This window comes from Shewanella sp. NKUCC06_TVS, assembly GCF_019345515.1.
In the GTDB taxonomy this organism is placed as follows: domain Bacteria; phylum Pseudomonadota; class Gammaproteobacteria; order Enterobacterales; family Shewanellaceae; genus Shewanella; species Shewanella oncorhynchi.
Genome location: NZ_JAHKQX010000004.1, coordinates 171,805 through 229,475, shown reverse-complemented (window position 1 = coordinate 229,475; position 57,671 = coordinate 171,805). Strand labels below are relative to the sequence as shown.

The window sequence follows — 57,671 nt, the reverse complement described above, 5'->3', positions numbered from 1 at the left end:
AATGAGGGTGTGCTGATGAGCCAACAAAATCTGGGTTTGAAGCAGACCCTCAACTTATGGCAAGTGGTGGTGATGGGGCTTGCCTATCTCACGCCTATGGCCGTTTTTGACACCTTTGGTATTGTTTCCGAGATCACCTCTGGCCATGTGGCTACGTCTTATCTATTCGCATTGGCGGGGATTTTATTTACCGCGTTTAGTTACGGTCATTTGGTACGTAAATATCCCTATGCGGGTTCAGCCTACACTTATGCTCAAAAAACCTTTAGCCCGAATGTTGGTTTTATGGTGGGTTGGTCATCGCTGCTGGACTATATGTTTATGCCAATGATCAATATGTTGCTCGCAAAAATCTATTTAACAGCCATGTTTCCCAGCGTCGAACCTTGGATCTTTATTCTCGCTCTTGTGACCATAATGACCTTGCTTAATCTCAAGGGGATTGATCTCGTCGCGAACTTTAATGGGGTGATAGTGTTTGCACAGATCGCCATTATTGTGGTGTTCATTGGTCTAATGGCCTATAGCATTTCCCTCGGTGAAGGCGAAGGTGTCGTCGCGAGTGTGCGACCATTTTATGCCGATAATATGGCGATGGCGCCATTATTCACAGGGGCGACGATTCTGTGTTTCTCCTTCCTCGGCTTTGACGGGTTAAGTTCACTGACTGAAGAAACTAAAGATGCTCAACGTGTTATTCCTCGCGCGATTGTGTTGACGGCTTTGCTCGGTGGCGTGATTTTTGTTGGCGTGTCTTATTTTTTGCAGCTCTATTTCCCTGATATTTCCCGCTTTCAACAGCTTGATGCGGTATTGCCTGAAATTGCACTCTATGTGGGTGGTAATCTATTCCAGTCCATCGTATTAGTGGCGACCACAGTTGCCGTATTGGCATCCGGTATGGCTGCCCATGCTGGGGTTGCACGGATTTTATATGTGATGGGGCGGGATAATATGTTGCCACGTAAAGGGTTTGCTTATATCCATCCTAGATGGCGAACTCCTGCATTTAATGTCTTGTTGGTGGGGGCGCTTGCGCTATCTGCCGTCTCATTTGATTTAGAAATGGCGCTAGCCTTAGTGAATTTTGGTGCTTTAGTGGCGTTCACCTTCGTGAACTTAGCCGTGATTGTGCAGTTTTACCTAAGGGATCGACGTAATAAATCTTTTAGAGACCACCTGCAATACTTAGTATTGCCCCTGTGTGGCGCCGGCACTATTGGCGTGCTTTGGGTGAACTTAGAGTCACAATCATTAGAACTGGGGCTTATATGGGCGGCAGTGGGAGCATTGTATTTGGCTTTACGGAGTTTCCGTTTACGCCGTGCAGTAGAGCTATAAAATTAAGAGTTATAAAATTAGTGAGAGTCATGGCTCATAGATGCACAGCTATAACTAAAGATGTGTAGTAGATCTAAGGGCCGTGGGTTGTAATCCTCCAATAAAAAGACCCGCATTCGCGGGTCTTTTCAGTTTGCTTAATTGAGTTTTAAAGCGCTGGTACTGTGAAACCTAAGCCATCAGTGATGACATTTTTAGGGGTCGTGACTTTCACCGATACGCTGGTGTTGGCCGATGCCGTAAATTTCAGTGGTGAACCTAGACTGCCTTTCGCATACACAGTATTGGGAACCTCGAAGGTTTTAGGCGCTCCAGCACAATCCACGCAAAGTTCGATACTTGTCTGAGCTGGCATTATTTGATTCGCACTGTCGTGGACAAATACTACAAACTCAGAACTAGCACCAACGGCTACAGGTTTGATGTCATTCACACTCGGTAATAACACACCGTCTTGCATCACACTGATATAAGCCTGTGAGCCTGACATGCTCATTACTAAGGCTTTGCGTATATAGGTTTTATTGGCTTGGCCTGTGCCGCAGATTGCACTTTCGCATTGTGGACCGTTAAATTTGCCATCGGCAAAACTATATTCTTTTGCTTGAGTATTCCAAAATGGTTCGGCTGAATTCCTAATACCATCTTCATTGTCATCCCTAAACGCATCACCTAGATCACTAAAACCACTAGGAAGATAGGCTTCGATGTCCATACCATTGCCTGTGCATTTTTTTGCAACGCCTGAATTCGTTAAACAAGCCAAGTCAGTCACAGGCGTGCCATTAATGTCTTTACTGATATCGGCATCATCAAAGATGTTATTGCCATTGGTATCGAAGAAGGTTTCGTGACCTAAGGCATAAGCGAGAATCGTGATGCGGTGATCGGGTACTCGTGCCGTTTGTGAAGTCCAAACAACGCTACATGTCCCATTTTTAGTTAAACATGATGTTGGGATCTGGCCACCTTCTGTCGTGAAGTTGACAGCAGTATCATCGGGTGCTGGATTGCCAAAACTATCGGAGGCTCGAATGGTGATCGTTGCGGTTTCACCATTAAAGTCACCCGCTTCTGGATTGAATACTGTCGTTGATAGACTAAATCCAAGTTGTTGAGGTAGACCAGTATTCACGGTTAACTGTTCAGATTGGCTCGTGATGACTTCTTTAGTATCAGTATCAACAGCAGTGGCAACCACGCGTACTGGCGTGGGTACTGTACCGGATAATACGCGCACACTGGCGATACCTTGGGAGTTAGTCAGGCTTTGCACATTCGCAGTGCCATTGGCAAAACTTAAACCACCGACAACCGTATCTAAGGTAAAGCTGACATTCTGTTGCGCTGCGGGTTGGCCATTGGCGCTGGTGACTTTGAAGCTGACTAAAGAGGATTCGCTTGAACCTGTGCCGCCCGCACCTTTGATGCGAATTTGTGCAGGCTCTGCCGACTCAAAACTTAAGCTGGCAAGCGTTTGACGTTGCAGAGTAAATGGGAAATTCGCCGTTAACGTCTGATTGCCAGCTACGGTTGTGGCGATGATTTGGTCGCTACGTTCACTGTTGCCACTGCAACTTGTGTCTTGGAAGGTCGAGCCCGCATTACCCGATAAGGTTGTAACTGGGGTATCGAGTGTGGCGCTATTGTTTGTGGTGCAATCTGAGCTAAAGCTGATGGATGAGGGTGTTTGTACTCGCGTAACCGTGCCGTCATTGGCCTCTAATACTAAACTTGCACTTACACCAAAACTACCGCCTGCGCTGATTTTATATTTGCCATTGGCATCGGCCGTTAAGGTGCTCGCCAATTGACCTTCGGTAAAGACTGCGCCATTGAATGACCCGAGTTTCAGCGTGCCTTCTTGGTTGACGGCATCTTTACTCAAGACTTCATACAAACTGCTGGTTTGCAGCGATTGACCTTGATAGTCCACAGTGACCGTTAAGGCATTTGCCCCTAATTCAGTTGCACTTGGCGTATAGGGTACCTGCGCAATACCTTGAGTGTTGGTCAGCGCACTGGTTGGATTGAGCGCCGCTGAACCTGCAGTAAAGGTGACTTTAGCGCCTTCGATACCTTTGCTTTCGCTATCGAGCAATATGGCTTGTAATTGGACCGACTCATCGACTTTAAAGCGAGTGACTAAGGTTGAGCTGTTTAAAATACTGGCGCTGAGTTTGGGTGTTTCAATGGTGTTGCCATTGCCTGAACCAACGAACTCGTAGTTACGGCTTGCAGTTAATGCGTCTGCATCAGACGGCGTATAGCTCGCCGTTACCGTACCAGCTTCTGCTGTTAATGCTGGGTTAGAAATGATGACTTCAGCAACGCCATCTACATTGGTGAGTTTTGTTGCTGGCGCAACAGTACCTAAGGTCGCAGCGAAGCTAATCAGTTGGCCGCTAAGTTTACTCGAACCCTTTTTTAAGGTAGCGACGGCACAAAAACTCGTATCGGAGGCAAAGCTTAAATTGGTGGTTGCATCGGCGCACTTGCCGTTAACTACAGTTTTATAGCCCAGCGTTAAGCTGTAGCTGTCTGTTGTTCCGTCAGTGTCGGTGCCATCAGCTGCGCCATTACAACCACTGAGCGCTAATGCGCCCAGTAATGCCCAAGAAAATACCGATAACGTTTTGCTAAGTCGCATAAGCAACATCCTTGTGGGGCTGAAGTTAATTAGTCTTGGATTTCGCTGCGTAGATATTTAAACAGCTCTTTAGATGATTTTGATTCTGGGCCTTTGGCCAGTTCTTTGGTGGCTTGACGCACCAAAGTACGCAGTTTTTGTCTGTCTAATTGCGGATAATGCTCGACGACAGTTTGAATCTCATCATCACCTTGGGTGAGTAAGCGTTCACGCATTTTTTCGAACATTTGTAACTTAGCGGTCTCGTTGTTGTTTTTATTCAACACGATAGCGAGTGAAGCCTTGATTGGCTCAATATCAAAATTACGCATCAATTTGCCGATATACTGCATGTGGCGACGATACGCCTCAGTATTGACCTTGATTTTGCGTGTTTGCAGGATCGCGTCGTACAAAAACTCATCCAGCTCGATTTTATCTAGCTGAGTCTTGCTCAGTGAAACAAGCTCCATACCGACTTTTTGCACGGCTTCGCTATCACGCTTGTCCGTTGTTTTGCTGCTGACATAATCTTCATCTATGTCGTAGGGCTGTTTAAAATGTTCTGAATCACCAACAATCTTCATATAGATAAAACCTCAAGTAATTTACTGGCTAATAATAACATCTCCAGCCAAAAATCGCCTAGGTGAATGTGTTTATACCCAAGCTACCTGAAGATACGAGTTTCAGAGCGCCTAGGGTGCTTCAATTCAAGGCGCATCAATGACAGAATGTCGGCCACCTTTTGAATTGATGCAACACGGAAGTGGAGTGCCCTAGGCGCTCCGTCCCGGCGGCTGATGTTAACCACGGGGTAACGCACTTTATGCTGTGTTGGTTATTTTTAACTTTGCCCGCTAGGTCTGCAAATAACCGCCTTGCCTAAAGTGCGTTAAACTCCCGCTGAATCCTGCATCTTCAGGTTGTTTGGGTATAGGATACGCTCTCAAGCCTAAGTCAGCCGCGAATAATTAATGTGAATGGGATTTGTGTTTGTTATGCTACGGCAATTGCCGACAACGAAAGAGTAGCTTTGTGTCTTTGAACAGAATCGATAGTGAATTGGGCGCGCTGAAAGATGCGGTGGCCGTGGCGCTGGAATATGCCAACAAATTAGGAACGAACGCTGCCGAAGTGGCGATCAGTAAACAACAAGGTTTGTCGGTTTCTACCCGTTTAAAAGAAGTTGAAACCGTTGAATTTAATAAAGATGGTGCCTTAGGAATTACGGTTTACCGCGATGGTTGCAAGGGCAGTTCATCGACGTCGGATTTAAGTCCAGAGGCCATCGCCTTAGCGGTGAAAGCGGCCGACGATATCGCCAGTTATACTTCTCTGGATCCATTCAGTGGTCTTGCCGATAAAGCCTTGATGGCAAATCAGATCCGCGATCTTCAACTGTATTATCCACAAGATATTTCCCCCGATGAGTTAGCGCAACTGGCGATCCGCGCCGAAACTGCGGCGCTCGATGCCGATCCACGTATCAATAATTCCGACGGCGCCAGTGCCAATGCTCACACTGCGGTTAAAGTGTATGGCAACAGCCACGGTTTCTTAAACGGTTATTGCAGCTCACGTTATAGCTTGAGTTGCAGCGTGATCGGTGAAGATAGCGAAGGCAATATGCAACGGGATTACGATTACACTATCGCCCGTAAATTCAGCGAGATGCTTGCACCTGAAACGGTAGGTTTAAAGACCGCCGAGAAGACAGTAAGCCGCCTCGGTGCGCGCAAGATCGCGACGACGCGTTTACCTATTCTATTAGCGCCAGATATCGCCACAGGGTTAATCGGCCACTTTATCGGTGCGATCAGCGGTGGCAGTTTATACCGTAAATCCAGTTTCTTATTGGATTCGATCAACACCCAAATCTTCCCCGATTGGTTCAATATCGAAGAGCAGCCGCATTTACTGGGCGCACTGGCGAGTGCGAACTACGACAGTGAAGGTGTGGCGACCCAAGATAGACGCATTATTGACCGCGGCATGTTAGAAACCTATTTGCTGACCAGCTACTCGGCGCGCAAGTTAGGCTTAACCAACACGGGCCATGCGGGCGGTATTTATAACTGGACGCTCGGCCACACAGGCCAAACCTTCGACGAATTGGTGAAAGACATGGGCACAGGTTTGATTGTGACCGAAGTCATGGGCCAAGGCGTGAACATGGTAACGGGAGATTATTCCCGTGGTGCGGCGGGTTTCTACGTTGAAAACGGTGAGATCCAATATCCAGTGGAAGAGATCACTATCGCGGGTAACTTAAAAGAGATGTTCCGTGGCGTGCAAGCCGTGAGTAAGGATTTTGATTTGCGCTCATCGATTCGTACCGGCGGTATCTTGTTATCTGAAATGAAGATTGCGGGTAACTAATCCATAGTGTCACTCGTTCAGCCGTGCTGCATAGTGCGCTTAAGTCGTCTCAGTGTTTTAGTGCCAGTGTTTTAGTGCCAGTGCTTTAGTGCAAGTACTTTAGTGTTAGTGGCATGAATGTGGTTTGAGCATAAAAAAGGGCAAGCGATTAATCACTTAATCTGCTTGCCCTTTTTGTTTAACGTTCGGATTAGATCTGTTCGACCTAAAAAGCCGTGCAGTTAAAAACCATATGGTTAAAAACTATGTTGTTAAAAACAATGCCTTTAAAATCAGTCGTTAAAACGCATAGCTTGCGCTGAGTTCAAACGAGCGACCTGCACCGGCAATCTGCTTAAAGCCATTGGTATTATCGGCCTTAAATTCAGCCACACTCACGCCGCCCAGTGGCAGCTCATAGTAGCTGTCGAACAGGTTATTCACCGCGAAGGTAACAGTCAGATCCTGCCACTTCATACTGCTGTTCAAATTGAGCAAGGAGTAGCTGTCTGTTTCATTTTCAAGGCGGCGGTCATCTACGCGATCTTTGGTCGCAACCCATTGCCATGAAAGACTGTTTTCCCACTGACCTAACTGATGTTGCAGTGCCAGCTCAGTTTGCAACGGCTTGATTTGATATAAAGGTTCATCACCTTCATCTCGCTCGCCACGGGTTACATTCACTTTGCCTAACACTTGCCATTTACCTGTGCTGGTTTCGGCAAACTGGTAGAGCGCATTAAAACGTGCGCCATAGAGATTGGCATCTAAGTTAGTGAATTGGAGAATATTGCGTTTGCCATCAGGTGAGCTAGTGCGATTGAAGCTACCAATGACTTCGGCATCGACATAGTCAGTCACAGCTGTGTACCAAGCTGTGGTCGAAACTTGCCAGCTATCACCGTTATATTTGTAGGCTGCGCTTAAGGTATGGGCGGTTTCTGGTTTAAGATCCGGATTACCCACATAACCATTACCATCACCATACCAACCTATCATAGTGGTCGCCATAGTGCCGCGGCCCCAGCTGTAACGTTCGTATAGATTCGGTGCACGATTCTTGCGGGCTAAACCAAACTCAAGTTGTTGATTGGTCGATAATTGATAGCGCGCCAGTAAGGTGGCATCGATCAGATTATCATCACGTTTTCTGTCCATCGCATTAAAGGCTTTTGCCGCTTCGGCGTCGACATTGGGCATGCCCATCATAGGCATGTTGCTATAAGCTTGGACTTCACCGGTATTGGTGGTGACATACTCAAAGCGAACACCCGCCGATAACCACCAGTTTTGACTTAAATCTTGCTGCCATTCGCCATAAACGGCGGCGCGGCGGCGTTCACCATCGTTGATGTTGATGTAGTCATTGGGCGCCATCATAGTGCCAGGCACCGCAGGCCAAACATCGTCGAGCTGGTAGCTATAGTATTCTTGGCCGACCAGTAAGGTGCTGTCATCACCCATTGGCAAACGCCAGTGCAGTTGATAGCTGTAGTCATCACCTTCAGTGTTCATTGGCATCTTGCCGGTTTTTTCTGGGGTGAAAAAGCCCATCTCGTGTTTCACGCCGTGCCAGTTTACTTGGGCACTGAATTCACCGTCATCGTCGAGTTTGAGTTGATAACGGGCGAGGGCACCGTAACTCTTGTTATCCGTCATGTCCATGTATTGGTTAGAAAAACCTTGGAATGGAATATTTTGGTGGGTCAATTTGATGGCAACTTCTTGAGTCTCATCGCGCCATGCGGCGGTCAGTGCATGGTTTTGTGCGCGGTACAGGGTATCGATGACTTTATCGCCATTACCATCTTTATAGCTGTTGGCATCTTCATAGGCGCCTTGATAGCTAAGACTGACATTTTTGCTGGCGACTGTGGCGTTGGTGCCGAGTAATAAAGTGTCACTCACACTGCGGTATCCAGTTGAAATATCGCCACTATTCCATTTGATGGCCTCGCTTTCACCAAATTTAGGGTTAAGGCTGCTAACCTTAATCACGCCCGCAATATTGTCACCACCCGCACTGACTGGCGATACGCCCGCAATGACTTCGGCTGTGGTGATTTGATTGGCGGAGATATAGGACAGTGGTGGATTCATTTGGTTTGCACAGGACGCGGTAATGTCTGCGCCATCAACCAGCACTTTGATGCGATCGCCCATCATGCCATTGAGGATAGGTAGGGCCGATACGCCGCCCGCTTCGGAGAAATCGACTCCTTGCCCTTTCAGTAGATTTTCAGCCGAGCCTAAGGTGTTACGGTTTTCGGTCTGTTGGCCATGGACCTCTAAGCGTTCAATATTGGCTAATTCGCTGTCGTCAGCCATAGCCTGTGGCGCTAGCGATAAGCCCATGGCGATTGCGAGGGATGAGGAAATTACTGAAGTTTTAAACGGGTGAGATAAATACGCAGAATTTGCAGCCATCTTATTGTCTTCCATTCACTTGGATTAATTGCGCTGCATTATAAAGAGCATCTCAGTGTGGCAGGTGCGGCATATTGTCGCAGAGGGTAACAAAGCGAGTTAAAACATCAGAATATGGCTTGATCAGAAGACAAGTTTTCCACTTTTTAATCAGTTAGGCATGATTCTCTTAGCTCTTTATTGGTACCTCAATTGATAAGGGGTCCAATAGAACTCTACGTTAGCGGTATTTTTTGTGATTTAAGCTAGCCAAAATACTTGCTATACAAGCGCTGAGTTTCACCTTGGGAATCCATAGCGGCGAGTGCTTTGGCAAATTCAAAGACTTTAGAATCTGGTGTTAACACAGTGGGACTGTTATCTGGGCTGATGGGGATATCGGCGCGATAGTTGGGGTTGTGTCTACCGCGGTAGTGGCGGCTTTTTTTCGAGAAACCGAGGTACATTTCCTGCGGTAATTCGCTGTAGTGATAGTGGAGTTTAAACTGGCTTTGGTCACGATTTTTGAGGTAATAATGCAAAGTGGTTTGATCATAAATAAAAAAGTCACCTTGGTTTGAAAGCAAATAATCCAAGGCTTTAGGGACGGTTAGTTCAGGCGGTTTGCGTACCTTAATTTTGTCGGGTAAGCCGCCAAAGTCGTAACTGCCGGGGGCGATTAAGAGGGTCATCTCATTATGGGCTAACTGTTCAATGGAGCGAATATCGGCGGCGCCAGCACGGCTAATGCCAATCGCACGTTGTGAAAGTCCATTGGGGATAAAATGCGCGTATTGAGCCCGCTCTTCGGTGAAATTAAGGCCGGGATAAAAATCGATATTGCCGAGTTTGAGATCCCGCAGAATACGTAATTTAGGTGCGCGCACCACATTGAGTTTGCAGCCAATCTTGTCCGCCGCCGCTTGATAGAGTTCGTGATAAAATCCCGTGTTATTGGACTCGTCGCCAATAAAGGGTAAGCGTTCGCTAGTGCGATACCCCATAGTCATCACACAGGAATCTGAACTGGAAAAAGCGTTGGCAAGCGGGGCTTGAAGCGTTATCAGTAAAAGCAGTGCACCGAGCCAAGATTGAGCGACTAACACGGATGTCAAATTGATCTCCTTATCTGTCGATTACAAAGTGTAACCTGAGTGCCAATAAAGGTTATGGCAAAATCCACTCACTAAACCTATTAATAAAATCTTATTGATTATTAAGCTAATATATTATTTTTGTTTGAATAATCTATCATACTTTCCTACTAGTCAAAGTCATTTTTTATGTTGGAGTGCACAAACTCTGTACATCTGATTTGATTGCGTTATAGTTTGCGCTGTTAGGCTATGGGCTTAACTTTCATTAAGCAGTGAGGCATAAAATGACTAAGCAAAAACCGCAAAATATGCCCTTAGAACACGAAAGTGGTCGAGGCACCATTACCGATAACGCACTCAAAGCGTTAGTGACGAGTCCCTTGTTTAGGACCCGCACCGAGAAAGCGAAAAAGGGCAAAGGGTCATACGATCGCAAAGCACAAAACCGAAAGGGGCATCAGCACAAGGGCGATGCCCCTTTTGACTTTCTAGGTCTGTGCTTTTGTTAATCTGCTTTTTTACTGCTTTAGTTCGCTGTTTTAGTCTGCTGTGTTAGTGCCTCGTTAATCCTGCTAGTTAATGCTCCTCCACCTGCCTTTACGCCAATCTTTACGCTTAAATCAGCCTTATTATTGATACTCCTTGTTGGAGGTTAATTGTACTTTCGCCCTGAGCGAGTATGGTGAACGCTTAGAGCGTTTTAGCGAAGGAGATGCACATGGCACAGCAATATCGAGTTGAACACGACACTATGGGTGAGGTGAAAGTCCCCGTCGATTGTTATTGGGGCGCACAAACCGAGCGTTCGCGGCAGCACTTTCGTATTGGTGCTGAGGCATCTATGCCTGTCGAAGTGATCCACGCTTTTGGCTATTTAAAGAAAGCCGCAGCCATTACCAATCAACAACTTGGTGTCTTGCACCAAGATAAAGCTCAACTGATTGCCCAAGTGTGCGATGAGCTGATTGCAGGCGAACTCGATGCGCAATTTCCTTTAGTGATTTGGCAAACGGGCTCGGGCACGCAAACCAATATGAACGTCAATGAGGTGATTGCCTATCGCGGCCATGTGCTCTCGGGTGGGCAACTTATCGATGCGGTTAAATGCTTGCACCCCAATGATGATGTTAACCGCTCGCAATCCTCCAATGATACCTTTCCCACCGCCATGCACATTGCCGCCTATCGCCAAGCAGTGGAACTCGTTTTACCTAACATGAAATGCCTGCAGCAGAGCTTGCAGGATAAGGCCGAGGAGTTTGCGCACCTAGTCAAAATCGGTCGCACACATTTTATGGATGCAACACCGTTAACGTTAGGCCAAGAGTTTTCGGGTTACGCCGCGCAGTTAAGTCATGCCATCGAAGGCATTGAGCACAGTCTCAAGCGGGTGGCCGAGTTAGCCTTAGGTGCGACCGCTGTCGGCACTGGGCTGAATACACACAAGGATTACGCCGTTAAGGTGGCGGACAATATTGCAAAACTCACGGGTTTGCCCTTTGTGACGGCGTCGAATAAGTTTGCTGCCCTTGCTGCCCACGATGAATTAGTCGCCCTGTCGGCGGCCTATAAAGTGGCGGCGGTCAGTTTAATGAAGATCGCAAATGATATTAGGACGTTAGGTTCTGGCCCGCGTTGTGGCATCGGTGAGTTATTACTGCCTGAAAATGAACCCGGTTCGTCTATCATGCCAGGAAAAGTGAATCCGACTCAGGTCGAGGCTATGACTATGGTGTGTGCGCAAATCATGGGTAATGATGTCGCCGTTGGGATTGGCGGCAGCAATGGTCAGTTTGAACTCAATGTGTTTAAGCCGATGATCATCGCCAATGTGCTGCAATCGGGGCGTTTATTGGGGGATGCTTGCCAATCGTTTAATCATCATTGCGTGGTCGGCATAGTGGCGAATGAGCCACAAATCGCGCTGCATGTGGAAAACTCGCTCATGTTAGTGACGGCGCTGAATCAACATATCGGTTATGAAAAGGCCGCTAAGATAGCCAAAAAAGCCCATAGCGAGCATAAGACACTGCGCCAAGCGGCATTAGAACTTGAGTTTGTCACGGCAGAAGAGTTCGAGCTGTGGGTCGATGCCAATAAGATGTTGGGACCCGATGCTTAATGCTTAATTCATAACGTCACAGCCTAGCCGTTGATAAATAAGTGAAATAGATAGTGAGGCCAAACAGTGGAGTAAGGATGCTGAAGCATTCGCAGTGTTAATGCTTACGAAATGATAAAAACAAAAAGCGAACCAGAGGTTCGCTTTTTAAGTCATAGCCTGTCCTGTATCAGAACGGCTTAGTCTTGGGTGTCAGCGTCTACCACTTCAGCCCACAGATCGTGTTCATCTGAATGGGTGATGCGGGCACGAACCAACATGCCAGGTTCCAGCTCAGTTTCACCATTGATAAACACCATGCCGTCGATTTCAGGTGCATCGGCGAAGCTGCGGCCAATGGCGCCTTCTTCGTCTACATCATCAATCAGAATATCTAAAGTACGGCCAACGAAACGGGCTAAACGCTCGGCGCTGATCTCTGCTTGGAGTTCCATAAATCTGTGGTATCTGTCTTCTTTCACTTCTTCGCTGATAAGCTCGGCGATAGTGTTGGCGACAGCGCCATCGACTTCAGAATACTTAAAGCAACCTACGCGGTCGAGACGAGCTTCTTTTAAGAAATCGAGCAGGATTTGGAAATCCTCTTCAGTTTCACCTGGGAAGCCGACGATGAAGGTTGAGCGGATCACTAGATCTGGGCAGATTTCACGCCAGCGTTGAATCGCTTCTAACTGACGATCAACACGGCCTGGACGCTTCATCATCTTGAGAATGCGCGGGCTAGCATGCTGCATTGGAATATCTAAATACGGCAGGATTAAACCTTCCGCCATTAGCGGGATCAAATCGTCAACCCATGGGTAGGGATAGATATAATGCAGACGCACCCAAGCGCCCATTTTACCCAGTTGGCGCGCTAGGCTAGTAATGTCTTGCTTGACTGGCATACCGTTCCAAAAATCGGTACGACCGCCTTTGTCTTTGCCGTAGGCCGAGGTGTCTTGGCTCACAACTAGAATTTCTTGTACGCCTGATTCCACTAAACGCTTAGCTTCATCTAAGATGCTGCCCGCTGGGCGGCTGTCGAGATCGCCACGTAGCGAAGGGATGATGCAGAAAGTACAACGGTTGTCGCAACCTTCTGAAATCTTTAAATAAGCGTAATGCTTAGGCGTTAACTTAACCCCAGTTTGTGGGATTAATGAGGTGAAAGGGTTGTGCTCTGGCTTAGGCACGTACTTGTGAACATGCTTCAACACCGCTTCGTAGCTGTGTGGGCCAGTGATTTCTAACACATCAGGGTGCACTTCGCGGATTTGGTTTTCTTTAGCGCCAAGGCAGCCAGTGACGATCACTTTGCCGTTTTCTTCTAAGGCTTCACGCACAGCATCCAGAGACTCTTCCACCGCAGCATCGATAAAGCCGCAGGTATTGACGATAACTAAGTCGGCATTGTCGTAGCTGTTAGTGACTTCGTAGCCGTCGATGCGTAACTGAGTCAGAATACGCTCTGAATCCACGAGGTTTTTTGGGCAGCCCAAAGACACGAAACCGATGCGATTCCCAGTGGCAACAGCATTAGTGCTTGCTGCTTCTAATGTTTTGACTGGGATATCAAGCGTGGTCGTTTGCTTGGGTTTAAAAGTTTCAACTGTCATGGTTTCTCGCTGAGGTATAAGCCGCCTTAAAAAAGTTGGCGGATTATACCTGAAGTGATTAAAAGGTACAGTAGCTTTGGCTGAAAAGTGTACAACTGGGGCGCTGAATATGCCAGTTAACCCTAAGGCCTATTTTGGGTGTGGATATAGGAAGACAAGCCAAAGATCCAAGGTCGAACTCATCTGGATAAAAAGCGCTAAAAAATTTTCAGAAAAATTAACCCTTTTTAAAATTGGCCACGTTTATAGGGGCAAGAGACAATTTCTTGATGCTGTTACATATTGGCACAAGTATTGGCACTTTTTACTGATAGCCTAAGCGCTAAATAAGCGACACGGTCGTTTTAGCCGTCTCGTTTTGAATATGCGTTCTATTTGAAGTGGTTTAGGTATAAGCACATTATTTTGGAGTAAGTTATGAAAAATTCTCTTTTAGCGGTATTGGTGGCGGGTGGTCTTTTTTCTAGCGCGTTTATGGCGCCAGCAGTGATTGCCGCTGAGGTCGATTTCCCGCATATTGAAACCATGGGGGTCAGCCAAATCCAAGTCGAGCCCGATATGGCGGATGTGAATGTGGAAGTGGCCGTGACCGAAAAAACCGCTAAAGCCGCCAAAGATAATTCCGATGCCGCCGTGGCTAAGTTTATCGCCCGTCTCACCGCAGCGGGTGTGACTAAAGATCAGATCCAGAGCGCGAATTTAAATCTTCAACCGCAATATGTGTATGTGCAGGATAAAGCGCCAGAGCTGACGGGTTATACTGCCAGTCGCCAAATTACCGTGACGGTAACAGACTTAAGCCGCTTGAATGCTATTTTAGATTCTGCCTTAGAAGAGGGCATGAATCGGGTCAATAACATCGCCCTTAAGTCGAGCAAAGAAGCTGAATACGTCGCCAAAGCACGTCAAGCTGCGATTGTGGATGCCAAACAAAAAGCCGAATCTTTGGCTAAAGGCTTTGGTGAAAATCTCGGTAAGATCTGGCAGATCCGTTATTACGATCAACGCCCTGTGCAACCGGTCATGTTACGCATGAGCGCTAAAGCCGATGCCATGGGCGCCGCCGAGAGCTATCAGTACGGCCAAGTGAGTATAGAAGATAGAGTTGAAGTGATTTATAAACTGAAGTAAATCAGTCTGAGGTATATGGTGATGGATGAAGCTCCTATTGGGATTCATCCATTTTTTTATGCCGTTTACAATCGTTTTATATTTTTGGAAATAGCATTCTTCACTCTATATGTGATGGATTTTATTAGGATGATGAACAGTAAAAACTGGCAAATTTAAGTATTTATCCTCACACTAGTAAGGTTAATGTTTAGGAGGCCGTTTATGGATTTTCCCGCTCGAATAAAGCAACAAACTTGCATGGATTGCTTAAGTGGTAAGTCATTAGGATTTGAAATTCGAATGGCATTTCAACCTATTATCCATTGGCCTAGTCGTGAGATTAGCGGTTATGAAGCCCTGGTCAGAGGCCCTGATGGTGAAGGGGCTGCGTGGGTGTTTGAGCGGATTAATGAAAATAATAAATACTATTTTGATCAGGCTTGCCGTGTTAAAGCGATAGAAACCGCTTCAAAGCTGGGACTCGATAAGATGCTCAGTATCAACTTTTTACCTAATGCCGTATATAACCCTGAGACCTGTATCCGCGCGACGATTGAAGCCGCCGACATGTATGGGTTTGATATTCACAAAATCATGTTCGAAGTGACTGAGGGCGAGCAAATTGTCGATCGGGCAAAATTAGTCCGTATCTTCGAGAGCTATGCTAAGCGTGGTTTTATCACGGCAATCGATGATTTTGGCAGTGGTTTTGCTGATTTAAGCTGGCTCGAAGCCCTGCGCCCTCAAGTATTAAAACTTGATATGACCTTGATCTGTGATATCGATCTCGATAGAGAAAAGCAGTTAGCCGTGGATGAAATACTGCGTATTTGTTTAGAGCTTAATACAAGAGTTTTGGCCGAAGGCATTGAGACTGAAGCCGAACTTAATTATCTCGCTGGAATAGGGATTGAGTATTTTCAGGGGTATTATTTTGCCAAACCACAACTCGAATATTTAAGTTCCTATGAAGAGCTGAGCTTTCGCGCCCCAAAGTAAATGGTTAGGTGGATTGATATCGTTGCACGATTAGAGTGATAACACGTGCTAAGACTCGATGGATAATTCTTTGTTTCTGATATCGGCTAACTGATATATCATGCGCCACCTAAAATTGCCCTTGTTACCTATTCGCTACTATGTCTTCCAACGCGCTCTATACCGATTTATCCGGTTATTACGATTTAATGTGTTCCGATATCAACTACCAGCAACAGAGCGCGAGTATCCATCGTCTGCATCAGTTCCTCGGCAATAATGGTAAGCAACATCTTGATTTAGCCTGTGGCACTGGTCCACATGTGCGGCATTTTATCGACCTTGGTTATCAGTGCAGTGGCCTTGATATTAATCAGCCTATGCTAGACATGGCCATGCGTCGTTGCCCTGAAGCTCAGTTTAACCTCCAAGATATGACGGCTTTTTATTTAGAAGAGCGCGTCGATTTGATTACCTGTTTTTTATATTCCATCCATTACAGTGCTTGCATCGAACGCCTTAAAAGCTGTATCGCCAGTGTGCATAGCGCACTTAATGACGGTGGGCTGTTTTGTTTTAATACTGTCGATAAGCACAGAATCGATAACACAAGTTCGGTTAAGCATTTTGCCGAGTTTGATGGTAGTCATTTCGCCTTCGAATCCGGCTGGCATTACAGTGGGCAAGGTGAGAAACAGTCATTAAAGTTGAGTATTGCCAAAAGCAGTCAGCCATTTGCTGAGGTCTCGCCTTTACCTGTCTCTGATATTAAAGGCTTAGGCTCGCTGGAAGCAGGGTTACACGCCGCAGGTTTGCAAGAAGTGGGTTTACAAGAAGTCCACAGTATTGAGCAATGGCAAGATCAACATGCTATGGTCGCTACCAGCTTCACTGAGCTGCAGGAATTGTTAGCGCCCTATTTTGAAGTGCATGTTTTCGAACACGATTATGAAAGAATTGTCCCGTGGGATCTAGCATCAGGTAATGCGCTGTTTGTTTGCGTGAAGATTTGACCTTCTGTTGACGTTTGATAACAGAAGGTCTGCTCATAATGTCACTGTGACTTGTTAAATCTCGCTTCTCTTTCAGTCTGTTTTTATTTAAAGCCGAATTAAAGTAGTGGGCTTCATTCTTGATTTTTCATCAAGAGTTGACCAAAGGGGAAAGTACCGTTCCCCTTTTGGATATTCCTTGCCAAATAACGTCCATGTTTAACAATCAGTTCGTCATCCATAACTCTTGTTCATAACGCTGCCGCACAGTATTCCCGTTAAAGCTTGCTTTAATAAACTTGCTTTAATAAATAAGTCGCACAATAGAAATGATAATAGAATTAATTAAATGTAATAATTTTGTATGTTTATTTCGTTACCTATGAAATAGTTACAATTTCACAGGCAATAAATACATTAAGACAGAATTAGCACGGCTTTAGTGTAAGTATGAAAAAAGTTTCATGTGTTTTATAAAAATAGTTAACTTGAATTTAAAATATTAAAATAAATCTATACTATTGATAAGTAAGGTTATTGTTTTAATTGCGTATTGATCTGAGTGTGGTTTTGCGAGGTTGGCATTATTTTTGTAATGTCCTTAATGTATTTAAATAATTAACTAGGAGTACTTTATGAAAAATCCCATTCTTACTTTAGCTGCCATTATTTCTTTAGCCTCTTTTAGTGCATATTCTCATGCAGATAACATGAGCAACAGTGATGCCGCAGAAAACGGAATTTATGTCGGCGCTAACTACGGTTATTTAAAAGTCGATGGCGATGATGATTTTGATGATAATAGTGATGTAATGCAGGGCCTTGTTGGTTATAAGTTCAATAAATACCTTGCTCTTGAAGGTAGTTATATTAACTTTGGTGATTATGGTAATGGTTTAGCCAATGCCGAAACCGATGGTTATACGGCAGCCCTTAAAGTCATGCTTCCCATTGCAGACCGAGTTGAGCTATATGCTAAAGGTGGTCAGTTATGGTATTCGACAGATTATGACGTCGTCGGTTTTTCTGGCAATGACGATGGTGAAGGTGTATTCGCCGGCGCCGGTGTGGCATTTAAAGTCACAGATCGATTTTTAATTAATGCTGAGTACACTTGGTATGATGCAGATATTAATGTCGATAGCATCGCCAATGGCGGGAAAACAGATACAGACTTTAATCAAGCCAGTATCGGTGTTGAATATCGCTTCTAATTATTCGTTGTTAATATTTATAATTTAAATATTAATTATCTAGGTGTGGCACGCTCAGTGTCACACCTTTTTTATATTACTAATAAGCCACTCCGAGTTTTTATTTTTTAAATCAAAATCAACGTCGTGGGGCTTCACCCCACACCCGACCAAAAGGGAAAAAACGCCTATTCCCCTTTTGGAAATCCCCCGGCGTCCCTAGCGAAGTTACATGCATTAGTTAGTGGCTTCGTGCTTATTCGAAAATAGCTAACGCTTCCGATGGCTCCGCTTTACATCCATGTAAAGCACCCCAGTTCGGCAGTCCCTGCCTCTCGCTCATAAGCGCGAAAATCACCGATTTTCATTCGCCCCTGCCCCTGCGAAAGCTAGCCCCGCATCCATGCCGAGACTCACGCAATTTGTCTATTCGCCCTGCAGCAACTCCGAGGGTAGGTGTATACCTTGAATTTAGATGTTGCAAATTTAGGTGAGTGCATATGCCCTGTCTTTTAATTAGCTGATTGTGGTAAAAGTAAGCTGCACGCTACTTTATACAGTATTCAACCAATGCATTACGACGTTTTTTCCGTTGTCCTTTTCCTTTGGTTGCATTCATCATACTTGATTTATACTTAGCCAATGCACCGACTTTATTAAAGTTAGAGTTTTTATAGTTTTGATAAAATTCATGAACTTTATTCTTAATTTTAACATCAACACCATTCGTCACGCAGTAATATGAGAATGCCCAGACACCGTATAAATGACTAACACCTGACACATTATACTCTGTAAAGTCAATGTCTAGTTTTTCGAAAAATGAAGATATATTAAATAATTCAATTTCTAATTCGACCCAATTAATCGCCTTGCTATTTGCATATTTCTTATACAATGCATCAATTTCTTTTGGTGATGCCGATAACTCTTGTTTCTCGATAAGAAGAAATATAAATTCAGATACAAGTTCAATATCTTCCATTCGAGTTTTATTTGTTATATCAAGTTGTTTATCCCAATATTTTGATTTGGCAAATTTATAGGCTAACTTTATCAGCATAGAATCATAATAATTAGCATTTCTAAGTTCTTGCCCTGTTAATTTCTCACCGCTTCGATTTAAACGGTCAAATATTTTTTCAACTGTTTTATCATCCTTAGTGTAAACATATTCAATCGGTAATGGGTAAGCCCAGAACTCACTAAGAGCATCTTCAAAATCATCATTTTCTTCTAAGTCTGAAAGGTAAAGCCCTGCTAATTCCTCAACATGAAGAGCATCATTATCGTCATCCGCAGTTGCAATTTCATTATCTATAAACTTAAAGATAGAAGTTAGCCTCTGCTTTCCATCAATAACTTCAAAAGTCGTTTTACCCTGCTTATCAATATGCTCACGAAGAAAGATTGGAGGTATAGGTATGTTTTTTAAAATACTATCAACTAATAAAGACTGTTGTTCACTGCTCCAAACACTATGCCTTTGATAACTAGGTGTCATATTAAATTTGTTCAATGTTCGCCATTCATTAAGCGAGGAAATAGTCATTGTATTTGACTTTCTTTTTAAACGAATACTCATAACACTAACTCCTTTAAAATTTCACTGCTATCAAAATGAATGTAATTATTAAATAAACTATTTATCACGGATTCAAAATATTTATCCATTGCTGGGTTAATATTTATTAAGTCAATTTCATTTGAAGGCGCAATTAAAATGCTGTCAATTTCAGCGCGGTCTACATGCCAATATGAAATTCCAGAAATGATCATTAAATCATTTTTGTTCATCTCTTTGATTTTAGGCTCGTATATTTGCCGTAAACTAGTATTCCAACCATTTTTAGTTCGATTGACATCACCTGCCGGTGGAATTAAGAAAATAATAGGATTGTTAGTGCATAGATCATTATATTTGATTTTTATATCTATAGAAGAACAATCGGATTTAAGATCTTGGTAATTAATGTTGAAGCTAGAGAGTGGTAAGTCTTCTTTATATTTAAAGCTAATTGATCCATGTGGCTTGAATATTTTGAATTTGCATTTATCTCCCCCTTTTGTCATTGGAGGTAATTCGAACTCAATATTAATACTCTGCAGTACTCTTTCTAGCCATATATCATAGTTATAGGTGATAATAGTAACTTCATCTACATCCTCTGAATTATCAAGAGCGGAGAAAAATGAAGCCCATGCCCAACTATTTATAGTTTCAGGTATTAAATCAATTTTATCATTGAAATGAATAAATAAATATTTAAGGTATGACGTTAGTTCTTTGTAGGCTAGTAAATATTTTTGGCTTTTATTTATACCATTTTCACCTTTCAATGCATAAACATTAACACTTGTAACAATTTTCTCTATTAACTGAATGGTTTCATCTTTACTTAGATAAGGGCGTGCACCTAATTCCCATAAGTGAGGAGTATACTTTTTTGATAGGAACCCAGGATTCTTATTAGATGGCCATTTTAAATAACCTCCATGTGAAAAAAGATTGCTGACATCAATGTTGTTCCATATGTTTAATGATGATTTAGAGACAAAGTTTATAAAGTCAATTGTAAATCCATTACCTAAAACCACGCAAACTTTCTTATTTTTAGACATACAATTCCATTTCACATCCAATTGATACTTCGAAATAATAAAAGTCAATATATCCAGCTGAAATTATTATACGATTATTGAGTTAAATTTAATAACCAGTTGCTATGGATATTACTACAAAAAAGCAAAAAAGCAAAAAATACAATTAACTGTACTACCATTTAATTGGTATCTGGTGGGCATTGAATTTGAAAGTTCGACCATAATACCAATATTGTTTTCTGAACAAAAAATATGCTTTAGAGTAATGTTTCACTTTATTGCGTTAGGGTAAATAGATTGGACAGCATAGCTCTTTCAATTTTTTTGGATTGCTGCCTGTGCTGAGGCTACAGGAATCCATCAATCACTGCGAAGTTGCCGCAGGGCGTTGGAGCAAATTGCGTGAGTTCGACATAGATGTCCGGCTAGCTTTCGTAGGTACAGAATAAAGATGGAACATGCATATTTTTTTAGTAAATCGCAGATAACACTAAAAAATTTAACGAGCCGCCCATTGTTAAATTTGTAAAGTGTATGCTTGTGAAAAGGCATACAGATTACTGAAGAGTTGGTTGAATTAAGCATTGGCATGTAAGTGACCGTTGACGGCATGGATGCCGTCGTCGAGCCCTCATGGATGAGTTCATGGCGTGTCACTGGAATGACAGTGCTTAATCATCAGCGATGTATTGGTTAAGTTTTTGAATGACTTAAACAAAAAGGCGCCTAAGCGCCTTTTCTACTATTCAGTTATGGGTAAACCACCCAAAACCTCAGATTTGATTACAACTCTCTATTACACAATCAGATCATACTCATCTTTGAGTATCTTGATGATATCTGCCTTTGGATTCGCTGGCAGCGGGATTGGAGCGCCAGTCACCTTCTCGGCAACGCCGGTGTAAGTGCGTGACACTTGCATCATGGCCTCAAGTGGCAGGTCATTGTCGCGGGCGAGGGCTTCACGCTCTGGCATTCTGTCTTTGTTGAGCAGCACATCAGGATCAGGGAAATGATTTAGCAGGAACTGGCGGAAACCCTCTTTGGAGTTTTCCAAAATCTTGCCATCGCGGTAGGCTGCGCCGTCCCAAATACGTGATGAGTCTGGAGTGCCAACTTCATCCATGTAAATCAGTTTTGAATTGCCATCTTTATCGGTCACATAACCGAACTCAAACTTAGTGTCGACAAACACTTGATCAATGTCGGCCAGTGCTTTTGAAATCACTTTAAAGCCATCTTTTAACAGCTTCTCGTACAGGTCGATATCTTCTAACTTTTCAAAGCCAAAGGCTTGGTAGTTGGCTTGGATATCGCTGCGGCTGATGTTCACGTCATCTTGGGCTGGCACACCTGGGATGCCGGTTAAAATGCCTTTGGTTGAAGGGGTGATCAGTAACTCAGGCAGTTTTTGATCTTTCTCTAAGCCTTCAGGCAGTGTGATACCACAGAATACGCGCTCGCCCTTAGAGTAGGCGCGCCACATTGAGCCTGTGATGTACTGGCGGCAAATAGCTTCGACCTTAATAGGGCGAGCTTTTTGGACTATCCATACGAACGGGTGCGGGATATCCAAAATATGGCTGTCGGCTAGGCCGTTTTCGGCGAACAGTTTAAACCAGTGGTTAGAAATCGCGTTTAATGCCGCGCCTTTACCGGGAATGCCTTTTAAACCGCCTTCACCGTGGAAGATACAGTCGAAGGCCGAGATACGGTCGCTGATCACCATGATGGCGAGCGGGGTATCTTCGGGGACGTTATAACCCTTGGTTTTGATTAAACGGCGGCTGTCGGCATCGGTTAGCCAGTAAACGCTGCGAACCTTGCCGCTGTGGACTGGGCTGTCGGTGCGGATTGGCAAATCGTTATTTACGGCTAATACGGAATCAGCAAGACTCATGACGAGTATTCCTTAGGATAGAGAGTGTAGGGATAAGGTTTTTATAAGTGTCGGTTTGCAGATGAACTATGGCGTTAGCAACAGCCAGATTTATTGCAACCGCTTTATTATTCGCGCTTGGCTTAGGGCGTAAAGCGCTCAGCCAGTTTGCGGGATTTGATGTTAAATCTTGAACAGCAAAAGGGGTATTTTCGGGCGGTGTTTGAATTGTGTTGGGTGGAGATAATGCAAGGGAGGGAACAAACGCAGGGCAAGGTTGGCACCACAGTGAAAGTGGTCTGCGAAAGCGGGCTGGGCCCGTGCCATTTTGCTCGAAAATGCTAACCATTAATCCGAGAGAACCTTGTTCTAGACTGCCGCGAAAAAGTGGCGACATTCTACCTTTTTTGACAAAATTTGCCACGGCTATTTGCATCGCTCTTTGCACAGATCTTTACACAGCCCTTTACACTGCTCTTTATATAGTTCTGTGGCTTGAATCTAGCGGGCGTAAGGATTTGCAAGGGTATTACGCGCTAACACTCAGTGCTGAGCATGATGGAGGGCTGGTGTTCTGCGGACGAGCTAATGTTGAAGGGCTGTATTTTAGCGCACTGATGTGCGAGCTTATGATGTAGCTGCAGCCGACAAGACCATCAAGCCAAATATCCAATGGAGGGAATATGAGCACAAGTCAGCATGTACATAATGATAATCAACGAGAGCTAGTATTAGAGCGGATTATCGATGCGCCGCCAGAAAAGCTGTTCCGCGCGTGGACCGAGCCAGAGCTCCTCAAAATTTGGTTTACGCCAAGGCCGTGGACTGTGGCTAGCGCGAGCTTAGATGTGCGTGCCGGCGGCACTAACGTGATTGTGATGCGCAGCCCTGAGGGGCAAGATTTTCCTAACCGCGGCGTGTATCTTGAGGTGGTTGAGAATGAGCGAATCGTATTTACCGATGCCTTTACCGAGGCTTGGGTGCTGTCCGATAAAGCTTTTATGACGGCAACCATCACGTTTGAACTTGTGGACGGTAAGACCAAGTACACTGCGCGGGTGCAGCATTGGAATAGCGAAGATAGGCAGAATCATGAGGATATGGGGTTTCATCAGGGTTGGTCTAAGGCGACCGATCAGCTTGAGGAACTCGTCGCTAGCATTTAGCCGTTGAGTCTCAAGCCTCGTATCTGAGAGTAAACAATAAGCAGTACCTAGCCCAATTGCCCTGCATTATCATATGGTTGGGGATTGGGCAGGATTAGAGGTGTTATGTCGTCACAGAAAGAAGTGCCTGTACTTAAACAATCAGTGCTTGCGCCATCCCAACTCGCGCAAAGCGCGGTTTTGCAGGGCAATAGTTTTTTATCAAAACAGTTTAATGGCTTGTCGGAATTAGCCCAAGAGCTACAGGGCATCGAGTTCGAGGATTGCTGCTTTCAAGACTGCCATTTTAGCGAGAGCGTTTTTCGTAAATGTAAGTTTATCGATTGTCGCTTTGTACGCTGCAACTTGAGCTTAGTGAAAGTGCCCCAGTGCCAGTTCAGCGGGGTCGAGTTTGAAGAGTGTAAGTTAGTCGGTATCGATTGGACCCGCGCCGCGTGGTCGCGTTTATCCTTTGCCGCGCCTTTTTCCTTTAAGCAATGCATTCTAAACGACTGCTCATTTTTAGGCTTGTCCCTCGATGAAATTATCATCGAAGAGTGCAAGGCCCACGATGTGGATTTTCGCGAGGGCAGTTTTAATCAAGCCAATTTCACCTACACGGATTTTAGTCATAGTCTGTTTGGCCGTACTCAATTATTGGAGGCGGATTTCAGCGAGGCTTCCAATTACGATATCGACATTTTTAACAATAAAATCAAAGGCGCTAAGTTTAGCCGTGACGAAGCGATTCGGCTGCTCAACTGCCTCGATATAGAATTAATGGATTAAGGATTGTGGTAGGTTTTTACTCAGCTTTTCACTCAGCATAGTGATGCTCATCCCACGAGTATTATCGCAATTTACTGAAATATCTGTTTATTTTTGAAGCCGCCATTTGTCCCATCTGGCGGCTTTTTCTGTCCGTTTTTTAAGACCTATTGATCTTATTCACGTATTTCAAGGTCAGTCCTAGGTTTTAGTTGCGGTAGATCACACCGAGCTTCCCCATGTGGTTTACCACAATACCCACCTACCTCTTTCGGGATAACAATCTCTGTGGATGAGCAGTGTATTCAGCGTATGCCGTGTATTTTGAAGATATGGTGGCGCTGTTTTAACGCTTTATAACTAAAAAAGTAATCAAATCAGTGAGCAAACCTCTGCTCGATGGCGTCCAATGTGGCGACTGACGGGTGGGATGAGCGTGATGGAGGTAACCATGATTGAGCTTAATAGGCGAACCTTTTTAAAGGGAGCAGGAGCGAGCAGCGCCACGTGTGCGTTGGCCAGTCTGCTGCCGGGCAGCTTAGCGGCATTAGAGAATAAGCAGCTAAAGGGCATGGGCAAAGACATTGCCAGTATTTGTGAAATGTGTTCGACTCGCTGCCCGATTTCGGCGCGGGTGATTGAGGGCAAAAACGTCTTCATTAGTGGCAACAAGGCCGCTAAATCCTTTGGCGGTAAAGTGTGTGCCCGTGGCGGCGCAGGCCATAGTTTATTGTACGATCCACAGCGTATCGTTAAACCGTTAAAGCGGGTCGGTGAGCGCGGCGAAGGTAAATGGGCTGAGATCAGTTGGGATGAGGCTTATAAATTAATCGCTGAAAACCTCAATAAAATCAAAAAAGAACATGGCCCAGAAGCCGTGGCATTCTCGTCAAAATCTGGCTCACAAGAAAAGCATTTGTTTCACCTTGCGACCGCCTTTGGTAGTCCAAATACCTTTACCCACGCGTCGACTTGCCCTGGTGGTTATGAAATTGCCGCTAAGGCTATTTTTGGTACTAAGGTCAAACGTGATTTAAGTAATTCTAAATACATCATTAACTTCGGCCATAACCTGTACGAAGGCATCAATATGTCCGAAACCCGCGGCATGATGGCGGCGCAAATGGACAAAGGTGCCAAGCTGGTGGTGTTCGAGCCAAGATTCTCCGTCGTGGCCGATAAAGCCGATGAATGGTATGCCATTCGCCCCGGAACCGACGTGGCCGTCGCCTTGGCGTTATGCCATGTATTGATTGAAGATAATCTTTACGACAAGGCATTTGTCGCGCGTTATGTGGAAGGTTTCGAAGCCTTTGCCGCCGAAGTGAAAGCCTATACCCCAGAATGGGCTGAAACCATCTCCGATGTGCCTGCCAAAGACATCCGTCGTATCGCCCGCGAATATGCCGCTAAAGCGCCCCATGCTGTGGTCGATTTTGGTCACAGAGCCACCTTTACCACCGAAGAGTTTGAGATGCGCCGCGCCCTGTACGCCGCTAACGTCTTGATTGGTAATATTGAGCGTAAGGGCGGGATTTATATCGGCCAGAAACCCGGTGATTACAACAAGCTTGCCGGTGAAGCGGTTGCGCCCGTATTGGCAAAACCTGGCGTGAAAGACATGCCAAAACCAGCAGCGAAACGTATCGATCAGGTGGAAGAGCAGTACGCCATGATGTGGACATCGGGCGGCGTTTACCAAACTATTCTCGATGCCACATTAAGCGCTGTTCCTTACCAGTTACACGGTTGGGTGATGTCACGCACTAACCCAATGCAAACCATGACAGACAGAGCACGCGTTGTTGAAGCGATGAAAAAGCTCGACTTTATCGCCGTGTGTGATGTGTATATCAGCGAAACCGCCGCCTATGCGGACGTGATTTTACCTGAATCGACTTATCTTGAACGTGATGAAGAAATTGCTGATAAGTCAGGTAAAAATCCGGCCTATTATGTGCGCCAACGGGTCGTTGAAACCTTAGGTGATACTAAGCCTTCTTGGCAGATCTTTAAGGATGTGGGTGTGGCTATGGGCCTTGGCGAGTTCTATCCATGGGAAAACATGGAAACCCTGCAAATGCTGCAGGTGAACCGCGACACTGACCTGCTGCGCCGGATCAAAGACGAAGGTTTCGTGAGCTTCGGTAAGCCAATTATGTTGTGCGAGCCTAAGATGGTTGCCGAGTTTATTAAGGCATACCCCAATGCGCGACCTGCCGATGAAGACGGCACTTACGCCAGTGCACTGACCTTTAAAACCCCGAGTGGCAAGATTGAACTCACTTCCGCGAAAGTTGAAGCCATGGCACCGGGCCGTGGGGTGATTAAGTTCCGCGAAGTGAATCTTAAAAAAGCAGATGAGCTGTACTTTATCCAAGGCAAAGTTGCGGTGCACACCAATGGCGCCACCCACAATGTGCCTATGCTCGCTAACCTGATGTCGGATAACGCTGTGTGGGTTCACCCTGTTACTGCGGGTAAGTTAGGGATCAGCAATGGCGACCCAATCCGCCTCACCAGCAGTGTTGGCACAGAAGAAGGCCATGCCTTAGTCACGCCGGGTATTCGCCAAGATACTGTGTTTGCTTACATGGGCTTTGGTTCTAAAAACAAAGAGTTGGTCAGAGCAACGGGCAAAGGTATCCACTGCGGTAACTTACTGCCACACGTTACTGCTCCTGTGTGTGGCATGACAGTGCACACCACGGGCGTCACGCTGGCAAAGCGCTAATCGGAGGCTTAAATGAATAAACGATATGTAATGGTGCACGACGAGAATAAGTGCATCGGCTGCCAAGCTTGTAACGTGGCGTGTCGCAGTGAAAATGGCGTACCCGAAGGCGTAACTCGTCTGCAAGTGCGTGTGGAAGGCCCCTTTGGTGAGATGCCTAATCTGCATTTCAAATATCACAGGGTATCTTGCCAGCAATGTGAAGATGCACCTTGCGTTAAGGTGTGCCCAACGGGTGCGGCCTATGTGGGTGAAGATGGCATTATCTCTATCCATACCGAGAAGTGTGTCGGCTGTATGTACTGTGTGGCGGCGTGCCCTTATAAAGTGCGCTTTATGAACCCAGAAACCAAGGCGGCGGATAAGTGTAACTTCTGTAAAGACAGTCGTTTAGCACGGGGCGAAGAGCCAGCGTGCGTGACTGTGTGTCCAACCGATGCCTTAGTGTTTGGTGATGCCAATGATCCAAGCAGTGAAGTGGCCATCATGCTCAACACTAAAATCACTTACCAAGATAAAACCCATTTGGGCACTAAACCTAGGGTATATCGCGTTCCTACCAAAAGAGGGGGGATTTGATTATGAACAATACTTGGGGCGACATGGCGCAATATGATCCTGTCACTTGGCACTGGGTCATCGCCGTTTACCTGTTTATGGCGGGGTTATCCGCGGGCAGTTTACTGATTGGCATTGGTTTGCGCTGGGCGAATAAGGAACTCAGCGCGGGAGCCGAAAGCAGCATTCTTAAGGCGGCAGCCATTATTGGGCCTGTGGCGATTAGCTTAGGTTTAGCTTGTTTAGTGTTTGACTTAACCAAACCCTTCCACTTTTGGTTGATCTTAATTCACTATAACTTCCAGTCTGTGATGGCAATCGGGGTGCTGGCGCTGCTGGCGTATTCTCCCTTGGCCTTTGCATACGCCATTATTGTGCTGCGGGATGACTTACCAAAATGGGGGTTGGGTTTCCTAACACCTATCGCTAAGTTACTTATGCCATTTCGAAAGCTGATTGAAGTATTGTTGTTTGTCCTCGCGATTGGCGTAGGGGCTTACACTGGCTTCTTAATTTCGGCGATGAATGCTTATCCTATGCTCAACACTGCGGTACTGCCTGCGCTGTTTTTAGTGTCAGGTCTATCGGCGGGCGCTGCGGCAAATGCGGTACTGGCGTTGCTGATGTTTAAGACGGACAACCACGACAAAACCTTAGTGAAGATGCACGGTTTAGAATTGCCTGTGATGGCGATTGAAATTCTGTTCCTGTTCATGTTGTTCTGCGCCTTGTACTTCAAGGGCGGCGCGGCGGCTGCGGCCTTAGCATCGTTAACGTCTGGGTTATGGGCAAGCGTGTTCTGGATAGGCGTTGTCGGTATAGGTTTTGGTATTCCATTGCTGTTTATGCTGCTACCCGCCGCGACTCGCCACACTAAGGGCGCGATGATCATGGTGGCTTGTGCGAGCTTAACGGGCGTACTCGCCTTAAGACACTTTATTGTGTACGCAGGGCAAAGCTATTTAAGCTGAGTGTAAGCTGGCTTTACATATTGATAGATAAAGAAAAAGCACTGGCAATGTCAGTGCTTTTTTATTGTTTGAATCGTGAGAAGGTTTGCCAGTATAAGCAGGACGCTTATTGGGGTAATAACTCGATAACCGACTTCACCGTTAGCACTAAGGCGCTGATACTGCACAGGACTAACGTCGCCATCTTTGTCTTCTCTTTATCGACACGGCCCACTAATCGTCCTGCGACTAAGTAACCTAAAATCACTGAGGGGAGCAGCATCAACGACAGCCACAGATGTTTTAATTCTAATAAGCCAGTGATCGCTAAAATGATCAGTGCAATCATGGAGCTAAAAATGAAGAAGGCCGACAGCGCTGCGCGAAACTGCGAGGCATCTTTGCCTGCCAACAAAATCGCCATCGGTGGGCCACCAATCGCGGCGATATTGCCGAAGATCCCTGAAACCACACCTGCACCGAAGAGGGTTTTCTTATTCACTGGCAGGCTGAATTTATACAGGCTGAGGATCACTGCGACAGTCACAATGGCGGCGATGGATAAACCCAGTATGGGCTGAGGCGCAAACAGCAACAGGCTCGCGCCGATAAAACCGCCGGGCACGCGACCTAGGAGCGCATATTGCAAGCCATTGAATTCTAAGTGACCGCGTTCACGCACTAAGGTCAGCAGGGCGATGGAGAAACCCATAGCAATAACAGGCGCAGGTACAAGTTGTGGATCGACGATATACAGCAAAGGACTGGCGACAACCGCAAGTCCAAACCCAATCAGACTTTGGGTTAAGGCGCCCAGAAACACGACCAGCGAGGCTAAGGCGAGTGTCTGTGGATCTATCATAGAAAACATAGGATTTCCTATATCCCAAACCAACTCAAGATGGTGAAATTTAAAGTTTGAAGTCGCTTGGGTATAAACAAAAAGGGATCGTTAACGATCCCTATTGATGAGCACTGTGATATGACTTTGAAAGCGACGAGTCGCTATTCCATGTCTTCCCACTCGATTCCCATTTGATCCATCAACAACTTGGCTTCTGCGGGAATGCTGTCTGGATTATCTTTTGACAGATCTTCATCGTTGGGCAATGGCTGGCCAGTGTAGGCGTGCAAAAATGCCTCACACAACAGCTCGCTGTTGGTGGCGTGACGCAAATTATTGACCTGACGACGAGTACGTTCGTCCGTGAGGACCTTAAGCACTTTGAGCGGAATAGACACAGTAATTTTTTTTACTTGTTCATTCTTCTTGCCATGTTCAGCATAGGGGCTGATGTATTCCCCATTCCATTCAGTCATTGACTCACCTGTTATAACGCTAAATTCGGGGCAGATTTTAAACCCTTACAAAGAACAGTCAAATTATTGCTACTATTTCTTTGTGATTGCAAACAGATTTCTTTATGTTCAGACGTCTAAACGTCTTCACGCCTATTGACGATGGCGTTGGGCTTAGGTACATTTAGACGTCCAGACATCTCTATCAGTCTATCGAATTTAGGAGTCCACCCATGGCAGAGCGTCAATTAGCCACACTGGCAGTGCGTCAGGGTATCGAAAGCGATACTCAATATGGCGCAGTTGTGCCACCGATTTATTTGTCGACTAATTACGCCTTCGATGGTCATAAAAATCCCCGCGAATTCGATTACAGTCGTTCAGGCAACCCAACTCGCTGCATTTTAGGTGAAGCATTAGCCCAATTAGAAAAGGGCGCCACTGGCATAGTGACGTGCACTGGCATGGCGGCCATCACCTTAGTGACCACTTTGCTCGGCCCTGATGACCTATTAGTTGTGCCCCATGATTGCTATGGTGGTTCCTACCGTTTATTTACCAACTTGGCGAAGAAAGGCCAGTTTAAGCTCATTGTGGTCGACCAAACCGACAGCCAAGCGTTAGCCGCCGCTATTGCGCAGAATCCCAAGATGGTGTGGCTCGAAACCCCATCGAACCCGTTATTGCGTGTGGTAGATATCGAAGCCATTGCTAAGGCGAGCCATGGGGTCGGCGCGCTGGTGGTGGTAGATAACACTTTTTTATCGCCAATATTGCAACAACCCCTATTGTTAGGCGCGGATATCGTTATCCACTCCACCACTAAATATATCAATGGTCACAGCGATGTGGTCGGCGGCGCTGTGGTCGCCAAAGACGCGCAAATCGGCGAAAGCTTACATTGGTGGTCGAACACTCTAGGCTTAACGGGCTCAGCCTTCGACAGTTATCTGACCCTGCGCGGCCTGCGTACCTTAGCGGTGCGTATTCGCGAGCATCAAGCCAATGCCCAGCGTATTATTGAGGTATTAACCCAAAGCCCTGTGGTGAGCAAAGTCTATTACCCCGGTCTTGCGGATCATCCAGGTCACGCCATTGCGGCCAAGCAACAACAGGGCTTTGGCGCTATGCTGAGCTTTGAGCTCAAAGGCGGCGAGGCCGAAGTGGTGGCCTTTTTAGGTGCACTCAGCTTATTTAGCGTGGCGGAAAGTTTAGGTGGCGTCGAAAGTTTAGTTGCAGTGCCCGCCACTATGACCCACAGAGCCATGGAGCCGCAAGCGCGTTTTGAGGCAGGTATTAAGGAAACCCTATTGCGTCTATCGGTGGGTATTGAAGATGCCGCCGATTTAGTTGCAGATATTCAAGCAGGATTAGCCGCCGTTGCGGCTTGTCAGTAGAGGAATAATAGATGGCACGTTGTCACTTACATAAATTTGGTGGCTCCAGTTTAGCGGATGCCGATTGTTATCGCCGAGTCGCCCATATCCTGTTAACCCACGGTCATAGTGATGATCTCGTGGTGGTCTCTGCGGCGGGTAAAAGCACGAATTTCCTGTATAAATTATTAGCGCTGCGTGATGCGGGTCAGCTATGGCAAGAAGAATTACAAGTGCTGATCAGCTACCAACAGGGGTTGATTGAGCAGTTGTTGTCGAATGAACAAGCCCGAGATCTGCGTGAGCGTTTGGCCACTGATAAAGCGCAACTCATCAGCTTGTTGTCTTTAGATGAGCGCAACGAATACCAAATCAACCATGTGGTGAGTTTTGGCGAACGTTGGTCGGCACGTTTAATGGCGGCGCTGCTGCGCGAATCTGGCGTGGCAGCAAGCCATGTGGATGCCTGTTCAATTTTAGTGGCCGATGAAGCCGCTGTGCCACAAATTCGGGTACAGGAATCCCGCGCTAAAGTACAAGCCCTATTAGCTGCGCATCCCAATGAACGCTTAGTGATCACAGGATTTATCTGCGCTAACGAGCGTGGCGATACCTTGTTACTTGGTCGTAATGGTTCAGATTTTAGTGCCAGCCTGATTGCTAGTCTCGCCGATATCGAGCGCGTGACTATTTGGACCGATGTGGAAGGGGTGTTCAACGCCGATCCTAATAAAATCAACGATGCCAAGTTACTGAAAAGCATGTCACTTGCCGAAGCCGATCGCCTAGCGCGTTTAGGCTCGCCAGTATTGCATTCGCGCACTTTGCAGCCGTTATTCAATACCGAAGTGAGCTTAGCGGTGCGTTCAAGTTATGCGTCCCACACCGACTTTACCTTAATCGCGCCCCACAGTTCGTCGGCGAGCGCGCCTGTGGTGACTAATCTCAATGCTGTTGTCCTGTTCGGCTTTAAACTCACGGGTGAGTTAACCCGTTTATTAGATTTATTGATCGCCGCGGGTTTAACGCCATTGGCCCATTGGACCTCTGCCCATCAAAGGGTTGAACTTGCCTATACCGCTGAGAATCAAAAACAAGTTCAAAGATTACTCGATGCCGAGGCAGAAGCATTAGGGATCAGCGAGCAGCAGATCAACACAGATTTTGGTTTAGTCGCATTAGTAAGTGCCGACGCCGAACATTATCGCCGCAGCTTCGCGCGTTTACTGAGCCGTGATGCTAAACCTTTGTTCAGTGGCGATTTAAGTTTAGTGACGTTAGTGCCCCAGTCACAGGTGAATCTGTTAACCCAAAAAGTCCACCGTCGCTGCGCTGGCCCGCGTAAACGCATTGGCGTCTTGCTGCTCGGTGTGGGTAATATCGGTGAGGCTTGGATTGATCTGTTTAAGTCGGTTTCACCCTCACTGGACCATGAACTCGAAGCTAGTGTTGAGTTAGTCGGGTTAGTCAGTTCGAGTAAAGCCTTGATTAAATCCACTGGCATTAATCTTGCCGCGTGGCAAACAGAGTTTAATACTGAAGCAACGCCTTGGCAGTATGAACATTTATTCGAGCAATTAGAGCAAGTTAACTGCGATGAGATGGTGGCCTTAGATATCAGTGCCAGCGCCAGTTTGACGCTGCAATATCCAGAATTGTTCGAGCGTGGCATCCATGTGGTGAGCGCGAATAAACTTGCGGGCTCGGGTCCACTGCCTTTCTATCGAGAGTTAAAGCAGCAACTGGGTAATCGTCGCTTATTTTGGCGCTATAACGCCAGCTGTGGCGCAGGTTTACCCATCCAACATGCGCTAAATGATCTGCGTAACAGCGGTGATAGCGTTGAAGCGGTGGGCGGGATTTTCTCCGGCACCCTGTGTTGGTTATTTGAAAAATACGATACCAGTAAGCCATTTTCAGAATTAGTGATTGAAGCCAGAGGCTTAGGTATTACTGAACCCGATCCCCGCGACGATCTCTCCGGCCGTGATATGCAGCGTAAACTGCTTATTTTGGCCCGTGAAATTGGCCTTGAAATCGAGCTTGAAGATATTGAACTGCGTTCACTCGTGCCAGCCGCTTTGGCGGATATTCCCTTAGATCAATTTCTCACCCGCATTGCCGAGTTAGATGCTGATCTGCTGCAACAGTATGGTGCGGCGGCGGAGCAAAATAAGGTGCTCAGATATGTGGCATCCTTAGACAACAGCGGCCTAGAGCTCAAGGCCGAAGTGGGTTTGCAGTGGATTGATACCCATCACCCTTACGCCAACTTAACCCCTGGTGATAATGTGTTTGTGATCCGCAGTGTCTTCTACCAAGGTAATCCGCTGATCATCCGTGGACCGGGCGCTGGACGCGAAGTGACAGCGGCGGCGGTGCAGTCGGATCTGACCCAGATCTGTCGCGATCTGCTGCAGGAATAACGCGGTATCAAGCCTCTTAAAGGACTCCTTCGAGTCCTTTTTTATTGGCTAGAATAAATCTATCGAATTAACCGAGATTAAATGCGGTTTATGGACATTTTTTGGCTTGACTTACATCTCAGTTTCTCTAGTATATGGACATATAGACGTCCAAACGTCCATTTTAACTAATTCATACTAGCAAAGAGTAGCGCCAAGGGCGGTTGAGGAAATACACATGGCTTTTCATCACGCACAACATTCACAATCGCTGAACCAGAGCTTGTCTGAGCTTAATGGCGATATTAATGTTTCTTTTGAGTTTTTCCCGCCATCGACCCCCGAAATGGAACAGATCCTGTGGAACTCTATCCGTCGTTTAGAGCCGCTGAATCCTAAGTTTGTGTCTGTGACTTACGGTGCTAACTCAGGCGTGCGCGACCGCACTCACGGCGTGATTGAACGTATCCAACAGGAAACCGACCTCGTTGCCGCGCCGCACTTAACCTTAGTGGATGCCAGCGATGAAGAACTGTTAGAACTGGCTAAGCATTACTGGAAGTCGGGCATTCGTGACATAGTGGCACTGCGTGGTGATTTGCCCGCAGGCAGCCCCAAGCCAACCCGTTTTGCGGTGGATTTAGTGCGTTTGCTGCGCTCAGTGGCTGACTTTGATATTTCAGTTGCGGCTTATCCAGAAGTGCATCCCGATGCGAGCAATGCACAGGCGGATTTGATCAACCTTAAGCGTAAGATTGATGCGGGTGCTAGCCGTGCCATCACCCAGTTTTTCTTCGATGTGGAATCTTACCTGCGTTTTCGTGATCGCTGTGTTGCCGCCGGTATCGACGTTGAAATTGTGCCGGGTATTTTACCTGTGACTAACTTTACCCAGCTAAAACGTTTCGCGGGCATGACCAATGTGTCGTTACCGAATTGGTTACATAAGCAATTCGACGGTCTAGAAAACGATGCGGGTACACGCCAATTGGTGGGAGCAAACGTGGCCATCGACATGGTGAAAGTGCTGTCCCGCGAAGGCGTGAAGGATTTCCATTTCTACACCTTAAATCGCGCCGAATTGACCTACGCGATTTGCCACACTTTAGGCGTGCGTCCTAAATAAAACCTTATAAAATAAGCTAATAAAAACGCCGCAGAGAATGCGGCGTTTTGTTTTGTTTAAATTCTAAATTGAGCTAATAAAGTTGTTAAACGGGCTGCGAGTTGGGCAAGTTCATCGCCAGCGCGTGCAGTTTGTACCGCACTATCTGTCGCATTGGTCGCAATATCATTGATGTTATTAACATTTTTATTAATTTCTGCCGAAACCGCACATTGCTCATTTGCAGCGCTGGCGATCTGGATATTCATCTGGCTAATGGTGGAAACCGCATGGGTAATGGCTTCGAGTGCTTCACCCGCTTGGTGAACTTGGGATACACAGCTTTGGGTGGTACGGGTGCTGGTTTCCATCGCATTGACTGTGGACTTAGCTTTATGCTGAAGCGCTTCGATCATCTGCTGAATTTCCGTTGTAGATGCTTGAGTACGACTCGCCAGAGTGCGTACTTCATCGGCAACGACCGCAAATCCTCGACCTTGTTCTCCCGCCCTTGCGGCTTCAATTGCCGCATTGAGTGCGAGTAAATTAGTTTGGTCGGCAATATTACGGATAACCACAAGCACAGAATCGATTTCAGCGGTATTATGCTCTAATTCATTGATTTCACTCGCTGCTGTGGCTATTTCCTCGGCCAGTATGGCGATAGTGGTTACCACTTTTTGTACAACCAATTTGCCTTGTTCGGTTGAGTCATTGGCATGATTGGCGGCATCGGCCGCATCGGTCGCGTTATGGGCAACTTCTTGTACCGTTGCGGCCATTTCATTCATTGCGGTGGCAACTTGCTCGGTTTCGAGGTGCTGGCGACTCGCCATCTTCTGGGTTTCCCGCGTAATGCTCGACATTTCTTCAGCAGAGGTGGCGAGCAGGCTTGTTGAGTCGGCGACGTGGGAAACTGTGTTGTGGATTTTTTCTACAAACCGGTTGAATGCCATCGATAATTCAGCAATTTCATCCTTACCTTTTACCGCGATTCTGCGCGTTAAATCGCCTTCACCTTCAGCGATATCATTCATGGCTTGGGTGGTTTCAGCGATAGGGCGAGTAATCCCTTTGGCAATAAACCAAGCAATGGCGGTTCCAATGACCAGAGCCACTAAACCGATAAGGATCAACTTAAGGCGAATATCCGCTATCGCTTGTTCTGAATGGGTTCTATCCATCGCAATATCGAGTACGCCAAACACGTTTCCTGAGTAATCTTTTATGGCGTGGCGATACAGGGCGTAGGTTTTGTTATTTAAGGAAATAGTGCGTATGACTTCATGGCCTTGCATGACGTTATTGAGTTCATCTGTCGCTTGGGTATCAGGCGTGAATGTAGCGCCAAATAACTTGTACCCTGAACCATCTGGCAAGATGAGGGCAATTTCTGCTTGATAGGCTTGTTTAAAATTATCAAAAAAGGGTTGACCGAAGGACATGCCAAACTCAACTGAGCCCGTGTGTTGTCCGTTGTAAGTCATTGGAACTAAACCACGAATACCTAATCCTTCCACTCCATATTCCAAGCCATAAAGAGGGCGCTTTTGGCTATTTGTTTCAACTATGGTCTTGCGTATGCTGGTGAGATCATCGCCAAATTTTTCAGGACGATGCAAGCGTAAAAAAGAAGTGGCTGGTGGTCTATGGAATTGGAATTGCTGAACCGCAAAATCGCGCTTAAGTTGGGTAAATATAGGTAAGGTACGGGCGGTGAGTTCATCACGCTCGCCTGTTGCAAAGGTGCTTTGAACTTCTGGCGTGAGTGAGATGATGGTTGCCATTGCTTCGGCTAATTTGCCCGATGAGGCTATCTCGGCAACAGCGGTTTCATAGATCTTATGGAGTTCTCTTTGCTCGGATTCTGCAACTTGGCGACTGAATTCAGAGAGAACGAGCGGCATGATAAAGCTCATTACTGTTAACAGTAATAGACAGATCCCAATAACGATCCTCGTACTAATTTTTAGATTTATCAAAACAGCCTCCAATTCATGTGCAAATCAACTCAATTTATCCGTTTGATATTATAGAGATACAACTTGATAAGATTTGAGAGGGCGCGAACCTTTTTAAGTTATTTATTCCCTCTTACGCTCGTTTCGTGCCCTTGGACACAGATCTATTTTGGGCCTAAATATTTACTTAGCCTGCTAACTAAGTATAATGCTTAGCACGCTAACTAAGTGGGTGAGCAAGATGCAAAAAGAATTAGAGCGACTAAAAGAGTTATCACTGGCGGAGCATTTAGGCCGTCTGCATCGACTGTGGCGTACCGTGGCCGATGTTGAGCTGGCACCTTTAGGATTAACTCATCCCCGTTGGACTGCCCTTTGGAAACTGCTGCGTTTAGGCGACAGTGTGAGCCAAAAAGTGTTGGCCGATGCCTTAGAAATTGAATTGGCTTCGCTAATGCGCACCTTAGGGCAATTAGAAGAGCAAGGTTTAGTCGAGCGTCATTGTTGTGACAAAGATAAGCGGGCAAGGATTGTGAGTCTGACGCCAGCAGGATTAGATGTTTTAAAGCAAATGGAAGCGCGGATTATTCAAGTGCGCCGTGAGTTATTAGGCGGGATCAGTGCCGAAGAGTTGAGCGAATTTGAACGCATTATTAGCCTGATCAGCGACAACGCAAGCGCCAAATTAACCAAGGTTACAGACACCCTTTTGTGAGAAAGAAGATGACACCGGATCAACAGTTTGCCCGTTTAGTAAAATTTGCCATGTTTGGCTTTGTGATGGTTTTTGGCTATTTCATGCTGGCCGACACTATGATGCCATTGACGCCTCAAGCAATGGCGACCCGTGTAGTGACTAAAGTGACACCGCAGATCAGCGGTAAAATCCAGACCATAGCCGTGACCAATAACCAAACGGTTGCCAAGGGCGATTTGTTGTTTCAAGTCGATCCCGCGCCTTATGAGTTAGCGGTATCGCAAGCTAAATTGGCCTTAGAGCAAGCCCGTCAAGATAATTCTGAGTTAGATGCCTCGCTACTGGCTGCTAAGGCCGAGGTCAATGCCAATAAAACCACCTCACAACAAAAACGCAGCGAGGCTAAACGTCTCGATGCCCTGTATGCCACCCATGGTGTATCGCAGCAGCAAAAGGAGCTAGCCGATAGCGATGCCGCAGCTGCTGAAGCCAATTTGCTTGCCGCCAATGCGCGTTTAGAAAAACTCAAAGTGAGTCGTGGCAGTTATGGCGAAGAGAATCTTAAAGTGCGTCAGGCGCAAAATCATTTAGCCCAAGCCGAGCTTAATCTGTCTTATACCCAAATACGTGCAGATCAAGATGGGATAGTGACTAACTTACAGTTAGAAGTCGGTAGTTTTGCGACCGTGGGGCAACCTCTGTTGGCCGTGGTATCGGATAAAGTGGATATTATTGCCGATTTTCGCGAGAAGAGCCTGCGTGGCGTGAATGCTTCTTCGACCGCTTTGATTGCGTTCGATGGCGAACCTGGGCGTTTATATCGGGCGACGGTGAGCAGTGTCGATGCGGGCGTGAGTGCTGGGCAATTCGATGCCAATGGCCGTTTAGCCGCGCCACAGGAATCGGACCGTTGGGTACGTGATGCCCAAAGATTGAGATTACATCTAGTGTTAGATGGTATGGCAATGAACAGCTTACCTGCGGGTGCGCGCGCGACCGTGCAACTGCTGCCCGAGAATAGTCTGTTTAGCTTGCTCGCTAAGGTGCAAATTAAAGCAATCAGCCTGCTGCACTATATTTACTAGCCTATTTACTAGAATGTTTACTAGCGTATTTGCCAGCATATTTATCGGCATATCCATCAGTACTTATCTGTGTTGACGAGCACGAGTGACTCGCGGTGGTTTGTATTTGCCACGAGTCGCTTGAGTGAACGCTTCAAAGCAACATAAGTGTGAACGCAGCATAAGCCAGCTAAACATCCTCATTTAATGTATCGATAGAACAAGGCGACGAGCATGTTACTACGCCATAGCCCATTGACGGCCAACGATTTACGCCAGTGTTTACGGATTGCGACTGGCGCGACCTTAGGTTTTACCCTGTGTAAAATTTTTGGTTGGAGCAATGGAGTCTTTTTCACTGTGACACCTATGCTACTACTCGGATTAGTGCCAGTGATGAATGGTCATGCTATGCGCCAATTATTGGCTTCATCTGCCATGGCTGGGTTAGAGGTTGGGTTACTCGGCGGTTTCTTTGGCAGCCATCCCGGCATGATGACTCCCATCGTTTTCCTATTATTTTTATACCGCTTTGCGGCCATGTCCCGCGGCAGTTTGTTTCTCTTTGGTGCCAACGGTGTGCTGAGTCTCAGTATCATGCTGCACTTTGCAAGCTATCCCGGCGTTGACTTAAACGACTTAGTTTTCAGTAATTTTTGGGCGACAGCACTTTCAGTAGTTATCGCCTACGCTATGACGGCACTCTGGCCCGATGTGGAACCAAGAGCGGCTTACAAACCTGGGCCTAAGGCGCCGCATCGAATGCGCCACGAAGCCTTGCTCGGCGCGACCATAGCGACGGCATCGTTTCTGGTGTTCCAAATATTTGATCTGCGGGATTCGATGTCGGCTCAAGCGACTACTCTTTTGCTATTGTTTCCTATGCATTGGAATGGTGCACTCGACTATGCCCGTAAGCGCGCCATAGGCACCCTGTTGGGGGTGTCGTTTGGGATACTCGTGCAGTTGCTGCTCTATGATTGGTCAGGGCTATTGATGTTAGTTGTGCCCTTGTTGTGGATTGGACTGATGATTTTTAGCCAAGCCCATGTGCGCGAGGCGAATGGCTCAGGTGTCGGTTTTGGTGCTATGACCACGTTAGGGATTTTGTTTGGGCAGTATTTGACCCCAGGTAACGACTTAATCTTCAGTGCCTTATATCGAGTGAGCAGTATTTTAATCGCTATCGTTGGCACGTTACTTTTATGCTATTTGATACATAAGTTATTGAATCGTTTCGAATCGACGCGATTTGGTTATTGAGCAGGCCATTAAGTCTTGAAGGCTTGCAGCTTAACCTTGTACAGAGTAAGGTAAATTTATCCCGTTTGAATTGAACAATAAGTGACTCTTAATGAATGTTAAGGCTCATTTATTGGCTGTTTTAAAAATGAGCGGCTGATTTTAAAATGGGTTTAGTGTGTGAGCACAAACATAAATAACAATAACCCCTATGCTTTAGAGCTTAATTCTCTTCAAGGATAGAACATGAAGATTAAAACATTAGTCATAGGCTTAACGCTATGTAGCGGCTATGCCGCTGCCGCCGAGCCTTCTGACAAACAATCGATGAACGTTATGCCACAAGCTGCGCAGTTATGTGTGTCTTGCCATGGGGCAGGGGGTGAGGGTATTGAACCACTCGGCCCTCGATTAGCGGGATTATCTAAAGAATATATCTCGACACAATTGCAGCATTTCCAAGCGGGCGTTCGCCAAAACGCGACCATGATGCCGATGTCAATGACGCTCCAAGGTGACGGTATTGAGCAAGTGTCGAGCTATTTTTCAGCTAAGCCTGCCAATGAAGTCAAGCCTGTTATCCGCGGTGAACAAGTTGTTTTTAATGATGATACCGCCCGTTTAGCCTATCAAGGTGATTGGTCCCGTGGTTTACCAGCCTGCGTGACCTGCCATGGTCCTTCTGCATTAGGTGGCGGCTTATTTCCTCGCTTAGCAGGTCAACAGGCGAGTTATATCAAAACGCAATTATTAGCATGGCAGTCGGGAACACGTAAAGGTGATGTCGATGGCATGATGGGGAGCGTCGCGAATAAGCTCACCGTCGCCGAGATTGATGCGTTAGCCAACTACTTTGCGAATTTAAAATAAGGAGCCGGCCATGAAATATTCCGCAATGTTATTACTGGCCGCGATGGGGTCGTTAACCGTTCAGGCGCAAGCTGAAACTGAGCCAGTACAAGAACGCCCAGATAAGCAAGCTCCGCTGCCTTCTTTCCCTAAGGTAGCAGATCAAACCTATCTTACCCCTAGACCTTTGAGTGCGATTCCCGAAGGCGCCTTTGGTGATAAAGTGCGTTTAGGTTATCAACTGTTTGTGAATACCCAACAGCTGCGTGATAAGTATGTGGGTAATGAGCTTAACTGTACCAATTGCCATATGGATGCAGGCCGTAAAGCCAATGCATCACCCCTCTGGGGCGCGTATTTTGCTTATCCGGCGTATCGTAAAAAAGACAATAAAGTCAGTAGCTTTGAAGAACGCATCCAAGGCTGTTTTAACTATTCGATGAATGGTAAAGCCCCAGCATCAGGTAGCCCTGAGTTAGTGGCGCTTTCTGCTTACGCTTATTGGTTAGGCATGGGCGGCTTGATGGATGAGGCTAATATCAGTGGCCCTGTTCCTGAGATCAGTGATGCTGAGTTAGTCAAAGGTGCTAAGCGGGATGACTTCCCACTACCAGAGGCATTAGCTAAGGCTATGACAGTTGAGCAACGTGCTAACTTGCCGGGGCGAGCTTATCCTGAGATCCCAAAACCCGAACAAGCCTATTCACCTGAACGAGGTAAAGCCGTGTATGTCGCCCATTGCCAAACTTGTCATGGTGTTGATGGGCAAGGTCAAGCCATTGCGGGTGTGTATGCACTGCCGCCGCTGTGGGGACCTCAAAGTTATAACTGGGGAGCGGGAATGCACAGGGTCAATACTGCCGCATTTTTCATTTATGAAAACATGCCCTTTGGTAAGAGTATGCAGTTGACGAACCAACAGGCTTGGGATGTTGCCGCTTACATCAACTCCCACGAGCGTCCGCAGGACCCACGTAGCAAAGGTGATGTAAAGCAAGCGCAGGAGAAATACCATAATGACAGCGATTACTATGGTCTCACTGTTGATGGCAAAGTGTTAGGCACTGAGTCCTATCCGATTTTCCCTAAGAAGTCATAGTTGAGCCGCTGAGATTAAGTGCTCGTGTGATGTTATAAAGCGAGTGAATAAGTTAGACAGAAAAGCCAGCAAGCATTTAGCTTTGCTGGCTTTTTTATTAATTAGCCCAAGAGTTTAGGCTTGTCATGGCACTTTCTCACCGACACGCAGCTAGTCCATCCGTGGATGCTCGACCGCCCCGTCCATGGGGCGGACGGTCGTCTCGCAAATCACCATGACTCACCTTTCGGACATCAGTGTTAACTGTCGCTTTAAAAGCATACGGAGATTTTCGCTATAAGTGGCTTATTCACTATCTCGAATGTGCAAAACGTATTGAGGGAGTCGAACCCTCTATACGTTTTCTAAGAAGCTGATTTACGATGGTTTTTGATCAAAGGAAACAAAGTTTTGTTACACCTTACTGTATTTCTATCGAAAGAGAAATGTGCAAGTGATCTCAGGCCTTACCAAGCCACTCCGTTATTCACCGTGCCAAAATACTTCTCAGTAAATAAGGTCTCGATTTTTCAGGATGAAAAATGTTGATAAGCCACTGATGCTGATGTTAACTTATTGGCGTCATTAAATTATTTTCTCGTTTATTCCCATGTCTAACTCTATTCGGGTTGGGTTTTATTAGAAGAGCGGGTAATACACTGTTATGTGTTGGCGCGGGATATCTCGATATATTTGATAGAGTGTTATATGAATTTGAATGGACAGCAAAAAATTGTTGATATGCTTGGAGAGTGCCACAGAGAGCTTACTCATATCCAAGGCTCAATGGGTGAGCCGGAGTCTCTGACTAAAGAACCCTTGTTAAATATCCACCTTTTTAGGGCTATTAACAATGAAGTTGAGCTGTGGCTTCAAAATCCAAAGAATAATTCAGTAGTCACGCTTGCAAGCAGAAATATCTTTGAATTGTACTTAATCTTGCTTGAAGTTAACTCAAATGAAGATTCATTGAAAAGGTTTTATGCTCAGTTGGCTGGCGACATAGATGATCTAAATGCTGCATTTATAAAAAAGTGTAAAGCAGCGAGTTATGCTATACCAGAAAGTGCTTTTGGCGTACTTCAGGAAGAGACTGCTTCTATTCCTTTTGAAATCGTCACAACTCGTCCTTTTAATATGCGAAATTTAGCTAGTGAGCATGATTATCTAGAGGACTATGATTTTTTCTATAAGCTAAGTTCAAAGTTGATTCATCCTTCGGCACTAAAAGTCTTCGGTATTGAAAACGATAGCCCTCAGTATGAAGTGGTGGCTATGGCGGGGTATCATTTTGTCACTAAAGCTACAGATTATGCGGTGAGTCTATACAACGACCAGTTAGCATTGCGAGCAGCCAACACATAATAAATCGAACTCAGCATGTATGCATCTGTGAACACACTTGCTATAACACAGGAATGCGGTTCACTGAGCCAAATGAATACACCCAAATATCATTTAAGTTAGATAACTTGATGAATACAACCAATTGAACTTTATTGAAACATCCATAGTTAAATTTAGCGACAGGTATACTCGGGAATTAACGAGATTAAGTACTTGCATGGAAGTGACCGTTGGCGGCAAGGATGCCGCCGTCGAGCCCTCAGGGATGACTCATTTCTAAATCAAAGTTGGCGTGTCACTGGAATACAAGTACTTAATCTTTTAGCAAATCAGAAAGGATACTTTATTGTATCTGACCGATAATGGCATAGAGAATATCACTATAATGCCTAGGACATTATTAACACTTCTTTTTAAATCATAAGCAGGCGTGTCACTGGGAAAATAATGGCAATTAATGCTGCATAACTCAGCAGCTTTGCTTTGGTGGGAAACAACTCAGCCTGAGTTGCAAAAAAACATTATGATCTCCGCGCTATAACAACTTATCTTGCTATAAGGATTACCGTGTCTCAGCCATTGGAAGAACCTAAGTTAGAAACTGCACAAATTTGCCCTTTGTGCCAAGGCGCGAATCAATGTGCTGTGATTTTAGGTAAGGGTATTGAGGATTGTTGGTGCGCTCTGCAAACATTTCCACCTTTGGCCGCCTTGCAAGCGCAAGCATCAGATTCGCCGCTAGGGGTCATCAACCATATTTTACCGTCTGCCGATGCGTGTATTTGCCAAGCTTGTTTAATCCAACTTAAGCAGGGGTTAAGTCTGGGGCAGCTTGCAGAGCAGGATGAAAAAAGCCCATCGAGTGTGAGCGATGGGCTAGGTTATGAGGTGAAATAGCGGGCTGAAGTAATGAGCTATCGATTTATGGTGTAATCCAGTTGCACAGTGGTTTGTGCCTCAACGGCTATACCATTTTCAAACTTGGGTGCGTAACGCCATTTATCTATCATTTTTAGCGTTTCTTTCTCAAAGAGAGCACCACCCTTAGAAGCTAAAATTTCAGGATTTTTGACGAAGCCATTTTCATCGACAGTAAATTTAAGCTGAACCCAGCCACTTTTACCTCGTTGCGCATAGGACATTGGATAGTCTGGTGCGGTACGGAAAATAGGTTGTTGTTCCTGTGCGTCGGCCCAAGGACGCATTTTGCCGATAGCAATACAGTGGGCGGTGGACTCGTCACGCTTTCCTTGGCGCTCATAGAGTTCGACTAAATAAGCGTGGGCACTTAAGGCATAGGGATGGCTAAAGTTAAGGGCTTCAAACTGCTTCACGACTTCTAAAAGTAATGGCATCGCTTTGTCATCATGCTTTTCTGCATACTCAACGGCACCCACAACATAGGTTGCCTTGACTCTGTCTATGGCGTTCTCTGGTAAAATCTCTTTATAAATATCATAGGCATCGAAGGCATAGCTTCTTACGCTTTTGGTGTATAGCTCTGTATTTGATAAGCGGTTGAAGGCGGCCATTTTTACATCGGCGAGCAGTTTCTTTTTATCGGATTTTTCAGCAATTGCGATAGCAGTAAGCAAATCATTTTTCGCATCTTTGGCTTCAACGGCGGTTTGTGCAGCACCCAGTAAGGGATCGATAAGCTCAAGCGCTTCTTTGCCATAATGAACTTTATAGTTAGCCAGAGCGAGTTGATACAACTCATTCGCCTTAGCCGTTTTTGGCAGATTATTTTCTGTAAATGGGTAAGGTGCAACTTGCTTTTCTATCGCGCTGGCCCAGTTCATGGCGAGATTCGCTAAGTCGACACTGTCTTTGGCATATTGGGCTTCGCCGAGTTGATAAGCGGCTTTTGCGCTTGCTTCAATATTTGCAGCATCGCCTTTTTCTACGGCGGCTTGATAGTCACTATAGGCTTTGGTAAAGCTATTTTCTGAGGCATGCACGCTAAGAGAAGTGCCTAAAGTGAGGGCAAGAAGACAGGCAATTGGCAGCATTTTTCCGTGTGGCATTCTATATATCCTTATTATTGATGAATTTAGATGATACATAGGTGTACATTTTGAGGCAAGTTAGTTTGGCTTTTGTTAATGATGCTTGTGGTGAATGCAGATAACTGAGCACTGAGAACTGAGATTGAAAATAAGCGAGCCCAGCTGAAACTGAGTTCGCTTATTGATCAGTGTTTTGTCGTTTTACTCGCCGCAATCACTTAGTAGTGAAAGTCACGGCGAACTGTCCAAGCGCGCCGTATTCAAATTTGCAGATCTGTGCCAATGGCAGATCGAGGACGCCAGCGTAAGAGCCTGTGATCACATATTGCCCTTGAGTTAAGCCAATGCCTTGGGCGGATAAAAAGTTAACTAACCAGTAGAGTCCCGCCTTAGGGAAACCGTTGGGATGAATGGCGGATTTTTGCAGAGTATCGCTTTGCTGATGCTCGTCATTGGCAATATCAACGCTGAGTTCAAAACAGCTGGTTTCTAAACCTTCTTGCGGATTAAGCACAGGCCCTAACCACAGTCCTTGATTGACTAAGCCATCGGCGAGGGCATCAAAATACGTCGCTTCACTGGGTGTGTGGTAGCGGCTTTTGATCAATTCCAAGGCTAAGCGTGTGTGGCCTAAGGCCTCGTCGATTTCAGCCTCTGTGTAAGGCGTGCTTCTTGGCGGTAAATCGCGAGCAATCTCGAAGGCGAGTTCGGGTTCTACTCGGGCGAGGCCTTTAGTCGATGGATAAAGTGGGCAAGTGGTCGATTGTTGATATACATCAGCTTGATAAATAGACGCTACGACGGTTTTTTCCGCCGTGGGCAATAGGCATTTCCACGCTGCGATAGGATTGTTATCGCTTGCCTTAAATATTTCTGCTACAGCTTGTTGAATAGCGAAGGCCTGTTCGAAGCTGGTTGGCCTTAGTTCTGGGATCAGTAAATCGCCGCTCGTGCCTGCTGCGCGTCGCTCGGCTAATTCTTTGGCTGCGGTATTAATATGTGTTTTAACTTGTTCGATCGTGGCGGTAGATAACATTAACTTTCCTATTTAAAGCGTTAGCTTAAAAAGAAGTGGCCTAGAGTGTGTGTGGCAGAAGCCATTTTTATGGGCCAAATATACTCGGTTATTGGCAACGCGGGAAATGCCAATGTTGGCTTTCGGGGTAAATCTGCTGCAGTTGAATCAAGAGTGCGGCCAATATTCCAATTATCGTAAGATGCTGAAACTTGCCTCATATAAGTGTCAGCTAAAGTATCCAAGCTAACGCGAATGTTTCCATGATGATCCGCTAGATATTGTGTTAGCTCAGTGCCAGAATGGCTGTCCATTTTGCGGTTTCTACTGGACTCCTTCGTGAATCTTAGCCATAACGCCCCTCAGGCAAATAATCATGCTCAACTCGGGCTCCTGTTCATCTCAGTTGCGGTTTTATTTTGGGGCATGTTACCGATAGCATTAAAGCTCTCTGCGGCCTTTATTGATCCCGTGACTCTTACTTGGTTTCGTTTTCTGGTCGCGCTTTTAGTCAGCATAGTGATCCAATGGAGCGCAGGTAGTCTTAAGCAATTTGCAGCACTCGATGCCAAAGTTTGGTTAAGGTTAGTGCTTGCTGGCATCTTCTTGATGCTCAATTATGTGTCTTTTGTTTACTCACTCGATTACCTCGCACCCGGCGCCGCCCAACTTAATTTCCAGACTTCACCCTTTTTCCTCGCGTTTGGTGGTGTGTTGTTTTTTAAGGAACGGCTTAATGCAGTGCAACTCAGCTGTTTTGCAACCTTAGCTTTAGGTATGTTGATGTTTTTCCATCCTAATTTAAATTTTTCTGGGGCTAATAATCATCAGGTTTGGATTGGGGTGATGATCATCCAGTTCTCAGCACTGTCGTGGACTAGCTATGCCTTATTGCAAAAATCCTTACTGAATCGTTTGTCGCCCGCGAACGTGCTCTTAGTGATCTATGGCTTAGGTATTTTCGTAATGGCTCCCTTTAGCGACTTTAGTCAGTTTGTCCGTATGGACAGCTTCGATTGGCAGATAGCACTGTTTTGCGCCGCCAATACCTTGATCGCCTATGGCTGTTTTGGCCAGTCGATGAAGTATTGGCCGACGGCGCAGGTCAGTGCCATGTTGGCCCTAACGCCAGTATTTAGCTTTAGTGCCACGGCGTTAGTGGTGAGTCTTGGCTGGTGGCCAGAAGTATTTCGCGCTGATGAATTAGATGGTTTATCTCTGCTGGGGATTGGCGTGATTATTGTCTCTGTGATGGTGGTGCAATTGCTGCCTATGTACCGTAATCGTCAGGCGAAGCGTTTGCAGGCTGTCTAACGCAGACATTTTATCTATGGGAAAGGCCAGTGATCACTAGACTCAGCGAGTTAAAACTTCAGGATATCCGTGGCGTCATCTTCGATCTCGACGGCACCTTAGCGCATTCTAATCCCGATTTTGCTGGGCTGCGGCGGGAGTTGGGGATTCATTCTGGTACGGATATCTTGGCCCATGTCGAGAGTCTGAGTACGGGTGAAGCACGGGCTAAGGCGTTAGATATTGTCCATGAGTACGAAAGACAAAGTTCACTCAAGGCCAGTTGGATTGATGGCGCGAGGGAGCTTATCGAATGCCTACGGGCCAAGTCACTGCCCTTGGCTATTCTGACTCGCAATATGCCAGAAGCGGCGCAAATAACTATGGATAAACTCGGCATAGATATCGCACTGGTATTAACGCGCTATGATGCTGAGCCTAAGCCGCATCCCGAAGGTATTCATCTTATTTGCCAGCAGTGGCAACTCGCGCCCGCAGATATCTTGTATGTGGGCGATTATCTGTTTGATCTGCAAACTGCGCGCAATGCTGGTAGTCACTGTGCCCTCTATTGTCCTGAAACTATTCCCGATTATGCCCACAACGCTGATATGCTCGTTACTTGCTACCATAGCTTTATTGAAGCATGGACAGTTGGCGACTAGGCATTTTTTGGGGCCGTGACTGCATCTTGCTTATCTTGTTTCAGTCCCAAGCGCACGCTATCTAATAAGGCAATTAGCCAGCAGAGGATAAATCCATACATCAGCTTGTCCGCACCATCACGAATGGTTGCCGTGGTTTGCTTGGTCACTTCGGCCGCAATCACGCCCATATCCAGCGGTAAAACACCAGTTTGAATATCAAGTGAGATAAGCTGTGCTACTTGCATGACTTGTTGCAGCATCAGGCCAAGACTCAGTATTGCCAGCACAAAAAACACTAGGGCGCTGCGTTTATGTTGCAGATAGAAATGGCCGCTGCCGGGGGCGACGAAGGCGGATAATAGTCCAGCGGTAAGGGCTTTTTTCATGGGAGTCGATTACTTATACCATTAAACTCTTTGGAGATTAGACACTAAGCTTTATCTTTGCTAAAGGCAAACTAAGACAAAATCAAGACAACAAAAAAGGAGCCTAGGCTCCTTTTTTAGTCTCTAGCTTAAGCTAGATTAGTCTTCACGTGGTTTACGTGGCTTACGCTCACCGGCAGGTTTGTCTGCACGAGGTTTGCGGTCAGCAAATGGCTTGTCACCAGTAGACGCAGCGCGAGGCTTACGATCACCCGCTGGGCGGTCACCTGTTGGACGATCGCCACGTGGTTTACGGTCACCCGCAGGACGGTCTGAACGAGCACTGCGGCCTGAATCAACAAATACTTGATCACCAGCTTCGCGGATGTTCAATGGCTTGCCACAAACACGTACTTTACGTAGGTGCTGTAACACGTCTTTTGGCATGCCGTCTGGCAGGTCAACAGTGGTCACTGCATCGTAAAGTTGGATTGCGCCAATGTAACGGCTGTCGATGTTAGCTTCGTTTGCGATAGCGCCAACGATGTTACCCACACCCACACCATTCTCACGACCTACGTCGATCACGTAACGGCACATTTTTAAATCTGGGTTGTCTTTCAACGCTTCAGCTGAGCCTAAGCTGGCTGGCATTGGACGCGGTTCGCGACTTCTGCGTTCACCACGCTCACCACCACGGTCATTACGATCACTTCCGCGGTCGCTACGTTCAGTGCGCTCACTGCGTTCATCACGAACACGTTCTTGAATTGCTGGCAATTGCAAAGGACGTTCTTGCTGAACTTGCTGTAATAATGCAGCGGCTAGCAGATCTGTATCGACTTCTAACTGTTGGCATAATTGAGCAACAGCTTCTTTCATGAAATCTAAATCGCCGTTGATTGTTTCAGCCAATTGCTCACCTAAGCGAGACAGACGACGTTCTGCAACAGTCTCTGGGCTTGGGATTTTCATTGGTGAAATGCGGCTGTTAGTTGAACGTTCGATAGTGCGCAGCATGCGCATTTCACGGCTCGTTACAAACAGGATCGCCATACCAGTACGGCCAGCACGGCCTGTACGGCCAATACGGTGTACATAAGCTTCGGCATCATACGGAATATCGTAGTTTACAACGTGACCGATACGCTCAACGTCAAGACCACGGGCCGCAACGTCAGTCGCGATCAGAATGTCTAACTTGCCACGTTTTAGTTGGTCAACTGCACGCTCACGGGCTTGCTGGTTCATGTCACCGTGTAGTGGTGATGAAGCATAACCGCGGGCTTCTAACTTCTCAGCTAACTCAACACATGAGTTACGAGTACGCACGAATATGATTACACCTTCAGTGTTTTCAACTTCTAATACACGTACTAAAGCTTCAAGTTTGTTGTGTTGTGATACTTGTACGAAACGCTGTTCGATTGACTCAACCGTAGTTTGGCTTGATTCGATACGAACATGTACAGGATTACGTAAGTGCTGGTTAGCAACACGCTTAATTTGCTCTGGCATAGTGGCAGAGAATAACGCCAGTTGGCGCTCGCTTGGCGTGTGCTCAAGGATCCATTCGATATCATCGATGAAGCCCATTTTTAACATTTCATCGGCTTCATCTAGCACTAAAGCTTGTAATGAGTCGAGTTTCAAGGTGCCGCGACGCATATGGTCCATAACACGACCAGGCGTACCAACGATAACTTGTGGGCCACGTTTCAGGGCATTCAACTGTTGTTGCATGCTTTGGCCGCCATAAATAGGAAGAACGTGGAAATTCTTCATAAATTTGGCATAGCTACTGAACGCTTCAGCAACCTGCACGGCTAATTCACGTGTTGGTGCTAAGACTAAAATTTGCGGTGTAGTTTGGCTGGTAACTTTGTTTAATAGTGGTAACGCGAAGGCGCCAGTTTTACCTGTACCTGTTTGCGCTTGACCTAAAATATCTTTGCCAGCCATAAGTGGATCAATACTGGCTGATTGGATTGGCGTTGGTTTTTCATAACCTAGCTCGTCAAGAGCACGCAACAAATTCTCGGATAGGCCGAGTTCACGGAAAGTTCTTTCATCGGATGACATTGGGTTGTAGCCTTGTGGATGCGCGCGCGAAATGGCGCTAAAGTTTCACAGACAGAAAATCAACCCCGTGTCGATTTCCCGCGAACGACGGATTATAGCAGCATGGCGGCCACTTTACCAATCAGAGTCACGCTATTTAACCTGTTTTCTGCATTTTTTTCGCTAAAACTGAGCAAGAAACGCGCCACTTCCCATTAATTCTTTAAATATTCAACATTTAATTGAAGTAACTCGAATGCGGACTCTGTCACTGCCGCAAGAAAAGTGATGTCGATTGTCGCGACGGTATCCTCTGGTGTGTGATATTGGGGATGGGTCGGCACACCAAAATACAGCCAAGGGATATTCGCTTTGTGGAAGGGGTAATGATCCGACGCCCGCAGCCAATCGGTACTTTGTATGCTTCGACCAACGGGTTTAGGGTGCGTGAGCTTAATGCAAAGTCGGTTCTGTTGATTCAGTAGGGGTTTAAATTGATTGAACTGAGTGAAGTTTCGACTGCCTTCGAGGTAAATCCCATAGGGCCTGCCGGGGTGACTCACCATATCTAAATTCAACATCAGCTCAAAAGTCGCTTCTGGCAGGCGGGTTTTGAGTTGCTCTACCAAGGCGATACTGCCATAGAGCCCGGGTTCTTCGGCATCGGTTGCCACAAACATCAGGTTTACCTTAGGCAAGGTATTGGGTTGTAGGGCAAATTGCTGTTGCCAATGTTTGGCAATGGCGAGCATAGCAGCGACGCCCGAGGCGTTATCATCAGCGCCGTGGTAAATCTTGCTGCCGCTCATGCCTAAGTGATCATAGTGGGCGACGATAATGCGCCATCGATTCGTCGGTTCTGCCGTCATCACGGTGGCGACCACGTTGGCGCCAGTTTCTTGGGTGAAGAAGGTTTTATATTCAAAGGGCACGATAAAGTCCGCTCCCCAAGGCTGTAAACCTAGCCCCTGAAATTGCTGCTTTATATAGTCACGACTTTTTGCCGCACCTTGAGTTTGGGTTTTGCGGCCTTCAAATTCATCCGAGCTTAATACTGTGACTGTCGCTTGTAACTCTGTGGGCTCGGCCCAAGTGAGTTTTAGCTCAGTGCGTGCACAAGTTTCGGTTGAGTTAGCGCAACCAGTGAGGGTCGTTGCAACAACGCAGGCCAGTGCTAATAAGCCAAGTCTTTGGGATTGATGTCTTATAAGGTGCGTGATCTTGAACTTGGCGAGCAGCTGACCGATACGACTGTGGTTGAATAGAGTCGATGCGCTTAGGTTTATGTCGCTTAGGTTTTTACTTAAAAGTGATTGATACTGCCTCGGTAATATAAGGTGAGTCACTGGGGACTGAGTGCTATCACGCATGGACATTCCTTATCGCTGAAGCCTTCGCCAGAAGATGAATATCATCTTTGCCTAAATCCGATTCTAATTCAATGAGATCTATATGTATGCGATAGCTTAAGCATATTGGATTGCTGAGCGAAAAAAAGCGCAGTGCTTAGGGCGACTGCGCTTTTATTATTCAGACCAACTGCGGCATGAGCCGAATGTTAAGCCTTAGCTTTATTGGCCTTTGCCAGCTCGATATCCCGTTTTAGCAGTGGCTTTAAGAAGCGTGCCGTGTGGGAGGTTGGATGCTCGGCGACTTCTTCCGGCGTGCCTGTGGCTAAAATCATACCGCCACCACCGCCACCTTCTGGGCCTAAGTCGATAATCCAGTCTGCGGTTTTGATCACATCCAGATTATGCTCAATCACCACAATCGTGTTGCCGTGGGATTTGAGACGATGCAACACGTCGAGCAGCAATTGAATATCGGCAAAATGTAAACCCGTGGTCGGTTCATCCAAGATATACAAGGTTTGGCCCGTGTCACGTTTGGACAGCTCTTTGGCAAGTTTCACCCTTTGGGCTTCGCCGCCCGAAAGTGTGGTTGCACTTTGGCCGAGACGCACATAGGACAAACCCACATCCATCAAGGTTTGTAGCTTACGGGCAATGGCAGGTACGGCATCGAAGAACTGACGCGCATCTTCCACTGTCATCTGTAGTACTTCGTGAATATTCTTGCCTTTATAGCGTACTTCTAAGGTTTCGCGGTTGTAGCGCTTACCTTTACAAGAATCACAGGGCACATACACATCGGGTAGGAAGTGCATCTCGACCTTGATCAAGCCATCGCCTTGGCAAGCCTCACAGCGGCCACCTTTAACGTTAAAGGAGAAGCGGCCGACCTGATAACCGCGAGTCCGTGACTCTTGGGTTCCGGCAAAAATCTCGCGGATCGGGGTGAAGATGCCCGTATAAGTGGCCGGATTCGAGCGCGGTGTGCGACCAATCGGGCTTTGGTCGATATCGACCACTTTGTCGCACAGTTCCATCCCTTCGATACGGTCATAGGGTGATGGCTCATCCACTGTCGCCCCGTTGAGCATTCTATGGGCGATTTTGAAGAAGGTATCGTTGATTAAGGTCGATTTACCCGAACCTGATACGCCCGTCACACAGGTGAATAGGCCAATGGGAATGGTTAAATCCACATTACGCAAGTTGTTACCGCGAGCGCCAAACAATTGAATGACTTGGTTTTTGTCGAAGGGAATGCGCGGCGTATCGATATGAATGCTGCGCTTACCGGAAATATATTGGCCGGTGACCGATTCTTCACAGGCGATGATCTTCTCAATCGGACCGTCACAAATGACTTCGCCGCCGTGTACGCCAGCGCCAGGGCCGATGTCGATCACGTGATCCGCCATACGGATCGCATCTTCATCATGCTCAACCACAATCACAGTGTTGCCCAAATCCCGCAGGTGGATCAGGGTTTGCAGCAGACGCTCGTTATCCCTTTGATGTAGACCAATTGAGGGTTCGTCGAGCACATACATCACGCCGACGAGCCCTGCACCAATTTGGCTGGCGAGTCGAATACGTTGGGCTTCACCGCCGGAGAGGGTTTCTGCTGAGCGCGATAGGCTCAAATAATTGAGACCCACGTTGACGAGGAAACCTAAACGATCGCGGATTTCCTTTAAAATCTTCTCGGCGATCTGCGCCTTTTGGCCGCTAAATTCGACTTTCTCGAAGTAGTCTAAGGCTTCGCCAATCGACCAAGTGGTGAGTTGTGGCAGGTTGATATCACCTAAAAACACGTTACGTGCTTCTTCGCGTAAGCGCGAGCCACCACAGCTTTGACAAGCTTGGGTATTGATAAACTTGGCTAATTCGTCACGTACCGAGTTACTTTCGGTTTCGCGATAGCGCCTGTCCATGTTGTTTAGAATGCCTTCGAAGGGGTGATTACGCACCACCACATCACCGCGGTCATTAATGTATTTAAAGGCAATACTTTCTTTACCTGAGCCGTAAAGTACGATTTTGCGGACTTTTTCGCTAAGCTGCTCGTAGGGCACTTCGACATCGAACTTATAGTGTTCGGCGAGTGAGCTAAGCATTTGGAAATAGTAGAAGTTGCGTCTATCCCAGCCGCGAATCGCACCGCCCGCCAGTGAAAGCTCGGTATTGGTGATCACGCGCTCAGGATCGAAAAATTGTTGTACCCCTAAACCATCACAGGTTTGGCACGCGCCGGCTGGATTGTTAAAGGAGAAGATCCTTGGTTCTAATTCCGCCATCGAATAACCGCAATGCGGGCAGGCGAAGTTGGCCGAAAAGATCAGTTCTTCGCCTTTTGCTTTACCAGTACCAGTGTCGTCTTCCATGCTGGCAACGGTCGCTATGCCGCCGGAGAGTTCTAGTGCAGTTTCGAAGGATTCCGCTAAGCGTTGCTTGATATCGTCACGCACTTTAAAACGGTCGACAACCACTTCAATCGTGTGTTTAACGTGTAAGTCTAAGGTTGGCGGATCGGTTAAGTCACACACTTCACCGTCGATACGCGCGCGGATATAACCCTGCGCCGATAGACCTTCGAGCAATTTAACGTGTTCACCCTTACGGGCGTTGACTACAGGTGCGAGCAGCATCAAGCGGCTGTCTTGGGGCATTTCCAACACTTTATCGACCATCTGGCTGACGGTTTGTGCCGCCAAGGGTTGATTATGTGTCGGACAACGCGGCTCACCCACGCGGGCAAACATCAAGCGCAGGTAATCGTAAATTTCGGTAATCGTGCCCACGGTCGAACGTGGGTTATGGGAGGTGGATTTTTGCTCTATGGATATCGCCGGGCTTAAGCCTTCGATATGGTCCACATCGGGCTTTTCCATTAAACTCAAAAATTGGCGAGCATAGGCAGATAGGGACTCGACATAACGTCGCTGGCCCTCGGCATATAAAGTATCGAAAGCGAGGGAGGATTTGCCAGATCCCGATAAGCCCGTGATGACAATCAGTTTATCCCTTGGGATAGTCAGGTTGATATTCTTGAGATTGTGGGTGCGTGCGCCGCGTATTTCAATCTTATCCATCTATCGCTCTAATGCCATATGCTTAAAAAAATGAGCACAAGTATCGCACAGTTCCGCCGCTGAGTTTAGTTGATTCTGTGATCTGCACCAATCCTAGGGCTGGCACTGGCTTTAAGTCGACCTGCTTCGCGGGATGTTGTGGATGGAATGGATTAACTAAGATTAATACTGTTGTTGCGCACTGACTCACAGGACAATTGTGAACATTATGTTAGACTCATTCCCCTGTGCCTGAGCGTTAAAAATAAAGATGTTAACTCAGACACAGTCAATATAGGTCCGTGATAAACGGGATAAAAGCTAAGTGTATAGTCAGTGGTTTAGGCCACTATTTCCTTTTGAGCAAATCCTTTTGGGTGTGGTAACATGCGCCCCTTAAAAGACTTCAATCCAGGGCAAAATCATGGGTAACAACGGACTTTCGGGTACTGAGAAAAAAGTCGCGTTTTCTTTAGCCAGTGTATTTGGTTTGCGCATGATGGGCTTGTTTATGATCATGCCCGTCTTTGCACTTTATGGTCAGCATCTCGAAGGCTTTTCGCCTCTGTGGGTGGGTATTGCTATCGGCGCCTATGGCCTGACTCAAGCCGTGCTGCAAATCCCTATGGGGATTTTATCTGACAAATATGGTCGCAAGCCGATTATTCTTGGTGGCTTAGTGTTGTTTGCTATTGGCAGTGTTATCGCTGCTAACGCAGATACGATTTATGGTGTTGTCTTTGGTCGAGCTGTACAGGGTATGGGCGCGATTGCCGCTGCCGTGCTGGCGCTTGCCGCGGATTTAACCCGCGACGAGCAGCGCACTAAGGTGATGGCGATTATTGGCATGTGTATCGGGTTATCTTTTGCCCTGTCTTTGCTAATGGGACCTATCGTTGCGCAACATCTTGGGTTGACTGGATTGTTTTGGTTAACGGCGGTATTTGCTATTGTCGGTATGCTGTTGATCCAGTTTTTAGTGCCTAATCCCATCACTCAGGCTCCGAAGGGAGACACTTTAGCAACGCCCGCTAAGCTCAAACGTATGTTCCTCGAGCCGCAATTATTTAGGCTTAACGCTGGGATTTTTATCCTGCATTTAGTGCTCACCGCAGTATTTGTGGCATTACCGCTGGATCTGGTGGATGCGGGTCTAGTGAAAGAAAAACATTGGATGCTGTATTTCCCCGCTTTTGTGGGCGCATTTATTTTGATGGTGCCGTTAATCATCATAGGGGTTAAGCGCAAAAATACTAAGGCGATGTTCCAAATTGCCCTGATGATAATGATAGTGGCATTGCTGGCGATGGCCGCATTTGCGAGCAATCTCTGGGTATTGAGTTTTGCCGTGGTGCTCTTCTTTACAGGGTTTAACTATTTAGAAGCCTCACTGCCAAGTTTGATTGCCAAATTTTGCCCCGTCGGCGAAAAAGGTTCGGCCATGGGCGTGTATTCTACTAGCCAATTTTTAGGGGCTTTTTGTGGTGGTATGCTCGGTGGTGGTGCTTTCCAGCTCGTGGGCGCAGTCGGGGTATTTATTGTTGCCGTGATCTTAATGTCTATTTGGTTATTCCTGACATTAGGCATGCAAAATCCTGTGCTGTTAAAGAGTTACACCTTAGAAGCCGAAGTGAAAGACAAGGCGCAAGCGCGCGATATGGCAACCCAGTTATCCCAATTAATGGGCGTTGTTGAAGCCATAGTCGTGCTGGACGAGAAAGTGGCTTACTTAAAGGTTGATGAGCATTTCGATTTAAGAGAAGCACGAGCTGTGTTAGGCTCTGCTCAATAATATCTGGTCTGCCGTGTGGTATTTGGGGAAGCAGATTTTCCTCTATGGCGACACAGATAAACAACATACTGAATTAATAGATTATTTAAAGAATCGCAGGAGATTTCAATGGCCAGTCGTGGTGTTAACAAGGTAATTTTGGTTGGCAATTTGGGACAAGATCCAGAAGTGCGTTATATGCCAAACGGTAATGCAGTCGCAAATATCACAGTAGCGACTAGCGAATCGTGGAAAGACCAACAGGGTCAACAGCAAGAGCGTACTGAATGGCACCGTGTGGTTCTGTTCGGCAAATTAGCTGAAATTACAGGTGAATACCTGCGTAAAGGTTCACAGGTTTACCTTGAAGGTAAACTGCAAACTCGTAAGTGGAAAGACCAAAGTGGTCAAGACCGTTACAGCACTGAAGTGGTTATCGACCAAAGCGGTAGCATGCAAATGCTAGGTAGCCGTGGTCAAGGTGGGCAAGCACAAGGCGCGCCAATGGGCGGCGGCATGCCACAAAACGCAGGTTATCAATCTGCACCACAGCAAGCCGCTCCTGCGCAAAATCAATATGCGCCAGCGCCTCAAGCAGCACCAGCTTACCAAGCGCCAGCTCAGCAACAATATGCTCCGCCAGCACCTACCCAGCAGCAAGGTTATGGTCAGCCGCAGGCTCAACAACCACAACAAGGTGGTTATGCGCCTAAGCCGCAAGCCGCTCCAGCGCCAGCTTATCAAGCGCCTGCAGCACCGGCACAGCGTCCTGCGCCACAACCACAGCAAAACTTCACTCCAGATTTGGATGATGGCTGGGATGACGATATTCCGTTTTAAATTGGAACGTATTGAAGTGTAAAGACGGTATCGTCTTAAATAAGCAAAGCCACGCGAGTCGTGGCTTTGTTGTTTCTTGTCTTTATGCTTTTAAGTTTTGTGCTTTGATGCCGTGGGCGAGGTTGCTAAATCTTTCACCTCGCTTGCTCACATAACGATACGTTTGAGATAGAAACTTAGAACGTATAATCGAAGTTATAACGCATGCCTAGCATGATCTGGTCATTGGTTTCGCGGTATTCAAAATCTGTTTTTTGATATTCGATGAAGGTGCTGAATTTCGGTGTTTTATGCCATTCCAGCGTAGTGTTATAGGCATTGTATTTCGCGGAGGTGATGTCATTGTCGCCATCGTCATA

46 protein-coding genes (1 of these 46 running past the window's edge) are annotated in these 57,671 nt (G+C 46.4%); 27 read left to right on the top strand and 19 right to left on the bottom strand.

Annotated elements, in window-relative coordinates; all coding sequences use genetic code 11:
• The first annotated feature begins 15 nt into the window (after positions 1 to 15).
• Positions 16 to 1,341: an APC family permease gene (locus tag KO531_RS06360; protein ID WP_219250661.1), complete on the top strand. Its 1,326-nt coding sequence runs from the start codon at positions 16 to 18 to the stop codon at positions 1,339 to 1,341.
• A 148-nt stretch (positions 1,342 to 1,489) separates the two neighbouring features.
• On the opposite strand, the gene KO531_RS06355 is transcribed toward KO531_RS06360, so the two are convergent.
• Together KO531_RS06355 and yjgA are read right to left on the bottom strand one after the other, a co-directional pair.
• Positions 1,490 to 3,991, bottom strand: a complete 2,502-nt coding sequence (locus KO531_RS06355) for an Ig-like domain-containing protein (RefSeq protein WP_219250660.1) — start codon at positions 3,989 to 3,991, stop codon at positions 1,490 to 1,492.
• Between the two features lie 29 nt (positions 3,992 to 4,020).
• Positions 4,021 to 4,557, bottom strand: a complete 537-nt coding sequence (yjgA, locus tag KO531_RS06350; protein ID WP_105251298.1) for a ribosome biogenesis factor YjgA — start codon at positions 4,555 to 4,557, stop codon at positions 4,021 to 4,023.
• 451 nt (positions 4,558 to 5,008) lie between these two features.
• Here yjgA and pmbA point away from each other — a divergent pair, with 451 nt between their 5' ends.
• Positions 5,009 to 6,352, top strand: a complete 1,344-nt coding sequence (gene pmbA, locus KO531_RS06345; RefSeq protein ID WP_219250659.1) for a metalloprotease PmbA — start codon at positions 5,009 to 5,011, stop codon at positions 6,350 to 6,352.
• Positions 6,353 to 6,631: 279 nt separating this feature from the next.
• On the opposite strand, the gene KO531_RS06340 is transcribed toward pmbA, so the two are convergent.
• Together KO531_RS06340 and KO531_RS06335 are read right to left on the bottom strand one after the other, a co-directional pair.
• Positions 6,632 to 8,758: a TonB-dependent receptor gene (locus tag KO531_RS06340; protein ID WP_219250658.1), complete on the bottom strand. Its 2,127-nt coding sequence runs from the start codon at positions 8,756 to 8,758 to the stop codon at positions 6,632 to 6,634.
• 245 nt (positions 8,759 to 9,003) lie between these two features.
• The gene (locus KO531_RS06335) at positions 9,004 to 9,852 is read right to left on the bottom strand and encodes a transporter substrate-binding domain-containing protein (RefSeq protein ID WP_219250657.1); all 849 of its coding nucleotides are present in this window, start codon (positions 9,850 to 9,852) and stop codon (positions 9,004 to 9,006) included.
• Positions 9,853 to 10,118: 266 nt separating this feature from the next.
• Between KO531_RS06335 and KO531_RS06330 the strand changes: the two genes are divergently transcribed.
• Both KO531_RS06330 and fumC read left to right on the top strand, forming a co-directional pair.
• Entirely contained in the window at positions 10,119 to 10,343 is a 225-nt protein-coding gene (locus KO531_RS06330; RefSeq protein ID WP_173496458.1) for a ribosome alternative rescue factor ArfA, read from the top strand.
• 209 nt (positions 10,344 to 10,552) lie between these two features.
• The gene (gene fumC, locus KO531_RS06325) at positions 10,553 to 11,956 is read left to right on the top strand and encodes a class II fumarate hydratase (protein ID WP_219250656.1); all 1,404 of its coding nucleotides are present in this window, start codon (positions 10,553 to 10,555) and stop codon (positions 11,954 to 11,956) included.
• A gap of 179 nt (positions 11,957 to 12,135) precedes the next feature.
• On the opposite strand, the gene rimO is transcribed toward fumC, so the two are convergent.
• Entirely contained in the window at positions 12,136 to 13,554 is a 1,419-nt protein-coding gene (gene rimO / locus KO531_RS06320; RefSeq protein WP_219250655.1) for a 30S ribosomal protein S12 methylthiotransferase RimO, read from the bottom strand.
• Positions 13,555 to 13,971: 417 nt separating this feature from the next.
• Between rimO and KO531_RS06315 the strand changes: the two genes are divergently transcribed.
• The 4 genes from KO531_RS06315 to KO531_RS06300 all read left to right on the top strand — a co-directional run bounded on the left by KO531_RS06315 (position 13,972) and on the right by KO531_RS06300 (position 17,851).
• Positions 13,972 to 14,685, top strand: a complete 714-nt coding sequence (locus tag KO531_RS06315) for an oxidative stress defense protein (protein ID WP_219250654.1) — start codon at positions 13,972 to 13,974, stop codon at positions 14,683 to 14,685.
• A gap of 204 nt (positions 14,686 to 14,889) precedes the next feature.
• Positions 14,890 to 15,666: an EAL domain-containing protein gene (locus KO531_RS06310; protein WP_219250653.1), complete on the top strand. Its 777-nt coding sequence runs from the start codon at positions 14,890 to 14,892 to the stop codon at positions 15,664 to 15,666.
• Positions 15,667 to 15,806: 140 nt separating this feature from the next.
• Positions 15,807 to 16,658: a class I SAM-dependent methyltransferase gene (locus tag KO531_RS06305; RefSeq protein ID WP_219250652.1), complete on the top strand. Its 852-nt coding sequence runs from the start codon at positions 15,807 to 15,809 to the stop codon at positions 16,656 to 16,658.
• A gap of 614 nt (positions 16,659 to 17,272) precedes the next feature.
• Positions 17,273 to 17,851 (top strand): porin family protein, encoded by a 579-nt coding sequence (locus KO531_RS06300; protein ID WP_219250651.1) that lies wholly within the window; start codon positions 17,273 to 17,275, stop codon positions 17,849 to 17,851.
• A gap of 526 nt (positions 17,852 to 18,377) precedes the next feature.
• On the opposite strand, the gene KO531_RS06295 is transcribed toward KO531_RS06300, so the two are convergent.
• The 4 genes from KO531_RS06295 to KO531_RS06280 form a co-directional block, all read right to left on the bottom strand.
• Positions 18,378 to 19,415, bottom strand: coding sequence for a DUF262 domain-containing protein (locus KO531_RS06295; protein ID WP_219250650.1), 1,038 nt, complete (start codon positions 19,413 to 19,415; stop codon positions 18,378 to 18,380).
• On the bottom strand, positions 19,412 to 20,452 hold the full coding sequence (locus KO531_RS06290) for a hypothetical protein (RefSeq protein WP_219250649.1): 1,041 nt from the start codon (positions 20,450 to 20,452) through the stop codon (positions 19,412 to 19,414). Before KO531_RS06290 ends, KO531_RS06295 begins: the two co-directional genes overlap by 4 nt.
• A gap of 778 nt (positions 20,453 to 21,230) precedes the next feature.
• Entirely contained in the window at positions 21,231 to 22,334 is a 1,104-nt protein-coding gene (locus KO531_RS06285; protein WP_219250648.1) for a phosphoribosylaminoimidazolesuccinocarboxamide synthase, read from the bottom strand.
• Positions 22,321 to 22,749: a hypothetical protein gene (locus tag KO531_RS06280; protein WP_219250647.1), complete on the bottom strand. Its 429-nt coding sequence runs from the start codon at positions 22,747 to 22,749 to the stop codon at positions 22,321 to 22,323. The genes KO531_RS06285 and KO531_RS06280 overlap by 14 nt, the downstream gene beginning before the upstream one ends.
• 247 nt (positions 22,750 to 22,996) lie before the next feature.
• Between KO531_RS06280 and KO531_RS06275 the strand changes: the two genes are divergently transcribed.
• The 5 genes from KO531_RS06275 to nrfD all read left to right on the top strand — a co-directional run bounded on the left by KO531_RS06275 (position 22,997) and on the right by nrfD (position 28,489).
• Positions 22,997 to 23,479: an SRPBCC family protein gene (locus tag KO531_RS06275; RefSeq protein WP_219250646.1), complete on the top strand. Its 483-nt coding sequence runs from the start codon at positions 22,997 to 22,999 to the stop codon at positions 23,477 to 23,479.
• A gap of 105 nt (positions 23,480 to 23,584) precedes the next feature.
• Positions 23,585 to 24,247 (top strand): pentapeptide repeat-containing protein, encoded by a 663-nt coding sequence (locus tag KO531_RS06270; protein WP_212600083.1) that lies wholly within the window; start codon positions 23,585 to 23,587, stop codon positions 24,245 to 24,247.
• Between the two features lie 430 nt (positions 24,248 to 24,677).
• Entirely contained in the window at positions 24,678 to 26,960 is a 2,283-nt protein-coding gene (gene phsA / locus KO531_RS06265) for a thiosulfate reductase PhsA (RefSeq protein ID WP_219250645.1), read from the top strand.
• Between the two features lie 12 nt (positions 26,961 to 26,972).
• Complete coding sequence (locus KO531_RS06260; RefSeq protein WP_198573398.1) at positions 26,973 to 27,539, top strand: 4Fe-4S dicluster domain-containing protein; 567 nt, start codon at positions 26,973 to 26,975, stop codon at positions 27,537 to 27,539.
• Between the two features lie 2 nt (positions 27,540 to 27,541).
• A complete protein-coding gene (gene nrfD, locus KO531_RS06255; protein WP_219250644.1) occupies positions 27,542 to 28,489 on the top strand; it encodes an NrfD/PsrC family molybdoenzyme membrane anchor subunit in 948 nt (315 codons plus the stop codon).
• A 106-nt stretch (positions 28,490 to 28,595) separates the two neighbouring features.
• On the opposite strand, the gene KO531_RS06250 is transcribed toward nrfD, so the two are convergent.
• The gene (locus tag KO531_RS06250) at positions 28,596 to 29,339 is read right to left on the bottom strand and encodes a sulfite exporter TauE/SafE family protein (protein WP_113940051.1); all 744 of its coding nucleotides are present in this window, start codon (positions 29,337 to 29,339) and stop codon (positions 28,596 to 28,598) included.
• A gap of 134 nt (positions 29,340 to 29,473) precedes the next feature.
• Entirely contained in the window at positions 29,474 to 29,788 is a 315-nt protein-coding gene (gene metJ / locus KO531_RS06245) for a met regulon transcriptional regulator MetJ (protein ID WP_105251319.1), read from the bottom strand.
• Positions 29,789 to 30,000: 212 nt separating this feature from the next.
• Between metJ and metB the strand changes: the two genes are divergently transcribed.
• From metB to metF, 3 genes are all read left to right on the top strand, one after another.
• Positions 30,001 to 31,164, top strand: coding sequence for a cystathionine gamma-synthase (gene metB, locus KO531_RS06240; protein WP_219250643.1), 1,164 nt, complete (start codon positions 30,001 to 30,003; stop codon positions 31,162 to 31,164).
• Positions 31,165 to 31,175: 11 nt separating this feature from the next.
• Positions 31,176 to 33,569, top strand: a complete 2,394-nt coding sequence (locus KO531_RS06235; RefSeq protein ID WP_219250642.1) for a bifunctional aspartate kinase/homoserine dehydrogenase II — start codon at positions 31,176 to 31,178, stop codon at positions 33,567 to 33,569.
• A gap of 217 nt (positions 33,570 to 33,786) precedes the next feature.
• Positions 33,787 to 34,674, top strand: coding sequence for a methylenetetrahydrofolate reductase (gene metF / locus KO531_RS06230; RefSeq protein WP_012088154.1), 888 nt, complete (start codon positions 33,787 to 33,789; stop codon positions 34,672 to 34,674).
• 56 nt (positions 34,675 to 34,730) lie between these two features.
• On the opposite strand, the gene KO531_RS06225 is transcribed toward metF, so the two are convergent.
• Positions 34,731 to 36,632: a methyl-accepting chemotaxis protein gene (locus KO531_RS06225; protein WP_219250721.1), complete on the bottom strand. Its 1,902-nt coding sequence runs from the start codon at positions 36,630 to 36,632 to the stop codon at positions 34,731 to 34,733.
• 223 nt (positions 36,633 to 36,855) lie between these two features.
• Between KO531_RS06225 and slyA the strand changes: the two genes are divergently transcribed.
• The 7 genes from slyA to KO531_RS06190 all read left to right on the top strand — a co-directional run bounded on the left by slyA (position 36,856) and on the right by KO531_RS06190 (position 43,788).
• Positions 36,856 to 37,329: a transcriptional regulator SlyA gene (slyA, locus tag KO531_RS06220; RefSeq protein ID WP_105251323.1), complete on the top strand. Its 474-nt coding sequence runs from the start codon at positions 36,856 to 36,858 to the stop codon at positions 37,327 to 37,329.
• Between the two features lie 8 nt (positions 37,330 to 37,337).
• A complete protein-coding gene (locus KO531_RS06215) occupies positions 37,338 to 38,396 on the top strand; it encodes an HlyD family secretion protein (protein WP_168825627.1) in 1,059 nt (352 codons plus the stop codon).
• Between the two features lie 213 nt (positions 38,397 to 38,609).
• On the top strand, positions 38,610 to 39,638 hold the full coding sequence (locus KO531_RS06210) for a DUF2955 domain-containing protein (protein WP_113940046.1): 1,029 nt from the start codon (positions 38,610 to 38,612) through the stop codon (positions 39,636 to 39,638).
• Between the two features lie 225 nt (positions 39,639 to 39,863).
• On the top strand, positions 39,864 to 40,487 hold the full coding sequence (locus KO531_RS06205; RefSeq protein ID WP_219250641.1) for a c-type cytochrome: 624 nt from the start codon (positions 39,864 to 39,866) through the stop codon (positions 40,485 to 40,487).
• A 10-nt stretch (positions 40,488 to 40,497) separates the two neighbouring features.
• Complete coding sequence (locus KO531_RS06200) at positions 40,498 to 41,565, top strand: c-type cytochrome (RefSeq protein ID WP_212600090.1); 1,068 nt, start codon at positions 40,498 to 40,500, stop codon at positions 41,563 to 41,565.
• 687 nt (positions 41,566 to 42,252) lie between these two features.
• Positions 42,253 to 42,909, top strand: a complete 657-nt coding sequence (locus tag KO531_RS06195) for a hypothetical protein (RefSeq protein WP_219250640.1) — start codon at positions 42,253 to 42,255, stop codon at positions 42,907 to 42,909.
• A 549-nt stretch (positions 42,910 to 43,458) separates the two neighbouring features.
• Positions 43,459 to 43,788: a cysteine-rich CWC family protein gene (locus KO531_RS06190; protein ID WP_219250639.1), complete on the top strand. Its 330-nt coding sequence runs from the start codon at positions 43,459 to 43,461 to the stop codon at positions 43,786 to 43,788.
• Positions 43,789 to 43,805: 17 nt separating this feature from the next.
• Here the strand turns inward: KO531_RS06190 and KO531_RS06185 are convergent, their stop codons facing one another.
• Together KO531_RS06185 and KO531_RS06180 are read right to left on the bottom strand one after the other, a co-directional pair.
• On the bottom strand, positions 43,806 to 44,918 hold the full coding sequence (locus KO531_RS06185) for an energy transducer TonB (RefSeq protein WP_219250638.1): 1,113 nt from the start codon (positions 44,916 to 44,918) through the stop codon (positions 43,806 to 43,808).
• A 196-nt stretch (positions 44,919 to 45,114) separates the two neighbouring features.
• Entirely contained in the window at positions 45,115 to 45,936 is an 822-nt protein-coding gene (locus KO531_RS06180) for a hydratase (protein ID WP_219250637.1), read from the bottom strand.
• Positions 45,937 to 46,254: 318 nt separating this feature from the next.
• Here KO531_RS06180 and KO531_RS06175 point away from each other — a divergent pair, with 318 nt between their 5' ends.
• Both KO531_RS06175 and KO531_RS06170 read left to right on the top strand, forming a co-directional pair.
• Entirely contained in the window at positions 46,255 to 47,229 is a 975-nt protein-coding gene (locus KO531_RS06175; protein ID WP_113940039.1) for a DMT family transporter, read from the top strand.
• 29 nt (positions 47,230 to 47,258) lie between these two features.
• A complete protein-coding gene (locus tag KO531_RS06170; RefSeq protein WP_219250636.1) occupies positions 47,259 to 47,873 on the top strand; it encodes an HAD family hydrolase in 615 nt (204 codons plus the stop codon).
• On the opposite strand, the gene KO531_RS06165 is transcribed toward KO531_RS06170, so the two are convergent.
• The 4 genes from KO531_RS06165 to uvrA form a co-directional block, all read right to left on the bottom strand.
• On the bottom strand, positions 47,870 to 48,241 hold the full coding sequence (locus KO531_RS06165) for a DUF6677 family protein (RefSeq protein WP_219250635.1): 372 nt from the start codon (positions 48,239 to 48,241) through the stop codon (positions 47,870 to 47,872). The genes KO531_RS06170 and KO531_RS06165 overlap by 4 nt on opposite strands.
• A 138-nt stretch (positions 48,242 to 48,379) precedes the next feature.
• On the bottom strand, positions 48,380 to 50,302 hold the full coding sequence (locus KO531_RS06160; protein WP_011847889.1) for a DEAD/DEAH box helicase: 1,923 nt from the start codon (positions 50,300 to 50,302) through the stop codon (positions 48,380 to 48,382).
• A 194-nt stretch (positions 50,303 to 50,496) separates the two neighbouring features.
• Positions 50,497 to 51,651, bottom strand: coding sequence for a M28 family peptidase (locus KO531_RS06155; RefSeq protein ID WP_219250634.1), 1,155 nt, complete (start codon positions 51,649 to 51,651; stop codon positions 50,497 to 50,499).
• 188 nt (positions 51,652 to 51,839) lie between these two features.
• On the bottom strand, positions 51,840 to 54,722 hold the full coding sequence (gene uvrA / locus KO531_RS06150; RefSeq protein WP_219250633.1) for an excinuclease ABC subunit UvrA: 2,883 nt from the start codon (positions 54,720 to 54,722) through the stop codon (positions 51,840 to 51,842).
• Positions 54,723 to 55,125: 403 nt separating this feature from the next.
• Here uvrA and KO531_RS06145 point away from each other — a divergent pair, with 403 nt between their 5' ends.
• Both KO531_RS06145 and ssb read left to right on the top strand, forming a co-directional pair.
• Positions 55,126 to 56,493, top strand: a complete 1,368-nt coding sequence (locus tag KO531_RS06145) for an MFS transporter (RefSeq protein ID WP_219250632.1) — start codon at positions 55,126 to 55,128, stop codon at positions 56,491 to 56,493.
• Between the two features lie 108 nt (positions 56,494 to 56,601).
• Complete coding sequence (gene ssb / locus KO531_RS06140) at positions 56,602 to 57,312, top strand: single-stranded DNA-binding protein (protein WP_219250631.1); 711 nt, start codon at positions 56,602 to 56,604, stop codon at positions 57,310 to 57,312.
• A 176-nt stretch (positions 57,313 to 57,488) separates the two neighbouring features.
• Here the strand turns inward: ssb and KO531_RS06135 are convergent, their stop codons facing one another.
• Positions 57,489 to 57,671, bottom strand: partial view of a porin gene (locus tag KO531_RS06135; protein ID WP_105251337.1) — the 3' end only. 885 nt of this gene lie beyond the right edge of the window; the window shows 183 of its 1,068 coding nt (coding positions 886-1,068); its start codon lies off the right edge, out of view — the gene reads right to left on this strand; it ends in the stop codon at positions 57,489 to 57,491.

Coding starts and splice junctions, on each gene's coding strand:
- KO531_RS06360 (WP_219250661.1), top strand. CDS start 16: ATGAGCCAACAAAATCTGGGTTTGAAGCAGACCCTCAACTTATGGCAA.
- KO531_RS06355 (WP_219250660.1), bottom strand. CDS start 3,991: ATGCGACTTAGCAAAACGTTATCGGTATTTTCTTGGGCATTACTGGGC.
- yjgA (WP_105251298.1), bottom strand. CDS start 4,557: ATGAAGATTGTTGGTGATTCAGAACATTTTAAACAGCCCTACGACATA.
- KO531_RS06340 (WP_219250658.1), bottom strand. CDS start 8,758: ATGGCTGCAAATTCTGCGTATTTATCTCACCCGTTTAAAACTTCAGTA.
- KO531_RS06330 (WP_173496458.1), top strand. CDS start 10,119: ATGACTAAGCAAAAACCGCAAAATATGCCCTTAGAACACGAAAGTGGT.
- fumC (WP_219250656.1), top strand. CDS start 10,553: ATGGCACAGCAATATCGAGTTGAACACGACACTATGGGTGAGGTGAAA.
- rimO (WP_219250655.1), bottom strand. CDS start 13,554: ATGACAGTTGAAACTTTTAAACCCAAGCAAACGACCACGCTTGATATC.
- KO531_RS06315 (WP_219250654.1), top strand. CDS start 13,972: ATGAAAAATTCTCTTTTAGCGGTATTGGTGGCGGGTGGTCTTTTTTCT.
- KO531_RS06310 (WP_219250653.1), top strand. CDS start 14,890: ATGGATTTTCCCGCTCGAATAAAGCAACAAACTTGCATGGATTGCTTA.
- KO531_RS06305 (WP_219250652.1), top strand. CDS start 15,807: ATGTCTTCCAACGCGCTCTATACCGATTTATCCGGTTATTACGATTTA.
- KO531_RS06300 (WP_219250651.1), top strand. CDS start 17,273: ATGAAAAATCCCATTCTTACTTTAGCTGCCATTATTTCTTTAGCCTCT.
- KO531_RS06295 (WP_219250650.1), bottom strand. CDS start 19,415: ATGAGTATTCGTTTAAAAAGAAAGTCAAATACAATGACTATTTCCTCG.
- KO531_RS06290 (WP_219250649.1), bottom strand. CDS start 20,452: ATGTCTAAAAATAAGAAAGTTTGCGTGGTTTTAGGTAATGGATTTACA.
- KO531_RS06285 (WP_219250648.1), bottom strand. CDS start 22,334: ATGAGTCTTGCTGATTCCGTATTAGCCGTAAATAACGATTTGCCAATC.
- KO531_RS06280 (WP_219250647.1), bottom strand. CDS start 22,749: ATGCAAATAGCCGTGGCAAATTTTGTCAAAAAAGGTAGAATGTCGCCA.
- KO531_RS06275 (WP_219250646.1), top strand. CDS start 22,997: ATGAGCACAAGTCAGCATGTACATAATGATAATCAACGAGAGCTAGTA.
- KO531_RS06270 (WP_212600083.1), top strand. CDS start 23,585: ATGTCGTCACAGAAAGAAGTGCCTGTACTTAAACAATCAGTGCTTGCG.
- phsA (WP_219250645.1), top strand. CDS start 24,678: ATGATTGAGCTTAATAGGCGAACCTTTTTAAAGGGAGCAGGAGCGAGC.
- KO531_RS06260 (WP_198573398.1), top strand. CDS start 26,973: ATGAATAAACGATATGTAATGGTGCACGACGAGAATAAGTGCATCGGC.
- nrfD (WP_219250644.1), top strand. CDS start 27,542: ATGAACAATACTTGGGGCGACATGGCGCAATATGATCCTGTCACTTGG.
- KO531_RS06250 (WP_113940051.1), bottom strand. CDS start 29,339: ATGTTTTCTATGATAGATCCACAGACACTCGCCTTAGCCTCGCTGGTC.
- metJ (WP_105251319.1), bottom strand. CDS start 29,788: ATGACTGAATGGAATGGGGAATACATCAGCCCCTATGCTGAACATGGC.
- metB (WP_219250643.1), top strand. CDS start 30,001: ATGGCAGAGCGTCAATTAGCCACACTGGCAGTGCGTCAGGGTATCGAA.
- KO531_RS06235 (WP_219250642.1), top strand. CDS start 31,176: ATGGCACGTTGTCACTTACATAAATTTGGTGGCTCCAGTTTAGCGGAT.
- metF (WP_012088154.1), top strand. CDS start 33,787: ATGGCTTTTCATCACGCACAACATTCACAATCGCTGAACCAGAGCTTG.
- slyA (WP_105251323.1), top strand. CDS start 36,856: ATGCAAAAAGAATTAGAGCGACTAAAAGAGTTATCACTGGCGGAGCAT.
- KO531_RS06215 (WP_168825627.1), top strand. CDS start 37,338: ATGACACCGGATCAACAGTTTGCCCGTTTAGTAAAATTTGCCATGTTT.
- KO531_RS06210 (WP_113940046.1), top strand. CDS start 38,610: ATGTTACTACGCCATAGCCCATTGACGGCCAACGATTTACGCCAGTGT.
- KO531_RS06205 (WP_219250641.1), top strand. CDS start 39,864: ATGAAGATTAAAACATTAGTCATAGGCTTAACGCTATGTAGCGGCTAT.
- KO531_RS06200 (WP_212600090.1), top strand. CDS start 40,498: ATGAAATATTCCGCAATGTTATTACTGGCCGCGATGGGGTCGTTAACC.
- KO531_RS06195 (WP_219250640.1), top strand. CDS start 42,253: ATGAATTTGAATGGACAGCAAAAAATTGTTGATATGCTTGGAGAGTGC.
- KO531_RS06185 (WP_219250638.1), bottom strand. CDS start 44,918: ATGCCACACGGAAAAATGCTGCCAATTGCCTGTCTTCTTGCCCTCACT.
- KO531_RS06180 (WP_219250637.1), bottom strand. CDS start 45,936: ATGTTATCTACCGCCACGATCGAACAAGTTAAAACACATATTAATACC.
- KO531_RS06165 (WP_219250635.1), bottom strand. CDS start 48,241: ATGAAAAAAGCCCTTACCGCTGGACTATTATCCGCCTTCGTCGCCCCC.
- KO531_RS06160 (WP_011847889.1), bottom strand. CDS start 50,302: ATGTCATCCGATGAAAGAACTTTCCGTGAACTCGGCCTATCCGAGAAT.
- KO531_RS06155 (WP_219250634.1), bottom strand. CDS start 51,651: ATGCGTGATAGCACTCAGTCCCCAGTGACTCACCTTATATTACCGAGG.
- uvrA (WP_219250633.1), bottom strand. CDS start 54,722: ATGGATAAGATTGAAATACGCGGCGCACGCACCCACAATCTCAAGAAT.
- KO531_RS06145 (WP_219250632.1), top strand. CDS start 55,126: ATGGGTAACAACGGACTTTCGGGTACTGAGAAAAAAGTCGCGTTTTCT.
- ssb (WP_219250631.1), top strand. CDS start 56,602: ATGGCCAGTCGTGGTGTTAACAAGGTAATTTTGGTTGGCAATTTGGGA.